We start from the raw sequence: 57,671 nt of genomic DNA, 5'->3' as shown, positions 1-57,671 counted from the left end.
CTGTAGATGTGCATGTAAAGAGACTTAGGGAGAAACTTCAAGGAGCTGAAAGTTGGCAGATCGAAACAGTTTGGGGTGTTGGATATAAATTTGAGGTTAAATAGATGAAAAAAAGGAGTCTATTTACTAAAATGTTAGCAACCTATACTTTAATAATTTCCTTAAGCTTTGTAATACTTGCTGCCTTTCTTTCTTTTTGGTTTGAGAGTTATTATTTTCAACAAAGAAGAGAACAACTAGAGGGGCAGTCTGTTATTATAAGCCAGATGGCGTTGAAATATGTTAGAAATGAAATTACCCCAGAACATATGGAAGGAACTTTAGAGTTTATGGGTGACTATTTAAAGGCTGATATTTGGGTAGCTGATAGTTGGGGTTATGTATATTCAGTATCTAATTATAATCATAAAAAATTAATAGGTAATCAACTTTTTATAGAAGATATACAGAAATTAAAACAAAAAAATATTGTAGAAAGAAAAGGAACTTATGGCAATGTATACACAAGTTTAGTACATAGCATTGAAATACCCATATTTACAAGTAAACAAGAATTTATGGGGGCTATTATAATGAATACTGCTATGAGTCAAATTACAGACCCATTAAACAAGGTATATGGCATAATATGGGTATCGGCTATTTTAGCTATAATAATTTCATGCATAATAATATATAGATTTTCTCAGAGAATAATTGTAAAACCATTAGGAGAAATAAATGATGTAGCAAGGAAGATATCAAAGGGTGAAGTAGAAAAGAGAGTAACTACAAAAACCGATGATGAGATAGGGGAACTTGCAAACTCCTTTAATTATATGGCTGACTTTTTAGAAAAAGTAGAAGATAATAGAAGACAATTTATATCAAATGTATCTCATGAGATACGTTCGCCTATTACATCTATAAAAGGATTTATAGGGGGAATAATAGATGGAATTATACCTAAGGAAAAAGAAAAATATTATTTAAAATTAGCTTATGAAGAAATTCAAAGATTAACTAGATTAGTCAATGAACTTCTAGATTTATCTGCCTTACAAGATGGTAAGTTTAAGCTTATTATTGATGATATAGATATAAACGAAATTATAAGGGTTACTGTATTAAAATTTGAAGGAAAAATAAAGAAAAAAAATCTAAAGGTAGAAGTTTCTTTTGAAAACGACAAGTTAATAACCGTTGGAGATAAGGATAGATTAGTTCAAGTAATCACAAATTTACTTGATAATGCCATTAAATATTCTAATTACGAATCAGAAATAAAAATATATACCAAGACAAAGTCAAGAAAAGCTGTAATCTCTATATATAATGAAAGTGACCCTATCCCAGAAGAGGTTCTAAACAAGTTATGGGAAAGATTTTATAAAATAGATAGTTCCAGAACTTCTAAAATGAGCACAGGACTAGGACTTTCAATTGTAAGAGAGATTTTATCACAATTAAATCAAGAAATATGGGCTGAAAATGTAGAAAATGGAGTTCGTTTTACTTTTACTTTAGATAAAGCTAAAAAAAGTTAAAGATTTAAAACAGGAAGTGATAAGGTGAAAAGAAAAACCAGGCTTATTACTAAAAAGAAAAGACAGAAACAAAAAATAAGTAATCAAATGAAAAATATATACTTTAAAAAGAATAAAAAGAAAGTAGTTAAAAATATTATAAAAACTACGTTTATTATTGCTATTACTGTGTTATCAGGATTTCTTATAATCCTTTATACTAATAATGAGTCTAGAAGTTCAAGATTAAATGTATCAAAACAAAAATCAGGGGTAGGACTTAAGGAGAAGGAAGTTATAAAGGATAAAGAGGTCTTACAAAAGGATACATTGAAAAATATAGAAAAGAATGTAGTTGTGGTAAAGAATGGTGAAACGGAGAGTGTAGGTGCTGTATTTGGAGATCAAGGCTATATAGTAGCCAATGGGAAAGAACTTGACTTTAAAAAAGATATAAAGGTTAAATTTAATGATAAAAAAGAGTGTAGTGGTAAGTTTTTAGGAGAAGATCCCTTAAGTAAAATTGCTATTATAAAAGTTGAAAAAAAAGATATAAAACCTATGAAGTTTGAGAATGAGGTAAATATATCTACAGGTGATAAAGTTATTATTGTAGAAAGTAACAATGAAGTTAAAACTAGTGAAATATTTTTAGGTAATATTGAGGATATAAATAAAAAGGTTTTTAATAGTAGTAATTTAAGAGTTAAAGAAAAGGACCTCATAAACTTAATAAAAACTAATATATTAAAGGAAGAGGATATAGATAGTAATATATTTATTTACAATGAAAATGGTAATTTAGTAGGTATTAATTTTTCCTCTAAAAACAAAATTTTTTCTGAGATCACTTATAGTGGGCTTCACATATATGAGGTTCAAGAAATAGTTGATGAAGTTTTAAGTGCAGAAAACCAAGTGTTAAAGAATATAGGGATATCAGGGAAAAGTGCAATACCAACAGTGGATTATGGGGTGAAAGGATTATATATACAAAAAGTTGCAAAAGGTAGTTTGGGAGAGGTTGCCAAAATTCGTCCAACAGATATAATTATAGGTATAAATGAAAAGCAAATTAAAGACTTAGATGAATTAAGTGATATCTTAATAAATCATGAAGAAGGAGAAAAATTAGTTTTAAAAATTTGGCGTAATGGTAAAATTATTTATAATGATATAAGCTCATATAGGTTGAAGTAATAAGAAAAATAATTTAAAATAATTAATTAGCATGCATATGCATGCTAATTAATTTTTATGTGCAGTTGTATTAGAGATAGATGTTGATATAAAAGTCACCTTATTACGACTTTACTGCATTAAGAATTTCATTAGAGAAAAATCTCTAATAAAGTCTAAAGTAAAAGATAAATTAATTATAGTGAAAAAATTGGAGGATATTATGTATTTAGTAGTGGGACTTGGAAATATAGGAAAAGAATATGATAAAACAAGACATAATGCTGGATTCGATGCTATGGATATTTTATCAGAAAAGTATAAAGTTAATGTAGATAGGGTAAAATTTAAAGGAACTTATGGAGAGGTAAGAATAGGAAAAGAAAAAGTTATTCTTTTAAAACCATCTACATATATGAATTTAAGTGGAGATAGTGTGATTCTAGCTTCAGAGTATTATAATATACCATCAAAAAACATTATAGTAATATATGATGATATAAGTCTACAAGAAGGAAAATTAAGGGTAAGACCTAAAGGCAGTGCTGGAGGGCATAATGGTATAAAAGATATTATAAAAAAACTTGGGACAGAAGATTTTCCAAGGATACGTATAGGGGTAGGAGCTCCAAAAGGAGATTTGATATCTCATGTATTGGGAAAATTTTCAAAAGAGGGGAGAGAGCAGGTAGAGAAGGTTTTAGATATATGTCCTAGCATAGTTGAAACAATTATTAGTGAAGGTGTTGAAGAAGCCATGAATAAGTATAATGGTTTTAATGGATAACAATGACTTAGTATTTAATTTAAGAGGTGTTAATATATGCGATTACAAGGGTTGATGAATCCACTACTAGAAAATGATAAATTCCTTGAAATAGAGGAAGGGATAAAGAAAAAAAATTATCCCCTAGGAATTTATGGAATATCAGAGTCGGCAAAGGCTTATTTAGTAAGTGGGATATATGAAAAAATTAAAAAGTCTATATTAATAGTAACATATAGTGATGTAGAGGCAAGAAACTTATACGAAGATTTAAATTTATATATACCAAACTTATATTATTTACCCACTAAGGAACTAGTGTTTTATAATATAGATACTATATCTGGAGATTTAAGGTGGGAAAGGCTTAAGGTAATAAGAGAAATCTTAAAAGATAAGAAAAACGTTTTAATAACTTGTGTAGATGCCTTAGCATCAGTATATACACCTGTAGAGCTATTCAAAGAAAATATATACAAGTTTTCTGTAGGTGACATAATAGACACAAAAGTTTTAAGTGAAAAATTGGTTCAATGTGGTTATGAAAGAACTTTAACTGTAGAAAATAAAGGACAATTCTCAATTAGGGGAGGAATTATAGATATTTTTCCACCAGTTACGGATATGCCTTATAGAATTGAACTTTTTGACGATGAAATAGATTCCATAAGAACCTTTAGTGCAGATACTCAAAGAAGTGTGGATAAATGTTACTCCATAGAAGTTTTTCCTGCAAAAGAGATTATTCTCTACAAGGAAAACTTAGAAGAAGGATATGAAGCTATTAAAGCTGATTTAAATAATGTTGTATGTAATTTTAAGAAAAAAAAGAAAAGTGAAGAAACTGAAAGAATAAATAATATTATAAAATCAAATTTAGAATCCTTAAAAGAGAGGTGGGGCTTCGAAACTATAGATAGCTACCTTCCCTATTTTTATAAGGATACTTCTACTTTTTTTGATTATCTTAAAGATTCATTTATTATAATGGATGATCCACAAAGATGCTCAGGGAAAATTGACAGTGTGTATACTGAGTTCAACGAAAACTATGAAAACTTTTTAAGTAGAGGAAATATCTTGCCTAGGCAAGGCGAACTAGTCATGACCAAAGAAATGTTACTAGAGATAATGGAGAGTAAAGAACTGGTAACCATGAGCTCTATTGCAAAGACTTTGAAGAGTTTTTCACCTAAATTTATAATATCTTTTACTCAAATTACATTAAATGATTATCATGGACAACTTGATTTATTAATAGATGATATTAAAGAAAAGAAAGAAAGAGGATATAAGGTCTTAATCCTATCAGGAACTAAAAGTAGAGGAAATAGACTTATAGACACTTTAAGGGACAGAGGTGTTGAAGGTGTATATAAAGATGTAGTAGAAGAAATTCAATACGGGGAAGTTGTAGTGACTCATGGAAGCCAATTGAAAAGCTATGATTATCCAGATTTAAGATTGTGTGTAATTTCAGATAAAGGAGTCTTTGGAGAATCTAAAAGAAAAATTAGGCACAAGGTTAATAAAAAAGGGGTTGCAAAGATAAAGAGTTTTACTGAGCTAAAACTAGGTGACTATGTGGTTCATGTAAATCATGGAATAGGTGTTTATAAAGGAATAAAGCAATTAGAAGTAGGTGGACATAAAAAAGACTATCTTCAAGTTATGTATGGTGGAAATGATATATTATATGTTCCGGTAGATCAATTAGACCTTGTGCAAAAGTATATAGGTTCAGAGGGAAAATCACCAAAAATAACAAAGCTAAGCAGTACAGAATGGGTTAAGGCAAAGAGAAAAGTTAAAAAATCTATTGAGGATATAGCAGAAGATTTAATGAAACTTTATGCTGCTAGGAGTATATTGAAAGGGTACCAATATTCAAAGGATACAGTTTGGCAGAAACAATTTGAAGAGGAGTTTCCTTTTCAAGAAACTCCAGATCAATTAACTGCTATTGAGGATATTAAAAAGGATATGGAAACTAATAAACCAATGGACAGATTGCTTTGTGGAGATGTTGGGTATGGAAAAACTGAGGTTGCTTTAAGAGCAGCTTTCAAAGCTATTATGGATGGTAAACAAGTTGCTGTATTAGTTCCTACTACTATTTTAGCAAAACAGCATTACAATAATTTTATAAGCAGATTTAAGGATTTTCCTGTTAAAATAGACATGGTTTGTAGGTTTAGAACACCTGCAGAACAAAAGAAAGCACTTCAAGCCTTAAAAGAGGGAAATCTAGATATTATAATTGGTACTCATAGAATTCTTCAAAAGGACGTTATGTTTAAGGACTTAGGACTTTTAATTGTAGATGAAGAACAAAGATTTGGGGTAAAACATAAGGAAAAGGTAAAAGATTTAAAAAAGAACATAGATGTTCTAACCTTATCTGCAACCCCTATTCCAAGAACTCTACATATGTCTTTAACAGGGGTTAGGGATATAAGTGTTATAGAAACACCACCGGAAGAGAGATATCCAATTCAAACTTATGTTGTAGAATTTAATGATCAACTAATAAGAGACGCCATACTAAGAGAGATAAGTCGTGATGGCCAAGTATTTTTTGTGTATAATAGAGTAGAAACTATAATGGATATGAGTGCATATTTAAGTAAACTTATCCCAGAGGCGAGAATTTGTATAGCTCATGGACAAATGGCAGAGAGAGAACTTGAGAATATTATGATAGATTTTATGGAACGCAAATATGATATTCTTCTTTGTACTACCATTATAGAGACAGGAATAGATATACAAAACGCCAATACTATGATAATTTACGATTCAGATAAAATGGGACTATCTCAACTATATCAATTAAGAGGTAGAGTGGGGCGTTCTAGTAGAATAGCATATGCATATTTTACTTATAAAAAAGATAAAGTTTTAACTGAAGTTGCAGAAAAAAGGCTTAAAGCTATAAAGGAATTTACGGAACTTGGATCAGGATTTAAAATTGCTATGAGGGATCTTGAAATTAGAGGAGCTGGAAATATGATGGGCTCTTCACAACATGGACATATGGCTTCTGTAGGATATGATCTATACTGTAGAATGCTTGAAGATACTATATCCAAAATAAAGGGAGAAGTAGCAAAAGAAGATATAGACACAACTATTGAAATTAAGGTTGATGCATATATTCCTAGTTCATATATTAAAGATGAAACCAATAAAATCGAAGTATATAAAAAGATTGCAGCTATATCATCTACTGAAGAACTTATGGATATTCAAGAAGAAATTGAAGATAGATTTTCAGATATCCCTCTTCCAGTAATTAATCTTATTAATATTGCTTATTTAAAAAGCATAGCAAGAAATATGGGTATAATTGAAATTAAAGAAGTTAAAGATATGATAAATATGAAGTTTTTAAATAAAGATAAACTTTCTAAAGATGTTATTAAGAAGGTTCTATCAGATTATAAACGACAGCTTATAATTAAAATGGGTGATGAACCTGTATTAGCTTATAGTCTAAAGAATACTAAGAAAGAGGAGGTAGTAGACAATTTAATTAAAATTTTGAAAGACTTTGAAACTATAAGTTCAAAATAATTACTATATATGATAAAATAAGCTTTGTACAATTAGGTTATTATTATGATAAAATAACAAAATTAAATTTGAATCGGGGGAAGTAAAGTGAAGAATACAAAGAAAATTATAAGTACGGTGTTGGCTTTATCTATAGCTTTTGGAATGACTGGTTGTAAAATGGTCGAAAAGACACCAGAGGCTATCAAAAAGAGTACTGTATTAAAAGTAAATGGTAAGAAGTATACAAGAGGAGAAATAGATGATAGATTAGCTTATTTGCATGCAGCTTTAAAAGAAAAATATGGTGAGAAATATGAGGAAAATGCAGAAGCTAAGGAAATATTAACAAAACAAAGAGAACAATTAATTCAGGTTTTAGTAGATAATGAAGTCATGAAGAAAAAAGCTAAGGAATTAGGCATAAAGGTTACTGATGATGAAATAAATAAAAAAGTAGAAGAGGCACTTAAAGGCGTAAAACAACAGTTTAAGAAGGATGAAGACTATAAAAAAGCTTTAGAAAGAGAAAAGTTAACAGAAGAAAAGCTAAAGACTAGAATAAAAGAAAATGTAGAAATAGAGTTACTTACAAGTAAGGTTTATGAAAATGTAACTAAAGATATAAAAGTAGAAGATAAAGATGTAAAACAACATTACAATGAAAATTTAAACGAATACACTGAAAAACCAAATGGAGTAGAATTAGCACAAATAGTAGTTGAGAAGAAAGAAGATGCAGACAAAATTAAAAAAGAATTAGATGGTGGTGCTGACTTTTCAAAGCTTGCTAAGGAGAAGAGCAAGGATGAAAAGACTAAGTCCAAAGGTGGAGAAATAGGGTTCCTTGAGTTTAGACAACTTTACCAAAAACCATACTTAACTAATGCCATGGCAATGAGCAAAGGACAAGTTAGTCAACCTATAGAAGATGAAGAGGGTTTTCATATAATTAAAGTTATAAATAAAACAAATTATCCACCAAAAAAGTATGATGAAGTAAAAGATGCTATAAAAGAAAAGTTAGTTGCAGAAAAGAAAATGAAGGATTGGGAAGAAAAGGTAACTAAGTGGAGAGAAGAGGCAAAGGCTAAGATTTCTGAAGATAATTTAAAATAAAATATGAAAAATATGTCTAACTATGAAAAAATAATTTATATGTGTGTATAAAATTTCATAATTATAAAGATAATAATATAAGAAGTATATTTAATGCAATACACATATATAAGGAGGAAGAAACAAATGAAGGCAACAGGTATAGTAAGACGTATAGATGATTTAGGAAGAGTTGTTATACCTAAAGAAATTAGAAGAACATTAAGAATTAGAGAGGGAGATCCACTAGAAATATTTACAGATAGAGATGGAGGAGTAATATTAAGAAAATATTCTCCTATAGAAGAGTTAAGCGATTTTTCAAGAGAGTATGCAGAAGCACTCCAACAAACTATTGGATCCTCTGTATTAATAACAGATAAGGATGGTATTATTTCAGTTAGTGGAGCTTCTAAGAAGGAATATACCGAAAAGAAAATAAGTTCTGATATTGAAAGAATAATGGAAGATAGAAAGGCTAGAATTTTGGGTGGAGATTTAGAAGATGCTGTTCCTATCTACAAAGATGATGATGAAGAAAAGTATACTCATCAAGTTATAGCTCCAATCCTAGCAGAAGGAGACACTATTGGAAGTGTTATAATATTTACAGAAGAAGAAAAGGATGATTTTGGAGAACTAGAATTAAAGTTAGCTGAAACAGCAGCCAATTTTTTAGGAAAACAAATGGAATAGTACATAAATGGCAGTACAACTTATTGTACTGCCATTTATTTTTTTCAGTAATAATACCATCAATAAAAAAGTATATTTAATATAAAGTAGTTTTATAATTGGGGGTATTTTTATGAAAAAACAGACCTTGATAAAAGGGACTATCATTTTAGGCTTGGCTGGAATATTTGCAAGGTTTTTAGGGCTATTTTTTAGAGTTCCAATACAGTTACTCCTTGGCGATGAAGGAATGGGGTATTATCAAATGTCATATCCCTTGTATCTTACATTTATTGCGGTATCTTCAGGAATCCCCATAGCTGTATCTAAAATAATTTCTGAAATGAATACAAAGAATAATAAAGGAGGTATAGTAAAAGTTTTACGATCTAGCTTTTTAATAATGATTCCTGTGGCTTTAGGATTTTCCTTTTTACTTATATTTTTTTCAACAAACATAATAGAATCCCTAAGATGGGATACAAAATCATATTATGCGTTTATAGCCACAGCTTTAGCTCCAATATTTGTAATAGCAATGGGCATATTAAGAGGTTTTTTCCAAGGCTTACATAACATGAATCCTACAGCTGTATCTCAAATAATAGAACAGATAGGGAGAGTAGTTGGAGGGGTAGGACTTGCATATATATTATTTCCTTTGGGAATTGAGTATGCTGCAGGAGGAGCAGCTTTAGGAGCCTTAATAGGTTCTATATTAGGACTTTTTTACTTAATTATAAAGTATTTAAAAGTATCTAAATACCTACCCAAGGTTAATAACACAACTGTAGGGCCGGTGATTGGGGATATACTTAAAAATGCAGTTCCTTTTTCCTTTGGAGCAGTTATAGGAACAATTATGGGACTAGTAGATTCTATAGTAGTTCCTAGAAGTTTGCTTAAAGCTGGATTTACTACTAAAGAAGCTGCTATACTATATGGACAATTAACAGGAAAGTCTGCTACTTTAGCTCACGTACCTTTAGCATTATCTGTAGCCTTATGTACATCCATAGTACCTATAGTGGCGGAAGCATATATAAAGAATAGAAGGGGTGAGCTTCAAAATAAGGTGGAAGGTTCAATAAAAATTTCTAGTGTAATATCAATTCCGTCATCTATGGGACTTTATTTTCTTGCATACCCTATAATGAATTTAGTTTTTAGGGGGGACACAGGGGGGTATATAATTTTAAAATATATGTCACTGTCACTACCATTTATAATCCTTAGCCAATGTACTACAACTTTACTTCAAGCTATGAATAATTTTTATGCACCTGTTAAAAACTTAGCTATAGGATGTATAGCTAAAATTGCAATAACCTATGTTTTAGTTCCAATACCTAAAATAAATATATATGGTGCTGTAATTGGATCTACAATTGGCTATATAATATCTTGTGTTTTAAATGTTGTGTTGATTAAAAGAAAGTTAGCCATGACAATAAGTTTTTATGAGTGTATTGTGAAGCCAGCCTTTGCGTCAATAATTATGTCTATCTCAGTTATATTAGGGTATAAGTATATATATTTTTACACCTTAAGTAACGATTTAGCTTGTCTGTCAGCTATATTAATTGGTGTTATTATTTATTCCTTAGCAGTATTAATTCTTAGAATTTTTAGTTATAAAGAGATAAAGAGTAGGTTTAAAGTTTCTTAAATTAAATAATTATATTATTTTACAACTATAATATATAGGGAAAGAAGAGCGTTGAAGTTTTTTAAAATCTAGTATTTAATAAGATTAATATATGGTAAAATACTTAAGAAGGAGAGTGATTAGCCTATGATTAAGATTTTGGGATTGGGACCAGGAGATAAAAATTCCTTAACACTTGGCACTATAGATGCCTTAAAAAGTTGTGAAAATATATTTTTTAGAACAGAAAAACATCCAACTGTAGATTATATAAGATCTTTAAATATAAATTTTAAAACTTATGATAGTTTTTATGAAGCCTATGATAGTTTTGATGATGTATATTCAGCTATTGCTAAAGATATAGTAACTAAACATGAAGAACTTAAAAATATAGTGTATGCAGTTCCAGGGCACCCCTTAGTTGCTGAAAAATCTGTTTTAATGATTATAGAACTTTGCAGAGAACAAAATGTAGAATATGAGATATTACCTGCAGTAAGCTTTGTTGAAGCAATGATGGAAAGTCTTAAATTAGATCCAATTGAAGGGATTAAGATTGTAGATGCATTTGAAATAAATAAGATCATATTACATAACAGTACAGGACTAATAATAACTCAAGTATATAACAATTTAATAGCCTCAGAGGTTAAACTTGCTTTATCTGAATATTATAATGATAGTGCTGATATATATTTTGTAAGAGGTGCTGGTATAAAAGGCGTAGAAAGTGTAAGGAAAATAAAACTATATGAATTAGATAGACAAGAAGATATAGATTATTTAACATCTATATATGTTCCTAAAGATACAAAGGCATTAAAGGATTTTTATGATTTAGTAGGTATAATAGATGTTCTAAGAGGGGATGATGGATGTCCATGGGACTTAGAACAGGATCATAAATCCCTTAGAAGATGTTTAATAGAAGAAGCTTATGAGGTTATAGATGCCATAGATGAAGAAGACCCAGAAAATTTAGCAGAGGAATTAGGAGATTTGTTGTTACAAGTTGTATTTCATGCTAAAATAGGAAAAGAAGAGGGATACTTTAATATCTATGATGTTACAAATGAAATCTGTGAAAAGATGATAAACAGGCATCCTCATATATTTGGTAAAATAAATCTTGACAGTTCGCAAGATGTATTAGATAATTGGGAAGAAATAAAAAAACAAGAGAAAGCTTATGCTTCATATACTGAACAGCTAAAACATATTTCTAAAAGTCTGCCAGGTTTAATAAGGGCAGAAAAAGTTCAAAAGAAGGCTGCTAAGGTAGGATTTGATTGGAATAGTATAGAACCTGCCTTGGAAAAAGTACAGGAAGAATATTTTGAAGTTAAAGAAGTATATAATTCAAAAAATAGGGAAAAAATATTAGATGAGCTAGGGGACTTAATATTTGCCACTGTAAACGTATGTAGATTTTTAGAAATTGATCCTGAAGAAGCTATAAATCATACCACTGAAAAGTTTATAAATCGATTTGAATTTATTGAGAATAAGGCTAAAGAAAATGGGTATGACATTGAAAAGATGACTTTAGATGAAATGGATAAACTTTGGGATTTAGCTAAAAAGGATAGGTAAGTTTTAAATTCGATAATTTTTAAAACAAAAAATTATATAAAAAGAAGGATTTTAAAATCTTTTGAAGAATAAGCTATTCTATAGTGTACTCTAACAATGAGTAGACTTTAATTTAAGGAGGTAACTAAGGTGAATAAAGCGGAATTAATTACTGTTATGAGTGAAAAATCTAAATTAACTAAAAAAGATGCAGAAGCTGCTTTAAAAGCATTTATAGAGGCAGTAGAGGAAGCTCTAGAAAAAGATGAAAAAGTACAATTAATTGGTTTTGGAACTTTTGAAACTAGAAAAAGAGCTGCTAGAAAAGGAAGAAACCCAAGAACTAAAGAAGAAATAGATATTCCTGCATCAGTAGCTCCAGTTTTCAAGGCTGGAAAAGAGTTCAAAGAAAGAGTAAACAAGTAGTTTTATAGAGGATAAAAAAACCTAGGTGTAAATCTGGGTTTTTTATTTTAATCCTCCAATAATATTGTGAAAAGGGGAATGGGCATGAGATTAGATAAATATTTAAAAGTTTCTAGAATAATTAAAAGAAGAACCAAAGCAAAAGAAATCTGTGATAGTGGAAGAGTACTTATAAATGGGAAAGAAGCTAAAGCAAGTACAACCATAAAGGAAAATGACATTATAGAAATTGTATTTGCAAAAGATACTTTAAAGGCTAAAATAGTTAACATAGCAGAACATGTAAAAAAAGAAGAGGCAAAGGAAATGTATGAAATAATCTCTGGTAAAGATGCAGAAGAAGAGTAATACGTTTATTTTAATATTAGTTATTTTAATTTAAAAAGAGTAGTGAATTGGTACAAGTCTAATTCATTACTCTTTTATTTTGTATACTAGTTTTAGACTAACTTAAAGAATTTATTTAAAAGTTATAGCATATATATATATTGAAACTTAATTCAGAGGGGAGTTTTACTGAAGTAAGTTAAATAATTATAAGGCACATTAAGCAGATTATACAATTACTTTAAGAATAAAAGGCAACGGTATATCTGTTTTATAATTAGAATAAGTAGGATAAATTAGCATTATATATGGGGAGGATTATATGGAAGTAAAAAAAGGTATGAATATAGAAGAAAATAAAGGTGGCTTAAAATTAAAGAACAGAGAAAAACTAGATATAGATGGTGTTTTGGAAGTTATAAGTTTTAATGAAGAAGAAATAATATTAAGTACTAAATTAGGAGGATTAAATGTAAAAGGTCATAATCTAAAAATGAACAGATTAGATGTAACTAATGGAGAGGTAAGTATAACTGGCACAATTAATTCTTGTATATATAAAAATGATAAAAAATCACTAAAAGAAGAGTCTATATTAAAAAGACTTTTTAAGTAGGTGACATAATGTTATTTTCTATTGGTTTTCAATTAAGATTATTTATATTTAGTATGTTAGCTGGAATTTTAACTGGTATATTATTTGATATATACAGATTAATAAGGGGATCATCTAATCCTAATAAAGTAATAACTGCTGTGGAAGATATACTTTTTTGGATATTTACCTCGATTTTAGTATTTACATTTTTGTTGTATACAAACTATGCATATGTTAGTATATATATATATTTGTTAATTTTTATAGGAATGATAATATATTTAAATATTTTAAGTGATTTATTTATAGTATTATTGTATAATCTAAATAAGTTTATATACAAGATTATTAGAATAAGCTTTAAATATATTATGTTTCCAATAGAGTTTATTTTATATAAAATTAATAAAAGCTTCAAAGATTAATTATATTTATTAATTTACCAAATGGGAAAGGTGTGATATACTATGAAAAGATTTAAAAATTCTAAAAAAGTGGTTATATTTTTGGGAAGTATTTATGTAGTATATACACTTATTTCGCAACAAATAAATATTCATAACCAAAACAAAGAAATTAAAAAGTGGAATGTTGAAATTGAAGAAGTTAAAAAAGAGAATGAACGATTAAAAGATGAAGTTAAAATGTCTGAAAGTGATCAATATGTGGAAAAAATTGCAAGAGAGAGGTTGGGGCTTATTCACAAAGGTGAATCAACTATTATAGATAAGAAAAAATAAATTACATAAATATTTTATTTTAAGGAGGATACTTTTTCCATGTCTTTAAAACCAGGAAGCATTATAGAAGGCAAAATAGTTAACATTACAAAATTTGGAGCATTTGTGGAAGTGGAGGGAAAAACAGGCTTATTACATATATCTGAAATATCTAAGACTTTTGTAAAAGATATAAATAAGCATTTAAAAGAAAATGAAATTGTTAAAGTAAAAGTTATATCCATTGATGAGGATGGGAAAATTAGCTTATCCATGAAACAAATAGAGGAAGAAAGACCTAAAAAAACTAGTGCCCCTCAAGAAGTGGATTGGAGTAGAGAGAAAAATAGATTAAATTCCTCAAACTTTGAAGATAGCTTATCTAAGTTTTTAAAAGAAAGTGAAGAGAAGCTAAAAGATATGAAAACATTTAAGGTTAATAAGAATCAAGGTAGTGGTGGTAAAAAGAAGACTAAATAATAGTTAATAAAGTAATTTATTTTCAAAATATAAGCTAGAAGCTAATTATAAGCTATCTAGCTTTTGAATTTACAAGTTAAATTATTTTATAAAAAACTATTGACTTATTATTTATATTAATATATAATTACACTTGTTGCAGGACACGAATTATAAAAAAACATGCTGAAGTGGCGGAACAGGCAGACGCACAGGACTTAAAATCCTGCGGTGCTAACACACCGTACCGGTTCGATTCCGGTCTTCAGCACCAGATATCGCGGGGTGGAGCAGCTGGTAGCTCGTCGGGCTCATAACCCGAAGGTCATAGGTTCAAGTCCTATCCCCGCAACCAAATTTGTTTTTAGTGTCTATAAATTTAAATAAGAAAACATGCTGAAGTGGCGGAACAGGCAGACGCACAGGACTTAAAATCCTGCGGTGCTAACACACCGTACCGGTTCGATTCCGGTCTTCAGCACCAAACATCGCGGGGTGGAGCAGCTGGTAGCTCGTCGGGCTCATAACCCGAAGGTCATAGGTTCAAGTCCTATCCCCGCAACCAAACATGGCGGAATAGCTCAGCTGGCTAGAGCATTCGGTTCATACCCGAAGTGTCGTAGGTTCAAGTCCTATTTCCGCTACCAAGAAAGTTGTTGATTATTCAACAACTTTTTTTATTTTAAGACTAACATATATACTGTTCTCATCTTATTATTTTCCTTTATACCATGACTATCCGCACTGATACTCCCATGGCACTCTGTGAAAGCGATTCCTACCAAATCCAAGATTTGGACTTTCTGCTTTTCTTTAAAGTGGGAGAAAAGAGCGGCTAACTCCCTAGATAATGATTTTCCCTAAAGTATAACGACTTTTAAGGAGTAAAACTCATAAGAATTCTGTTAATAAGCCTTAGAGGGAGTAAAACCCCCTTTAAAGCTAAGAAATCTGTTTATATAGTTAAAAAGTAGTACCTATAAAAGATGGTAAAAAAATACATATAAAAAGGATTCCTGTCTTACGAAAAAAAATTAAGACACCACTTTATGACAAATATTTCCATAGGTTTTTGTTATAATGAATACGTAATTTATAAAAGGGGTGGTGATTTTTAATGCAGTATGGATTAGAAGTATTACCTTACAAAAGAATAAAAAAGGAAAAAAATGATGAGAAGTTTTCCAAGAGAGAGGTTATAAATTGCGTTAAAAGATATGTGGGTTTAGGTTTAATTTGCTTTCTCATAAGTAGGGTTAAACTAATAAATGGAATGGCACCTTTTGGTACAGCCTTGCTTATATCCTTATCTTTACATATAGATAAGAGAGAATTTATAGCTTCATCAATAGGGAGTCTAATTGGATATTTAACTTTAATAAACAAGGTTGAAAATATATCCATATATTTTATATCAGTGAGTACCATATTAGCAGTAAATTATATTTTTAATGAAAGGGAAAAAAGAAGAAAAATAATATCTATATTTGTATTGCTTGTTTTAGAATATATGGTATCTAGGTTTATATTAAACAAGATGACTTTTTCTTTTAGTATTTTTTATTCCTTTATGGAAGTTTTATGTCTATTACCTTTATATTATATTATTAATCAAGGAATAATATGCTTTAAATCTTTAGATTCAAAGAAAATATTTAATAATGAAGAAATGGTCAGTATGGGCATAATAATATCTCTAATATTAGCAGGCACATGGGGGGTAAATATTAAATATGTTTTCATAATGAATATTTGTGGGCTCCTATTTGTAACTGCTGTTGGATATATAAGTGGAAGCTCCATAGGTGGAACCACAGGTGTTGCTTTAGGAGCAATAATAGGAATGACTTCTGTAGATATGCCTATATTTATAAGTGTATTTGGAATATGTGGACTTATATCCGGTATTTTTAGAGATACAGGAAAATATTTTACAGCTATGTCTTGTGGAGTAACTTTCTTTATAATTCAGATATATTTAGGTACAAATACTAATTTTATAGGCATTGAAGCTTTAATTAGTCTATTAGGATTTATCCTTATACCAAACAAAGTATATAAAAAACTCACCTTAGATTTTAATGCTGAAGATAAAAAGGAAGACTTGGGGGAAGCTTATATAGATAGAATCAAAACTATATATTATGATAAGATTAATAATTTTTCTGATCTCTTATTTAATATATCATCTACCTTAGATGGCTTAGTAGACAATGATAAATTAGCCTTAAAAAGTAAGAGTTCAGCTCTTATAGAAAACTTAGCTGATAGGGTATGTTCAGGTTGCAATATGAAGAGTATTTGTTGGAGTAGGGAAATACATTATACATATTCAGCTTTTTCTGAACTTATACAAAACTATCAGGAAAATAAAAAAGATATTCCTTATGAGATTGAAAGAAAATGTATAAATAGAACCTTACTTATAAAAAATACAGAGGATATAGTAAATAAATATATAATTAATGAAATGAGAAAAAGTAGTTTATGTGAGGGAAGAGAATTACTAGCAAATCAAATAAAAAATATGGCTAAAACAGTCCATAATATTGGAGATGAAATACATTCAAATATATATATAAATATTTATTTAGAAAATAAAATAAGAAGAATATTGGATAAAAACAGAGTAGAGTATGGTAGTCTTTTGTGCATAAAAGATGAGCGAGGAAGAAACATAATTAAGTTATCCATGAAGGTATGTGGAGGGAAAAAGCTTTGTGCAAAGAAGGTTCTCTCATATATAACTGAGGCTACAGGTGAGGCAATGTGTATAACTAGTGAAGACTGTTCCATAGATAAGAAAAATAACACCTGTTCAGTTACCTTTGAAGAAGTACCTAAATTTCATATTAATTCTTATGCAGCGGTTAAATGTAAAGATGGAGAAAAGTGCAACGGAGATAGTTATAGTTTTTCCAAATTAAAAGATGGTACTTACATTTCTCTTATTAGTGATGGTATGGGATCAGGGCCGCAAGCAGGTAGAGAGAGTAAAGCGGCTGTAGATTTGATAAATCAGTTTTGTAGGGCGGGATTTGATAAAATAACAGCAATAAATACTATTAACTCTATTATGAGCATGAAATTTAATGAAGATGAGAAGTTTTCAACCTTAGACTTATGCAATATAGATCTTTATAGAGGTAATGCTCAGTTTATGAAAGTAGGAGCAGTATCTAGCTTTTTAAAAAGTGGGAATAAAATTAATATAATAAAATCTAAGAGTTTACCAATTGGAGTCTTAGATAAGGTAGACGTGGAAATAGAAGATAAAAAGATTGAAAATGGAGATCTAATAGTTATGGTCAGTGATGGAGTATTAGATTATAATGATACTTCACTTATAAATAGCAATTGGATATTAGAGTATTTAAAGGAGAGCAAGAGTAACGATCCTAAAGAAGTAGCTTGTGGAATACTAAATGAAGCTATAAAATCAAATGATTATAAAATAAAGGATGATATGACTGTATTAGTTTCTAAAGTGTATGCAGTCTATTAAAATTCTGTAAAATCATTTTTAAGAACGCATTATTATGTTATAATTATGTATTGTTAACTTAGGAAAATAAAACCTTAAACTAGGAGTTGGTAACTTGATAGAGAAAGTACTGGAAAATATAAAAAATTACAATATGATTAATAAAGGTGACAAAGTTTTAGTAGCTCTATCAGGAGGTCCTGATTCTGTATCTTTGATACATTCTTTGAATAGATTAAAACATGAGCTAGACATAGAAATATGTGCAGCTCATGTTAATCATTGTTTAAGAGGAGAAGACTCTGACAAGGATGAACAATATGTAATTGAACTTTGTAATAACATGGGTATAACATTGTTTAATACTAAAGTTGATGTTAGGGCTTATGAAAAAAAGCATGGAGTTTCCTGTGAGGTTGCAGGAAGAAACCTAAGGTATGAGTTTTTTAATAAAATTAAAACTGAACAAAATATTCAAAAGATTGCCTTAGCTCATAATGCCAATGATCAGGCAGAAACCTTATTAATGAGAATAATGAGAGGAACTGGTCTTCAAGGGTTATGCGGTATAAGAGCTATAAGAGAGAATCTATATATAAGGCCAATAATTAATATAACAAGATCAGAGATTGAATCATATTGTGAAGAGGAGAAATTAAATCCTAGAATAGATAAGACAAATTTACAAAATATATATACTAGAAATAAAGTTAGACTAGAGCTTATACCTTATATAGAAAAGAACTTTAATGAAGATATTATTGGATCTTTAAACAGGTTAGCTTATAATATGCAGATGGACAATGAAATTTTAGAAAAACTTTCTAAAGAGTATTATGAAAGATATTGTGATGTTAATGAAAATAAGGTTATAATAAGTAAAGAGGCTTTTAAAGAACATCATAGCATTTTAACTAGAATAATTAGAAAAGCTTTAACTAGTTTAACTGGAGATACCTATAATTTTGAAAAAAATCACATTTATAGTGTTATAGAATTGCAAAGTAATTCTACTGGTAAAAAAGTAATGCTTCCTAAGGATATAATTGCATATAATAACTATGGAGATTTACATATAGCATATTCTAAAGGTTTTACAAAAAATGAAGATAATATATGTAGGGAATATAATTTAATTATAGGTCAGTCTAATTATATAAGTAATGAGGGCATTATAATTTCCTTGGAAATATTAAATAGAGAAGATATATCTATAAGTAAAAGCAATAAGTACTTAAAATATTTTGACTATGAAAAAATTGAAGGGGATATAAAGCTGCGTTACAAAAGACATGGAGACCAGTTTAAACCCTTGGGCATGAGAGGAACTAAAACTCTTAAAAAGACTTTTATAGATATGAAAGTAGATAAAGATTTAAGGGATAGAGTCCCTCTAATATGTTTTAAGGATGAAATAGCCTGGATTGTAGGATATAGGGTAAGTGAGAGCTTTAAGGTAACAGAACATACAAAAAAAATTCTTGAAATAAAAGTAGAGAGGGGATAAAAACAAATGAGAGAAGATATTAAAGAAATTTTATATTCTGAGGAAGAATTAAGAATTAAAATAAAAGAATTAGGGGAAAAAATAAGTAAGGACTATGAAGGAGAAGATTTAATTTTAATTGGTATTTTAAAAGGTTCCGTAGTCTTTATGTCAGATCTTTTAAAAGAGATTACTATACCATGTAGGATGGATTTTATGGCAGTGTCTAGTTATGGAAATTCAAGTTCCAGCTCTGGAGTTGTAAGGATATTAAAAGATTTAGATTATGAAATAGAGGGAAAACATGTTTTAGTAATTGAAGATATTATTGATTCAGGTATTACTCTTAAATATTTATTGAAGTATTTAAAGTCTAAAAATCCTGAAAGTGTGGAAGTAGCATGTCTTTTAAATAAACAAGAGAGAAGAAAAGTAGAGATAGATGTTAAGTATTTAGGCTATGAAGTACCTGATTATTTCCTTGTAGGATATGGTCTTGATTACGCAGAAAAATATAGAAATTTACCTTTTGTGGGCATATTAAAAGAGGAAGTATATACTAAGCAATAAATTTAAGAGCTTAATATTTTGTACATATACAATAATAGTATTTTAGTTATGGTAAGATATAAAATGGAATTATATTATCATTAATAAATAATTAATAATAATTATTATTGTAAATAAAAATCCCATATGATAAAATTTTATAGTAACAGAATGGAAGGGGGCCTTTAAATGAAGAAATTTTTTAGTGCAACAACGGCCTGGATACTTGTGCTCATATTAGCTATGTTTGCAGGTATGGCAATACTTGATACAAATAAGACAGGTGGCAATATAAGAGTGGATCAATTCCAAACTTATTGGAAGCAAGATAAAATTAATACCATGAAAATACAACAAGATGGAAGTATAGCTATAGTTTCTGGTGAATTAAAAGATAAAACCAAATATGAATCTGTAGTGTCATCAAGATTATTAGATCAAATAGTTGAAAAAAGTGAAGCAAAGGGCATACAAATTAATTATGTAAAGCCACAAAGTTTTCCTATTTGGGTACAATATTTACCTACATTATTATTTGTTTTAATGATTGGATTCCTTTTCTTTATGATGATGCAGCAGTCACAAGGTGGCGGCGGGGGAAGAGGAGTTATGAACTTTGGAAAGAGTAAAGCTAGAATGGCAACTCCAGACAAAAAGAAATTAGGATTTAAAGATGTAGCAGGTGCTGATGAAGAAAAGCAAGAATTAGCAGAAGTAGTTCACTTTTTAAAGCAACCTAAGAGATATATTGAAATGGGTGCTAGAATACCAAAAGGAGTTCTATTAGTAGGACCTCCAGGTACAGGTAAAACTTTACTTGCAAAAGCAGTAGCAGGGGAAGCTGGAGTACCTTTCTTTACTATTTCAGGTTCTGATTTCGTTGAAATGTTTGTTGGTGTTGGAGCATCAAGAGTTAGAGATTTATTTGAACAGGCAAAAAAGAATGCACCATGTATTATATTTATAGATGAAATAGATGCTGTTGGAAGACAAAGAGGAGCAGGTGTTGGTGGAGGACATGATGAAAGAGAACAAACATTAAACCAATTACTTGTTGAAATGGATGGTTTCTCTGCTAATGAAGGTATTATAATGATTGCAGCTACAAATAGACCAGACATTCTAGACCCAGCATTATTAAGACCAGGAAGATTTGATAGACAGATAGTAGTAGGTGCACCAGATGTTAAAGGAAGAGAAGAAATATTAAAAATACATTCTAGAAATAAACGTTTAGGCAAAGAAATAGACCTTAAAGTTCTTGCAAAGAGAACTCCAGGGTTTACAGGGGCGGATCTTGAGAACTTAATGAATGAATCAGCTTTACTTGCGGTTAGGGCAGATAAAAAGCTCATAGGAATGGAAGAACTAGAAGAAGCAAGCACAAGAGTTATTGCAGGACCAGAAAAGAAAAGTAGAGTTGTTAGTGAAAAAGATAGAAGACTTACAGCATACCATGAAGCTGGTCACGCAGTAGTTATGAAAAACCTTGAAAATGCAGATCCAGTTCATGAAATTAGTATAATACCAAGAGGTATGGCTGGTGGATATACAATGAATCTGCCAGAAGAAGATAGAAGTTATACATCTAAATCTAGATTATTAGATGAAATGGTAGGACTTCTTGGAGGAAGAGTTGCTGAAAAACTTATAATTGGTGATATAAGTACAGGAGCTAAAAATGATATAGATAGAATGAGTTCAATTGCTAGAAAGATGGTTACAGAATATGGTATGTCAGATGTATTAGGACCACTTTCCTTTGGCAATGGTCATGGTGAAGTTTTCCTTGGTAGAGACTTAGGACATGAAAGAAATTACGGTGAAGAAATTGCAGGTAAAATTGACTCTGAAGTTTCAAGATTAAGTTTTGAAGCATATAATAGGGCAGAAACTATATTAAAAGAAAATATAGATAAATTACATGCAGTGGCTCAAGCACTTTTAGAGAGAGAAAGAATTTCAAGAGAAGAGTTCGAAATCCTTATGAGAGGTGAAGAACTACTTCCAGTAGTTGAAGAGAGTAAAGAACCTAAAAGTGAAGAAGTGGAGTTAAAAGAAGACAAAAATTCTATGGAAACTAATTCTAAAGAAGAGTTACAAAAAGACAACTTAGAAGAGAGTAAACTAAAAGGGAATAACCAAGAAGATAACAATTCAAAAAAAGAAGAGGTTATTAATAAACAAGAGTCAGAATTAAAAGAGCATAATGATGATATTTAAAATACAATAAATAAAAGATAACCTATATTAAGGTTATCTTTTATTTATATATCTTTTTACTAAAGAATAATTATGATATAATATAGTTGATAATTATTTGCAGGAAATAACTATTAAACTGTTATTTAATGCTAAAGTATATAAGGGGGTTGATTTTGTGAAAACTGATATTCAAATAGCTCAAGAATCAAAAATGGAACAGATTACAAAGATATCAGAGAAATTAGGTTTAACAGAAGATGACATAGAACTTTACGGAAAATACAAATGTAAAATTAATTTAGATGTATTAGATAGGAAAACAGATAAAGAAGGGAACTTAGTTTTAGTTACCGCTATTAACCCGACACCAGCAGGAGAAGGAAAATCTACAGTTACTATAGGATTAAGCCAAGCTTTAAATAAATTAGATAAAGATTCTATTGCTGTTTTAAGAGAGCCTTCATTAGGACCAGTATTTGGTGTTAAGGGAGGAGCAGCAGGAGGAGGATATGCCCAAGTTGTTCCTATGGAAGATATAAATCTTCATTTTACTGGTGATATGCATGCAATAACTGCTACAAATAATTTGTTATGTGCAGCTATAGATAATCATATCCATCAAGGAAATCCTCTTAAAATAGATAGCAGAAGAATTAAATTTAAAAGAGTTATGGACATGAACGATAGGGCTTTAAGACATATTGTTGTTGGCTTAGGTGGAAAACCAAATGGTTTCTTAAGAGAAGATGGATTTATGATTACAGTTGCATCTGAAATAATGGCAATTTTATGCTTATCTAAAGATTTAATGGATTTAAAAGAGAGAATGGGCAGAATACTAGTAGCTTATAATTTAGATGGAGAACCGATATATTGTAAGGATTTAGGGGTAAATGGTGCCATGGCATTGCTTATGAAGGATGCTATAAAGCCTAACTTAGTTCAAACGCTTGAAAACACACCTGCTATAATTCACGGTGGACCATTTGCTAATATAGCTCATGGATGCAATAGCTTAATAGCTACTAACATGGGAATAAAGTTATCTGACTATGCTATTACAGAAGCAGGATTTGGAGCAGATTTAGGGGCAGAGAAGTTCTTTGATATAAAATGTAGATATGGTGGATTAAAACCAAAATGTGTTGTTATAGTAGCTACGGTTAGAGCTTTAAAACATCATGGTGGAGTTAAGAAGGAAGAGTTAAATAATGAAAATTTAGAAGCACTAGAAAAAGGTATGGCGAACTTAGAAAAGCACATTGAAAATGTTAAAAAGTTTAACATACCAGCGGTAGTTGCTATTAATAGATTTGTAAGTGATACAGAATCAGAATTAAAACTTGTCAGAGAATATTGCGAAAAAGCAGGTGCTAGAGTTGCTCTATCTGATGTTTGGGCTAAGGGTGGAGAAGGTGGAATAGAACTTGCTAAAGAGGTTGTAGATGTTATAGAAAAAGAACATAGTGACTTTAAGCCACTATATGATGTGGAATTAAGTATTAAAGATAAGATAACAACTATAGCAAAAGAAATTTATGGAGCAGATGGTGTAGAATTTGATAAAACTGCACTAAATAATATAAAAGAAATTGAGTCCTTAGGCTTAGATAAGTTACCAATTTGCATGGCTAAGACCCAAAATTCACTTTCCGATAATCCAAGCTTAAAAGGAAGACCTACAGGATTTAATATTACTGTAAGAGAAGTTAGAATATCAAATGGTGCGGGATTTATAGTTGTTTTAACAGGAAGTATAATGGTTATGCCAGGACTACCAAAGGTTCCAGCTGCTAATAATATGGATATGTTAGAAGATGGTTCAATAGTAGGATTATTCTAATGTATCAAATATTTCTACTAAAATTATATGCAACACTAAAATACAGGTAGTATTTACTTGACAAATGAGTTTGAGTTGTTACAATTAAATTATTGATTATATGACAGTATAATAAAAGCAGCTAAAAGCTGCTTTTATTATTATCACATGAGGTGGTGTATAGGACATGGTTTTAGTGATGGATGTTGGAAATACAAATATAGTTTTAGGCGTTTATGATAACAAGAAATTACTTTCATTTTGGAGAATATCTACAGATGTACATAGGACTTCCGATGAATATGGAATACAAGTAATGCAATTATTTAAAAATGATAAAATAGATATTGAAACAATAGAAGGAATAATAATCTCTTCTGTGGTACCTAATATTATGTACTCACTTGAACATATGATAAAAAAATATTTTAACATAAAACCTGTAACAGTTGGACCGGGGGTAAAGACTGGAATAAATATAAAGTATGATAATCCTAAAGAAGTAGGTGCAGATAGGATAGTAAATGCAGTAGCAGTCCATGAGGTTCATAAGGAGCCAGCTATTATAATAGATTTCGGAACAGCAACCACCTTTTGTGCCATTACAGAGGAAGGTAATTATTTAGGGGGAGCTATTTGCCCAGGAATTAAAATATCTACTCAAGCTTTAATAGAGAGGGCAGCAAAACTTCCAGAAGTAAAGCTTGAGAAACCTAAAACTATGATATGTAAAGATACAGTTTCAAGCATGCAAGCTGGAATATTCTATGGTTATGTAGGTCAAGTTGATTTTATAGTAAATAAAATGAAAGAAGAGATGGCCCTAATTGGAGAAACCAATCCTTTAATTATTGCAACGGGAGGCCTTGCCACATCCATTTCAAAAGAGTCTAGTACCATAGATAAAGTAGAACCATTTCTAACTTTAGAGGGATTGAGAATAATATACGAAAAAAATAAGGAGTAGGTTGTTTTATGAGAATAGGGAACCTAGAATTTAAAAATCCGGTATTTTTAGCTCCAATGGCAGGAGTTACTGATGTAGCTTACAGAGAAGTTTGTGGAGAATTAGGTTGCGATTTAACTTACACAGAAATGGTTAGTGCAAAGGGACTATACTACGGAAGTGAAAATACAGAAGCTTTAATGAAAGTATCCTCTAAAAATAAACAAACTGCCATACAAATATTTGGGAATGACCCTGAAATAATGGCTAAAGTTTGTGAAGATTATTTAAATATAAATAATGACTTTTGCTTAATAGATATAAACATGGGATGTCCTGTGCCTAAAATAGTAAAGAATGGGGAAGGCTCAGCTCTTATGAATAATCCTAAATTAGCTGGCGAAATTGTAAAAGCCCTTAAGAAGGTAACAAATAAGCCTATAACAGTTAAGTTTAGGAAAGGCTTTGATGATCAGAATGTAAATGCAGTGGAATTTGCTAAGGTTTTAGAACAATCAGGGGTAGATGCTATTACAGTTCATGGGAGAACTAGAAGTCAAATGTATGAAGGTAAGGCAGATTATGATATTATAAGAAGGGTGAAGGAAGCTGTATCTATACCTGTCTTAGGAAATGGTGATGTCTTTTCAGGAAAAGATGCTTTAAAATTAAAGAAAGAAACAGGAACAGATGGTATAATGGTAGCTAGGGGGGCAATGGGAAATCCTTGGATATTTAGGGAAATAAAATCAGCAATAGAAGGTAAGGAATCAATAGAAGTTTCAGATAAAGAAAAGGTTGAAATGTGTATTAAGCATTACAAGCTAGCATTGCAATATGAATGTGAATATAAAGCAGTAAGGGAAATGAGAAAACATATTTCATGGTATATAAAGGGTATTAAGAATTGTGCTGAGATTAAAAACAATATTAATACAGAAGAATTACCAGAAAAAGTTATAGAAATCTTAGAACAATATGCATATACATTGTAAAGAGGGATATTGATATATTGACTTTAATTATGCACTGTTTTATAATTATTTAAATGATTAAGGAAATATATATTATAGAATAAATGTTAAAATAATGAAATTAAAACAATTTGTTCATAAAGGAGCGAAAGTCATGAATGAAGCAAAAAAATATATGATGACACCTGAAGGGATAACAAAATTAGAGGATGAATTAGAATTTTTAAAGACTGTAAAAAGAAGAGAAATAACTGAAAAGATAAAAGTTGCTCTTTCTTTTGGGGATTTAAGCGAGAATGCAGAATATGATGAAGCTAAGAATGAGCAGGCTTTCGTTGAAGGTAGAATAGCTCAATTAGAAACTATGTTAAGAAATGCAGAAGTTATTGATGAAAGTGATATGAAAGAAGATACTGTTACTTTAGGATGTATTGTTAGGGTTAAAGACTTTGAATTCGATGAAGAAGTTGATTTTAAAATCGTAGGTTCAGCTGAAGCAGATCCAATTGAAAACAAGATTTCCAATGAATCACCAGTGGGAAATGCCTTGATTAATAGAAAAGTTGGAGATGTAGTAGAGGTACCTATTCCAGATGGTGTAAGCAAATATGAAATATTAGAAGTAAAAAGAGGATAGGAGGAGTTTCAATGTCAGATGAAAGGCAATTAACTAAAGAGGAGCTTAAGGAATTAAAGCTTCAAAACAAAGAAGAGCAAGAATATAATGAGCAGATGGCTCAAAGAGTAGAAAAACTAAGAGAACTTCAAAAGGAAGGAAAAGACCCTTTTGATGTATATAAAGTAGAGGTTACTCATAATTCAAGAGAAATAAAAGAACACTTTGAAGAATTACAAGAAAAAGAAGTTACCGTAGCAGGTAGACTTATGTCTAAAAGAGTTCATGGAAAAGCTGGGTTTTCTCATATCCATGATAAATACGGAAAAATTCAAATATACATTAAATTAGATGACGTTGGAGAAGATAAACTAAAAGAGTTTAAGTCATTTAATATAGGAGACATAATCTCCGTTAAGGGATTTGTATTTAAGACAAAAACAGGGGAAGTTTCTGTTCATATAAAGGACTTCCAATTAACTTGTAAGTCTATAAGACCTTTACCAGAAAAATGGCATGGGTTAAAAGATCCAGATTTAAGATATAGACATAGAGAAGTAGACATAATAATGAATGAAGAAGTGAGAGAAACTTTTGTAAAGAGAACAGCTATAATAAGAGCTATTAGAGAATACTTAGATAACAATGGATTTATGGAAGTTGAAACTCCGATTCTTTCTCCAATTGCAGGTGGTGCAGCAGCAAGACCATTTATAACTCATCACAATGCTTTAGATATTGATATGTATCTTAGAATTGCAACAGAACTATACTTAAAGAGATTAATAGTAGCAGGCTTTGAAAAAGTTTATGATATGGGTAAGAACTTCAGAAATGAAGGTATAGATGTAAGACATAACCCAGAGTTTACTATGATTGAATTATATCAAGCTTATGCTGATTATAACGATATGATGGAAATCACTGAAAACATGGTAGCACATGTTTGTGAAAAAGTTTTAGGAACTACTAAAGTAATATACCAAGGTACTGAAATAGACTTTAAGCCGCCTTGGAGAAGAATTACTATGGTGGATGCTGTTAAAGAATATGCAGGTGTAGATTTTAATAAGGTTAACTCAGATGAAGAAGCTAGAGAAATAGCTAAGGAAAAACATTTAGAATTTAAGAAGGATTTAAAAGATTGTACAAAAGCCGATGTGTTAAATGGATTATATGAAGAATATGCAGAGGAAAAAATGATTCAACCTACATTTATTTATGATTATCCAGTGGAAATCTCTCCTCTAACTAAGAAAAAGAGAGGAAATGAGGCTCTTACAGAAAGATTTGAAGGCTTTGTATTTGGTAGAGAAATTTGTAACTCATACTCTGAGTTAAATGATCCAATAGTACAAAGAGAAAGATTTATGCAACAGCTTAAAGAAAGAGAATTAGGAGATGACGAGGCTTACGTTATAGATGAAGACTTCATGTATGCTTTAGAAATTGGTATGCCTCCAACAGGTGGATTAGGAATAGGAATAGATAGATTAATCATGTTCTTAACAGATTCTTATTCAATAAGAGATGTAATTTTATTCCCAACAATGAAACCATCAAACAACTAATAAAGGTAACTTGAATGGGTGCTTAATTATAAGCATCCATTTCTCCAATTAGAAACTTTTACAAGAAAAGTTATATAAAGAATTTTATTCAAGAACGGAGGAGTTTATATGGCTGTAGAAAAAACTATGGATAAAATAGTAGGACTTTGCAAAACAAGAGGATTTATATTTCAGGGTTCAGAGATATATGGTGGATTAGCTAACACATGGGACTACGGCCCATTAGGAGTTGAATTTAAAAACAATGTTAAAAAAGCATGGTGGAAGAAATTTATACAAGAAAGCCCTTACAATGTAGGATTAGACTGTGCCATTTTAATGAATCCAGAAACATGGGTTGCCTCAGGACACTTAGGAAATTTTTCAGATCCCTTAATGGATTGTAAGGATTGTAAGTCTAGATTTAGAGCGGATAAAATCATAGAAGACTATATGACATCACAAGGAGCAGAAGTTGCTTCAGCAGATGGATGGTCCAATGAAGAATACGAAAAATATATAAAAGAGCATGAAATAGCGTGCCCTAATTGCGGTAAAAAGAATTTCACTGATATAAGAAAGTTTAATCTAATGTTTAAGACTTTCCAAGGAATAACAGAAGACAGTAAAGCTGAAATATATTTAAGACCAGAAACTGCACAAGGAATTTTTGTTAATTTTAGATCAGTTCAAAGAGCTAGTAGAAAGAAGATTCCATTTGGTATTGGTCAAATAGGAAAGTCTTTTAGAAATGAAATAACACCTGGTAATTTTACTTTTAGAACTAGAGAATTTGAACAAATGGAGCTTGAGTTTTTCTGCAAGCCAGGCACAGATTTAGAATGGTTTGCATACTGGAAAAAATATTGTTTAGATTTTTTATTTAATCTAGGCTTAAATAAAGACAATGTAAGATATAGAGATCATGAAGCAGAAGAATTATCTTTCTATAGTAATGCTACTACAGATATAGAATACCTATTCCCATTTGGATGGGGAGAATTATGGGGTATTGCAGATAGAACAGATTATGACCTTAAAAAACATATGGATCATTCAGGCGTTGATTTAAGTTATATGGATCCAGTAACTAATGAAAAATATGTGCCATACTGCATAGAACCATCTTTAGGTGCAGACAGAGTAGCTCTTGCATTTTTAGTAGATGCCTATGATGAAGAGGAACTTGACAATGATGACAGTAGAGTAGTAATGCATTTACACCCAGCTTTAGCACCATTTAAAGCAGCTATACTTCCTCTTTCTAAGAAATTATCTGAAAAAGCTGATGAGGTTTATTCAGTGCTTAGGGGAAAGTTTAATGTGGATTATGATGATACTGGAAGTATAGGAAAAAGGTATAGAAGACAAGATGAAATTGGAACTCCTTATTGTATAACAATTGACTTTGATACTCTAGAAGATAATCAAGTAACAGTAAGAGATAGAGATACTATGGAGCAAATAAGAATAGATATAGATAAGCTAGAAAGTTTTATAGAAGAAAAATTGCAATTTTAATTGTACTTTAAAATAAAATTTATTTAATTTAAATAATAATAAAAAAAGCTAGATGCATTCTAGCTTTTTTTATTATTAAAATATAAATTAATGTATATTAATGTATGTAAAACCATAAAGTATTGAAAAAAACATAAAAAAAAACCGGATTTATATCCGGTTTAAAAGGGGTTAATCATGGGGTTGTTATTTTATTTATGATAATTATGGGATATGTCAATGATTAACCTATACTTGGGGAATTATCTATATCATTTCTTTACGGCACATGATTATAATATCATATTAAGTCGAATTTTGCAATATTAAGTCAAAAAGTTTTTTTATTAATATTTTTCAGAAAGTTACAACTGCATTTAAAAGAACTTAGTATACAATTATATTACTTAATGTTACAGAATTTAAAAAAGTGTGTATAATATAAATTGAGAAGAAGTTTTTTATAGAAAATTTAATTTGGAGGCGAAAATTTAGATGAAAAAGAATTTTTCAGAATTTAAAACTTTTATAAAAGATAAAAAAGTAGGAGTTGTTGGCATCGGAGTTAGTAACGTGCCTCTTATATATTTTTTATTAGATTTAGGAGCTAAAATAACAGCGCTAGATAAAAAAACAGAAGATAAGTTGGATGAAAGTTTATTAGTAGATTTTAAAAGAAGGGGTGTGAATTTAAAATTAGGAGAGAGTTATTTAGATGATCTAACTCCTTTTAATGTAATTTTTAAGTCACCTTCTATGAGAATAGATAATGAAGCTTTTGTAAAAGCTAAGGAATCTGGAAGTTATATAACTTCTGAAATGGAGGAGTTTGTAAGATATTGTCCAGCTAAAATATATGGGGTTACAGGTAGTGATGGAAAAACTACAACTACTACCTTAATATATAATATGTTAAAAACACAAGGATATAAGACTTGGGTTGGAGGAAACATAGGAACTCCATTGTTTTCTAAGATAGAAGAAATAAAACCAGAGGATAAAGTTGTTATAGAACTTTCTAGTTTTCAACTTATGACAATGAATGTATCTCCTGAAGTGGCTGTAGTTACAAATTTAAGTCCTAATCATTTAGATATGCATAAAGGAATGGAAGAATATGTCCATTCTAAAAAGAATATATTTAAGTATCAACATAGTAAAGACCTACTTATATTAAATAGGGAAAATGATATAACTTACTCCTTCTTAGGAGAAGAAAAAGGTACGGTCAAGTTATTTAGTAGTAAGAGACAATTAGAGAATGGAGCTTATTACAAAGATGGAGTATTGTATTTAGATGGCGAAGAGGTTTGTAATGGAAAAGATATAATTATAAGAGGAATGCATAATATAGAAAATTATTTAACTGCTTTCCTAGCTGTACAAGGAGAAGTATCAAAGGAAACAATGAAAAAAGTAGCCACTAGTTTTAAGGGGGTTCATCATAGAAATGAGTTTATTAAAGAGGTTAATGGGGTAGGATATTACAATGATTCCATAGGATCTAGCCCAACTAGAACCTTAGCTACAATTTCATCCTTTCATAGTCCTGTAATATTAATAGCAGGTGGATATGATAAACAAATCCCTTTTGAGCCTTTAGCTGAAAACGGATATGATAAAATTAAAAGTTTAATTTTATTAGGAACGACTCGAGAGAAGATTAAAGCTGTTTTTGAAAAGATAATAGAAGAGAAAAAGCTTAACATATCAATTTATATGGTGAATTCTTTAGAAGAAGCCGTGGAAAAGAGTATGAAAGTTGCAAAAACTGGAGATACAGTTGTGCTATCACCTGCTTGTGCAAGTTTTGATATGTTCCCTAATTTTGAAGTAAGGGGAAATAAGTTTAAAGAACTTGTAGAGAATTTAAAGTAAATTAATTTTAAAATTCAATATTTAATATTTAATATATAAATAAAAATACACTACTTATAACTCTATTAGTATAATCCCTTATCTTTAATTAAATAAGCTATTGTAGATTTATAAAAATAACTCACTTCTATTATTTTAAGTTAAAAAAATTTATCTATAAATAATAGAAGTGAGTGGTAATCATCAGTTCCGGGGGGAAGTAAATAAGAAGCATGGATAGGGTAATAAGCTAATACTTAATTATAAATAAATTAAGGGAAGTTCAATAAATTAGATGGGAGGAAATGTATGTTAACTATATTTGCAATTTCGGATTCCATAGGAGAAACTGCAGAACAGGTATCTATTGCCGTATCTAGTCAATTTAAGGATGTACATGTAAAGAGACTTTCTTATGTAAAGACCTTAGAAGAGGTAGAACATGTAATGGAAACTTTAAAAAGCAGTAAAAAATGTATGGTTGTTTCTACAATCATAACTGTAAATGTTAGAGAATATCTTACACAAAAGTGCATTGAAAATAATATAAATATCATCAATGTACTAGGACCTATAATTAACGTAGCTTCAACTTTGCTAAATACATATCCATCATATAATCCAGGAGCTATATGGAAAACAGATGAGATATACTATAAGAGAATTGAGGCCATGGAGTTTGCTATTAGGTATGATGATAGTAAAGACTATTCAGGAATAAAAAATGCAGATGTAGTTTTAGTAGGACTTTCAAGAACATCTAAAACACCTTTATGTATGTATTTAGCTAATAAAGGCATTAAGGCTATTAATATTCCACTAATACCAGAGATAGAATTACCTAAAGAACTTTTTGAGGTTGAAAGAGGAAAAATTTTTGGGTTAGTTATTGATCCATTAAGATTAATAGAGATAAGGAAAAGAAGGTTAGATAAGTTTGAAAGGGCACTTACAGGAGTAGAATATGCTAATGATGAGAGAATTTTAGAAGAACTTGATTTTTCAGATAAGGTAATGAAAAGACTTAGGTGCAAAACTATAGACGTAACTAAAAGGGCTATAGAAGATACAGCTTTAATTATATTAGGTTGTATTAGGGAAAAATCTTAATATAAAAATCACTTTATCACAAGTTTATTACCTTAATAATTCACATTTTTTCTTGTGCAAATATTAGTATAAAAACACATATAAGCATGTATATATATCATAGTTAAAATATCTAATAACAATGAAGTGATGGAAACTTATCCTTGTGTATCTATATATAAATAATTTAGAAAAATGGAGAAAATTATAGAAAGTTAAATTTAATTTCAGTTAAAGTTGTTTTTTATGATTCTCAATTGTATTCTATAGTGTTATTATAAGTACATCGCTTCTTTGGAAAACAAAAAACATTAAAAAAAATGTTGACAAAGTTAAAAGCAAGTGATAATATGTAAAAGTAATTTAAATCAATTGAACTTTGAAAATTAAACAGAGTAAGATAAAAGAACTCGCATTCTTTTGAGAAAAAGAAAAGAAATAAAGAAACAAGTTCAAGTCAGTAAAATGCTTGAGCAAGTGGATAAACTCAAATTAAGAAAACTGGTTTGTATAGCTAAAACCTTTATAGTTTATGTAAATAAGCTAAAAGGAAACTCCTCAGCTAGCGCTGATGAGTAAGATGCTACACGAAACAAGTTTCTAGTATCATCTTAAATTGAGAGTTTGATCCTGGCTCAGGACGAACGCTGGCGGCGTGCTTAACACATGCAAGTCGAGCGATGAAGTTCCCTTCGGGGAACGGATTAGCGGCGGACGGGTGAGTAACACGTGGGTAACCTGCCTCAAAGAGGGGGATAGCCTTCCGAAAGGAAGATTAATACCGCATAATATCTTTTTATTGCATGATAGAAAGATTAAAGGAGCAATCCGCTTTGAGATGGACCCGCGGCGCATTAGCTAGTTGGTGAGGTAACGGCTCACCAAGGCGACGATGCGTAGCCGACCTGAGAGGGTGATCGGCCACATTGGGACTGAGACACGGCCCAGACTCCTACGGGAGGCAGCAGTGGGGAATATTGCGCAATGGAGGAAACTCTGACGCAGCAACGCCGCGTGAGTGATGAAGGTCTTCGGATTGTAAAGCTCTGTCTTTAGGGACGATAATGACGGTACCTAAGGAGGAAGCCACGGCTAACTACGTGCCAGCAGCCGCGGTAATACGTAGGTGGCAAGCGTTGTCCGGATTTACTGGGCGTAAAGCATGCGTAGGCGGATACTTAAGTGGGATGTGAAATCCCGGGGCTTAACCCCGGTGCTGCATTCCAAACTGGGTATCTAGAGTGCAGGAGAGGAAAGCGGAATTCCTAGTGTAGCGGTGAAATGCGTAGAGATTAGGAAGAACACCAGTGGCGAAGGCGGCTTTCTGGACTGTAACTGACGCTGAGGCATGAAAGCGTGGGTAGCAAACAGGATTAGATACCCTGGTAGTCCACGCCGTAAACGATGGGTACTAGGTGTCGGGGTTTCGTTACCTCGGTGCCGCAGTTAACACATTAAGTACCCCGCCTGGGGAGTACGATCGCAAGATTAAAACTCAAAGGAATTGACGGGGGCCCGCACAAGTAGCGGAGCATGTGGTTTAATTCGAAGCAACGCGAAGAACCTTACCTGGGCTTGACATCCCAAGAATCCCGTGGAAACATGGGAGTGCCCTTCGGGGAACTTGGAGACAGGTGGTGCATGGTTGTCGTCAGCTCGTGTCGTGAGATGTTGGGTTAAGTCCCGCAACGAGCGCAACCCTTATTGTTAGTTGCTACCATTAAGTTGAGCACTCTAGCAAGACTGCCTGGGTAACCAGGAGGAAGGTGGGGATGACGTCAAATCATCATGCCCCTTATGTCCAGGGCTACACACGTGCTACAATGGTCGGTACAGAGAGATGCAAGATCGTGAGGTGGAGCAAATCTCACAAAGCCGATCTCAGTTCGGATTGTAGGCTGCAACTCGCCTACATGAAGCTGGAGTTACTAGTAATCGCGAATCAGAATGTCGCGGTGAATGCGTTCCCGGGCCTTGTACACACCGCCCGTCACACCATGAGAGTTGGTAACACCCGAAGTCCGTGAGGTAACCTTTTGGAGCCAGCGGCCGAAGGTGGGATCGATGATTGGGGTGAAGTCGTAACAAGGTAGCCGTAGGAGAACCTGCGGCTGGATCACCTCCTTTCTAAGGAGAATTCGAAAAGATTACGATCTTTTCGTAGCGAGCACTTACTCTGTTTAATTTTGAAGGACCAAAATTCCTTCAAATAAGTAGAATCTCCAAAGGGAGAAAAGACTAACGTCTAAAAGATTAAAATAATCTAAGGATGTTAAGTTAACTACTTTGTTCTTTGAAAATTGCACAATGAATAATAATTATAATAACTATATTTTACTGAAAAATGTAAACTTTAGTTACTCATGATAGGTCAAGTTAGAAAGGGCGCATGGCGAATGCCTTGGCACCAGGAGCCGATGAAGGACGTGATAAGCTGCGATAAGCTGTGGGTAGCCGCACATAGGCTGTGATCCACAGATTTCCGAATGAGGAAACTCATACACTAAACAGTGTATATTCTGAACTGAATACATAGGTTCAGAAGGGTAAACCCGGGGAACTGAAACATCTAAGTACCCGGAGGAAGAGAAAGAAAAATCGATTTCCTAAGTAGCGGCGAGCGAACGGGAAAGAGCCCAAACCAGAAACTTGTTTCTGGGGTTGCGGACAGATCATAACGTGGAGGCTATTGTAGTCAAAGTAAGCTGGAAAGCTTCACCGCAGAAGGTAATAGTCCTGTAGACAAAACAAGAAGACCACAGATCTGATCCAGAGTACCACGAGACACGTGAAACCTTGTGGGAAGCAGGGAGGACCACCTCCCAAGGCTAAATACTACCTGGTGACCGATAGTGAAGAAGTACCGTGAGGGAAAGGTGAAAAGAACCCCGGGAGGGGAGTGAAATAGAACCTGAAACCGTGTGCCTACAATCGGTCGGAGCACTTTATATGTGTGACGGCGTACTTTTTGTAGAACGGGCCAACGAGTTACGATATGTAGCAAGGTTAAGCACTTAAGGTGTGGAGCCGAAGGGAAACCAAGTCTGAATAGGGCGCTTTAGTTGCATGTCGTAGACCCGAAACCGGGTGACCTATCCATGGCCAGGATGAAGCGGAAGTAAAATTCCGTGGAGGTCCGAACCACGTTGGTGTTGAAAAACCATGGGATGAGCTGTGGATAGCGGAGAAATTCCAATCGAACTCGGAGATAGCTGGTTCTCCTCGAAATAGCTTTAGGGCTAGCGTCAGGTAATTGAGTAATGGAGGTAGAGCACTGAATGAGCTAGGGGGCTTCACCGCTTACCGAACTCTATCAAACTCCGAATGCCATATACTTTTATCCTGGCAGTCAGACTGCGAATGATAAGATCCGTAGTCAAAAGGGAAAGAGCCCAGACCATCAGCTAAGGTCCCAAAGTGTAAGTTAAGTGGTAAAGGATGTGGGATTTCTAAGACAACTAGGATGTTGGCTTAGAAGCAGCCACTCATTTAAAGAGTGCGTAATAGCTCACTAGTCAAGAGATCCCGCGCCGAAAATGTTCGGGGCTAAAACTTACCACCGAAGCTATGGATGTACGTAGTACATGGTAGAGGAGCTTTCTGCACAGGTTGAAGCTGTACCGTAAGGAGCGGTGGACAGTGCAGAAGTGAGAATGTTGGCATGAGTAGCGAGAAATAGGTGAGAATCCTATTGGCCGAATACCTAAGGTTTCCTGAGGAAGGCTCGTCCTCTCAGGGTTAGTCGGGACCTAAGCCCAGGCTGAAGAGCGTAGGCGATGGACAATCGGTTGATATTCCGATACCGCCAAACTTCGTTTGACAAATGGGGTGACGCAGAAGGATAAGATGTGCATACTATTGGATTGTATGTCTAAGCATTTAGGCAGACTAGATAGGCAAATCCGTCTAGTTAATGCTGAGGTGTGATGGGGAGCGAATTTATTCGCGAAGTATCTGATTCCACGCTGCCAAGAAAAGCCTCTATGGAGAAGTTTGGTGCCCGTACCGCAAACCGACACAGGTAGGTGAGGAGAGAATCCTAAGGCCGACGGAAGAATTGTTGTTAAGGAACTCGGCAAATTGACCCCGTAACTTCGGGAGAAGGGGTGCCTAGCGAAAGCTAGGCCGCAGTGAATAGGCCCAGGCAACTGTTTAACAAAAACACAGGTCTCTGCTAAAGCGTAAGCTGATGTATAGGGGCTGACGCCTGCCCGGTGCTGGAAGGTTAAGGGGATCTGTTAGCGCAAGCGAAGCAGTGAACTTAAGCCCCAGTAAACGGCGGCCGTAACTATAACGGTCCTAAGGTAGCGAAATTCCTTGTCGGGTAAGTTCCGACCCGCACGAATGGCGTAATGATCTGGGCACTGTCTCAACAACAAATCCGGTGAAATTGTAGTGCAAGTGAAGATGCTTGCTACCCGCAGTTGGACGGAAAGACCCCGTAGAGCTTTACTGTAACTTAACATTGAACTTCGGTATTGTCTGTACAGGATAGGTGGGAGACTTGGAGATACCCTCGTCAGGGGGTAAGGAGTCGTCCTTGGGATACCACCCTGACAGTACTGGAGTTCTAACGAAGGGCCATGAAACTGGTCGTCGGACATTGTTAGGTGGGCAGTTTGACTGGGGCGGTCGCCTCCGAAAGTGTAACGGAGGCGCCCAAAGGTTCCCTCAGCGCGGTCGGAAATCGCGCGAAGAGTGCAAAGGCAGAAGGGAGCCTGACTGCAACACATACAGGTGGAGCAGGGACGAAAGTCGGGCTTAGTGATCCGGTGGTACCTCGTGGGAGGGCCATCGCTTAACGGATAAAAGCTACCTCGGGGATAACAGGCTGATCTCCCCCAAGAGTCCACATCGACGGGGAGGTTTGGCACCTCGATGTCGGCTCGTCGCATCCTGGAGCTGAAGTCGGTTCCAAGGGTTGGGCTGTTCGCCCATTAAAGCGGCACGCGAGCTGGGTTCAGAACGTCGTGAGACAGTTCGGTCCCTATCCGCTGCGGGCGCAGGAAATTTGAGAGGAGCTGTCCTTAGTACGAGAGGACCGGGATGGACTGACCTCTGGTGCACCAGTTGTCACGCCAGTGGCACAGCTGGGTAGCTATGTCGGGACAGGATAAACACTGAAAGCATCTAAGTGTGAAGCCTACCTCAAGATAAGATTTCCCATGACTTTAAGTCAGTAAGACTCCTTGAAGAACACAAGGTTGATAGGTGAGAGGTGGAAGCATGGTAACATGTGTAGCTGACTCATACTAATAAGTCGAGGACTTGACCAAATAATATTCATTGTGCAATTTTGAGAGAACATCTCTCTAAGGAAACTCCTCAGCGAAGCTGATGAGTACTGATTTAAAACGAAATCACAGATTTCTGTAAATCAGCATCTGGTGGCAATGGCGTAAAGGTAACACTCCTTCCCATACCGAACAGGCAAGTTAAGCTTTATAGCGCTGATGGTACTGCAGGGGAAGCCCTGTGGGAGAGTAAGACGTCGCCAGGTAAATACGGATCATTAGCTCAGTTGGTTAGAGCAACCGGCTCATAACCGGTAGGTCTGGGGTTCGAGTCCCTGATGATCCACCATATTTGGGGGTATAGCTCAGCTGGGAGAGCACCTGCCTTGCACGCAGGGGGTCAAGGGTTCAAATCCCTTTATCTCCACCAAAACAAGTTATGAAGAAATTCATAACTTGTTTTTTTTTATGCAAAAATTTAGTATATAATGATTATATAAGTTATAAAAGTAGTTATACTTTAGAAATATTTATCCAGGCACATAGTCGAATCTTCTCCAACTTTAAAGAAAGGCAGAGAGTCCAAATCTTCGGTTTGGTAGGAATGGTTTTCACAGAGTGCGATTGGAGTAGTAGTTTCACAGAGTGCGATTGGAGTATTAGAGCGGATAGTCCTGGATAAAGGATAATAAATATAAGAATAAATAGGGGAGATTAAAAGTGGAAAAAATCTTACTAATTGAGGATGATGATGGTTTAGCATTAGGAATCGAATATGCCTTAAAAAAAGAGGGATTTACAGTTAGTAGAGGTGAAGATTTAAAAGGGGGTAGAGAAGTATTAAATAATAATTCCATAGATTTAATACTCTTAGATATAACTCTTCCAGATGGAAATGGATATGATTTTTGTAGAGAGGTTAGAAATAGAAGTGATTTACCTATAATTTTTTTAACTGCTTGTGATGATGAAGTTAATATTGTTCTAGGATTAGACTTAGGAGCAGATGACTACATAACAAAACCCTTTGGAGTAAAGGAATTGATAGCTAGAATTAAAGCAGTCTTAAGAAGAAAGGGTAATATTAAAAAGGAAGAAAATAAGGATATTATTAAAAAACATAATATAAGATTAGATTTAAAACAGGCGAAGGTTTATAAAAATGAGGAAGAAGTATGTTTAACTTCAGTGGAATACAAATTGCTTTTATTTTTCATGCAAAATCCTAATCAAGTTTTAACAAGAAATCAAATTTTTCAACAGTTGTGGGATGTTTATGGTGAATTTGTGGATAACAATACATTGTCTGTGTATATTCGTAGGCTTAGAGAAAAAATAGAGGACAATCCAAGTGAACCTAAATTAATATTAACTGTAAGAAGATTTGGTTATAGGTTAGAGGGGGAAAAACATGATTAAGGTTATTAAAAATCCAGAAATTAAAAAGATAATAAGCCAATTTATTATTATTTATGTTTTATTTATAATTATAGGCACATTTATTATAAATTATGAAATAGACAATTATAAAAAGATGCTTGTATTTAATAATACCGCTATTATAGGAAATATTTATTCAAATCCTAATTTAGATATAAATAAAGAAATTAAATTAATTACAAAAAATATATCAGAGAAGGAGTATATAAAAGGGAAAGAAGTTTTAGAGAAATATGGTTATAATGAAAGTATACAATTAGAACTTATCCCTTTATATAAAGATATATACAAAGACACTAAAATTAGGTTTATAGGTTTTACATCTATATTTTTTATGTTTTTTCTCATCATAATACATATTAATTATTCGAAAATATATTTTAAACTTGATAAAGTAATAAAAGTATCTACAGAATTTATTGATGGAAACTTTGACTCAACATTAGATTATTTAGAGGAAGGTACATTTTCAAGGTTAAATAGTAACTTTAATGAAATGGGAAAGAGATTAAAAATGAATATAGATGAACTAAAAAATGAAAAGGTATTTCTTAAGAATTTACTTTCTGATATTTCACATCAATTAAAAACTCCATTATCATCTTTAAAAGTATATAATGATATTATTTTATCCATGGAAGAATTCAACAAAGATGAAGTTTTAAAGCTTTGTACATATAGTGAAAGACAATTAAATAGAATGAAATACCTTATTGAGAGCTTGTTAAAACTTGCTAAATTGGAAGCGGGTGCTCTGGAGTTTAATTTAGAAAAAGAATCTATTATTCATACTACTTTAGAGGCTTTAGAAATTTTAAAAGGAAAAATAAGAGAGAAAAATATTTCCTATAAAATTCATTATGATAAAGATATTATAGTTTTACATGATAGTTTTTGGACTGCAGAAGCATTGAGTAATATTATAAAAAATTCCATAGAACATACAGAATATAGTGGGAAAATAGATATTTATTTTAAGAATAACCCTATTTTTAAAGAAATTATTGTTAAGGACAATGGCGAAGGGATTTTAAAGGAGGATATACCTCATATTTTTGAGAGGTTTTATAAAGGAAATAAATCTAAAAAATCTGATAGTGTGGGTATAGGGCTTGCATTATCTAAATCTATTATGCAATTGCAAAATGGTGATATAAGAGTCAAAAGCGAAGAGAATAAGGGTACAGAATTTATTATAACCTTTTTAGAAGAAGTTATTTAATGTAATAAGTAATAAATTAAGGAATCTTACTAAATTGTAAGGTTCCTATTCATTTAAAAGTAAGCTTTATTTGGTATTATTAAATTGTAAAAAGACTACTTAATTTCAAATGGTATTCTTACTATCCTTGAAAGTTTAGAAGCCTTTGTATAAGAGATATATGTTATGATTCTTAAAATTTAAAGAGGAATAGCATATTAGTATGTCTAGTTATAAAAATTAAAAGTTATGGGGGATTACTACATGGAAATTATAAGAACTATTGATTTATGTAAAACTTATGGAAAAGGGGATCTTAAAGTTGAAGCCCTTAAGAATATAAATATTTCTATTGAAAAAGGAGAATTCGTTGCAATAGTAGGACCAAGTGGATCAGGGAAAAGTACACTTTTGCATATACTTGGAGGGCTAGACAAGGCTACATCAGGGAAGATTATTATAAATAATCATGACATATTTTCTTTTAGTGAGGAGAAGCTATCTGTATTTAGAAGGAGAAATATAGGGTTTATATTTCAATTTTACAACTTAATTCCTGTATTAAATATAGAAGAAAATATTGCTCTTCCACTTATGCTAGATAATATAGAAATAGAAAAAGAGTATTTAGAAGAACTTTTAGAGATATTAGATCTAAAGGAAAGAAGAAAACACATTCCTTCTCAATTGTCTGGGGGACAGCAACAAAGAGTATCTATAGGAAGGGCATTAGCTTATAAACCACCTATTATTTTAGCTGATGAGCCTACTGGAAATTTGGATAGTAAAAACAGCAGGGAAGTTATAGAACTTTTAAGGTATTCAGCAAAGAAATATCATCAAACTTTAATTTTAATAACCCATGATTTAAATATAGCAGAGCAGGCAGATAGGATAATTAGAATTGAAGATGGGGAAATTGCGAAAAATGAGGTGGTTCGCAATGATTAGTTTTTCTCAAATGACTTATAGATATTTAAAATCAGATATAAAAAAAGCTATTCTTAATATTTTTGGCATAATATTATCCATATCCCTTATAACTGCAATAGGAACTATGGCCATAAGTTATAAAAATAATACCATAGAAAATGCAAGAAAAAATAAAGGGGATTATCATATTAAAGTTTCATCTATAGATAAAAATAGGTTAGAGGAAGTTGAAGGAACAGTTGGAGTAGATAAAATAGGAATTAATAAAGAGTTAGGATATTCTAAGTTAGATAAAAAACATTATATAAGAATTAGGGAACTTAGCAGTAATTCTTTTAATATGCTTTCTTTAAAAATAATTCAGGGGAGATTACCTAAGGAAAATAATGAAGCTATAGTGGAAATGTCAGCATTAGATCAAATTTTAGGAGACAAAAAAATTGGTGATCTTGTTAAGTTACCTTATGGAGTTATGCAAGATAGTGAAGAAGATAAAAGTGATGATGAGGGTAATAATGAAAATACCAAGGAAAAGTATAAAGAGGTTGGAAATCGTGAATTTAAGATAGTTGGAGTTATAGAAGATTATTATGATAGTAATTCTATTTCTAGAAAAGATATTTTAATATATAAAAATGATTTTTCTGAAGAGAATAAAGTGGACTTATACTTAAAATTTATAGAAAATAAAAATATGCAGAAAGAACTTATAAAAGTGGGAGAAAAGCTAGGTAATGAGTATAAAATTGAGGAGAATTCGGTACTTATAAATAGTGTTAGTAGTAATTTTCATAGTAGCATGGATTCTACAGTTAATAGTTTAGCTCTTATCTTAATTTCTATAATAGTAGTTTGTACTATAGCAGTTATATATAATTCTTTTAATATTTCTGTTTTAGAAAGGATAAAGCAATTTGGAATTTTAAGATCTGTAGGTGGATCACCTAAACATATAAAAAAATTAATTATAAAGGAAAGTATTATTCTAGGATTAACAGGTATTCCTTTAGGACTTATAAGTGGAGTTATTGCAGTTAAAGTTGTAATGTTTTTTCTGGGACAAAATGAATACTCATATTTTAATAATTTTAAGGTAATAATTTCTCCTAAGATCTTAATGATTAGTGTTTTAATAGGAAGTGTAGCAATTTTTTTAGCATCTATTTTTCCGGCTATATACGCCTCAAAGGTATCCCCTTTAGTAGCAGTACAAAATAGAGGCAGTATAAAAGAAAAAGAAGGAAATGTAAAAACAAATAAACTTATAAAAAAAATATTTAAAATAGAAGGGCAACTAGCGTATAAAAATCTTAAAAGAAATAAGAAAAAGTTTAGGATTACCAGCTTTTCTATAGCTATAAGTGTAATTTTATTTGTTGTTTTTCATGGATTTTTATTTAATATTATGGATATAGAAGAGACTTATGGTAGAAGCAATAGGGGGTCTAAAGTTATATTTAATATTTATAATAAAGATTTTTCTACCAAAGGGGGAGAGGGATTTAATCTATATGAGAAACTAAAAAAAGATTCAAGAATAAACGTAGATAGAGAATTTGATTATATTGGTGGAAATATAAAAATTCCCGAAAATAAAGTTCTAGATAAGAGGGCATTGAGGTATGGAAATAAAGATGGGAATATGGTGGAACAAAGGATTAGTATATCTAGTTATGAAGAAGAACAGTTGAATGAATTTAGGAGTTATTTGGAGTCTGGTTCTATTGATTATAAAAAAATGATTGAAGAAAATCAAGTATTACTTCTTCAAAATGACTATAATATAGATCCTGTAAGTAAAAAACGTTCTATAATTAAAACTCATGATTTTAAGGTTGGAGATTTTATAGAAATAAGAAATGATATATATGATAAGGATAAAAATATATGCACTATTAAAACTAAGGCTAAAATATGTGGAATACTAAATAAAAGTCCTTATGGAGAAAGTTATAATCAAAATGGAAATTTAAAAATAATAGCATCAAACACTCTTCAAGAGAAAATAATAAATAAGGGTTTTATGGAATTAGAAAAATATTACAAAGGTGATTATAATATTAAAGAAGATATTTTAAGGAGAAATGGTCTTATTCAAGAAAATTTCAAAGATGGTAAATTAATTTCTAAAAACTTATCCATAAGTTTAAAAAAGGATTTAAGCAAAAACGATATAAATAAACTAATAGAAGATTTAAAAATTGAAGCTATTACTAATCGAGCATCTTATATGAATTTATATAAAAATTTTCAGGAATCAAATCAAATGGATATAGCTATTAAGGTTTTTATATATGGATTTATTGTGGTTATTTCTTTAATAAGTAGCTTAAATATAATAAATAGTGTAAGTACTAATATAATTTTAAGAAAACGTGAATTTGCTATTGTTAAAGCAGTTGGACTAGGGGATAGGGGAATAAAGAAGATGGTTACCCTAGAGGGGATTTTATGTAGTTTAATCGGGGTCTTATATGGAACAATTATAAGCAGTGTATTAGTTAATATTTTAAATAAAACTACACAACGATCCTTCGATGTAAACCTAACATTGCCATATATGAGTATTTTAATAGCAACAGTATCAGCTTTGACTATAGGATATTTATCTACTTTAATTCCATTAAAAAAGATAAGAGAAGGTAATATAGTAGAGGATATAAAGAAGGATCTATAAGATATATTAGAATATGTTGTAAAAGTAATATTTATTAATTTACTATGAGTGAAACCATGTATAAAAGGATGTTTTATTTACTTTTATGCATGGTTTTATGTTATTTAGGTATATTGTTTATTAAACATTAGATATTAAGTATTAGATGATTATAGCTCAATATTTAATATGTATGATTGTTTATAAGGGTGTAGAGTAGTTCTTTGTGTTGAAATATTATGAAAATTACATTAAGATAATTAGTATATCGAAATTTTTGAAAATAGAATAATTTATTGGGGAGGAATTTATGGCGCAGAAAGATAAAACTCTAAAAAAGCATAAAATTACTGAAGAGTTAAGAGAAGATAATTTAGCTAAAGATACATTTAAGCTTGCATTACCAGCCATAATGGAGATGATCATGCAAACCTTATTAGGCTTTGCAGACATGGCTATGGTAGGTGGCTTAGGAGCTGCAGCTATTGCATCCATAGGGCTTAGCGATATGCCAATGATGACTGCTATGTCTGTATTTGCTGCTATAAGTGTTGGAACTACAGCCTTAGTTGCAAGAGCTATAGGTGCAAAAAAACCTAAAGAGGCCGGCGAAGTTGCTAAACAATCTTTAATAATTAGTGTATTAATTGGAGTGGTCTTTACAATATTAGCCTTATGCTTAGCAAGAAGTATTATAGTCTTAATGGGTGCAGAACAAGATGTAATTCCAATATCAACAGAATATTTTAAAATAACAAGTCTAGGATTACCTATGATGATAATAACTTTAATAATGTCTGGAGTTCTAAGAGGAACAGGAGACACAAAGACACCTATGTATATAAATGGTGCTGCAAATCTTTTAAATATTATAGGGAACTTTTTTCTTATATATGAAAGTAGAACTCTATCCTTTGTAATACCCATAATTCGTAAAAATGTAAATATATTCATACCAGGGGCAGGCATGGGGGTTGCTGGTGCAGGAATAGCTACCACAATTTCAAGGGTAGTAGGTGGGGTTATAGTTTTATTTATAGTTTTCAGTGATAAAATTCCTATAAAAATAAATTTAAAAGAGAAAATAAAATTAGACTTTAAAATTATAAAGAGAATATTTAATATAGGAATTCCTGCTGCAATAGAGCAATTCTTTATGAGATTTGGACAACTTCTCTTTGGAAGAATAGTTTCAAGCTTAGGAACTGTTATGTATGCATCACATAGAATAACTTTAACTGCAGAATCCCTTTCATTCAATGTAGGTTTTGGGTTTGCTCTTGCAGCTACAACCTTGGTTGGACAATATCTAGGAGCTGAAAAACCTGAGGTTGCTGAGAAAAGTGGATTTGTAGCTGTGAAAATGGGAGCCATATTTATGGGATCGGTAGGTATAATTTTCTTTTTATTTCCCGATTTATTATTAAAAATATTTACAAGAGATCAGGAGATTCTCAAGTATTCTAGAAGTTGTTTAAGGATAGTTGCTATATCACAACCATTTCTAGCAGCTTGCATGGGCTTTGCAGGAGGACTTCGAGGTGCAGGGGATACTAGAAGTGTACTTATAATTACTGTTCTTGGAATATGGTGTGTAAGATTAAGCCTTGCTTATTTATTTGCTATAGTATTAGGCTATGGGCTTATAGGGGCATGGATTGCTATGAGTGTTGATTTAATATTCAGAGGATGTTTATTGTTTTTTAGGTTTAAGAGTGGCAAGTGGAAAAAGGTGCAAGTATAGTATAGGATTTTATAATTAAGATATACTTTTTAAAAGCGTATAGTGTATAATAAATTATATTAATTTAAAATATAACTATGTTAGATAAAAATGTTGATATGAAAGTCATTTTATCACAGATTCAACAAAATGTTTAACAAAGCCAAATATAAATGCTAGAAAGGAATATATTATGGATTACAGTAAAATTGAATTTAGTGAAATTATTGCTAGAATAAATGAACTATACAAGAAAAGCCAAGAAGAAGGATTGACTGAAGAGGAAAAATTAGAGCAAAAAAAACTTAGAGAATACTATGTAAGTGTTATGAAGAATAATTTTAAAGTTCAGTTATCTAAAGTTAAAAAAGTAGATTCTAATATTAAACATTAAGCTTATTATAAATATAAGAAAACAAGATTAAGAAAAGAAGTTTAACATCTCCTATTGAATAGTTTATATTCTATATTATCAATAGGAGATGTTTTATTTAACTATAATATAAACAAAAATGTATAATGAAACTTATCTTAAAGATAACCTTGCCTAGTGTATCAGTATATTTAAAACCTTAGAATTATGTAGAAAATTAAAGTATAATAAAAATAATCTTAGTAAATAATAGATAAAGAATGATGTTATTGTTTTATAGATGATATAATAAAAAACGTTCCACAGAGAACAAATGTAACACAAAATAACAACTTAAAAAAGTTGTTGACAAATATAAATCAGTTTGATATACTGATTAAGTCGCTTGAAGAGAGTGACAAAAATTAAAGAAATTGGTCTTTGAAAATTAAACAGAGTAAGATAAAAGAACTCGCATTCTTTTGAGAAAAAGAAAAGAAATAAAGAAACAAGTTCAAGTCAGTAAAATGCTTGAGCAAGTGGATAAACTCAAATTAAGAAAACTGATTTGTATAGCTAAAACCTTTATAGTTTATGTAAATAAGCTAAAAGGAAACTCCTCAGCTAGCGCTGATGAGTAAGATGCTACACGAAACAAGTTTCTAGTATCATCTTAAATTGAGAGTTTGATCCTGGCTCAGGACGAACGCTGGCGGCGTGCTTAACACATGCAAGTCGAGCGATGAAGTTCCCTTCGGGGAACGGATTAGCGGCGGACGGGTGAGTAACACGTGGGTAACCTGCCTCAAAGAGGGGGATAGCCTTCCGAAAGGAAGATTAATACCGCATAATATCTTTTTATTGCATGATAGAAAGATTAAAGGAGCAATCCGCTTTGAGATGGACCCGCGGCGCATTAGCTAGTTGGTGAGGTAACGGCTCACCAAGGCGACGATGCGTAGCCGACCTGAGAGGGTGATCGGCCACATTGGGACTGAGACACGGCCCAGACTCCTACGGGAGGCAGCAGTGGGGAATATTGCGCAATGGAGGAAACTCTGACGCAGCAACGCCGCGTGAGTGATGAAGGTCTTCGGATTGTAAAGCTCTGTCTTTAGGGACGATAATGACGGTACCTAAGGAGGAAGCCACGGCTAACTACGTGCCAGCAGCCGCGGTAATACGTAGGTGGCAAGCGTTGTCCGGATTTACTGGGCGTAAAGCATGCGTAGGCGGATACTTAAGTGGGATGTGAAATCCCGGGGCTTAACCCCGGTGCTGCATTCCAAACTGGGTATCTAGAGTGCAGGAGAGGAAAGCGGAATTCCTAGTGTAGCGGTGAAATGCGTAGAGATTAGGAAGAACACCAGTGGCGAAGGCGGCTTTCTGGACTGTAACTGACGCTGAGGCATGAAAGCGTGGGTAGCAAACAGGATTAGATACCCTGGTAGTCCACGCCGTAAACGATGGGTACTAGGTGTCGGGGTTTCGTTACCTCGGTGCCGCAGTTAACACATTAAGTACCCCGCCTGGGGAGTACGATCGCAAGATTAAAACTCAAAGGAATTGACGGGGGCCCGCACAAGTAGCGGAGCATGTGGTTTAATTCGAAGCAACGCGAAGAACCTTACCTGGGCTTGACATCCCAAGAATCCCGTGGAAACATGGGAGTGCCCTTCGGGGAACTTGGAGACAGGTGGTGCATGGTTGTCGTCAGCTCGTGTCGTGAGATGTTGGGTTAAGTCCCGCAACGAGCGCAACCCTTATTGTTAGTTGCTACCATTAAGTTGAGCACTCTAGCAAGACTGCCTGGGTAACCAGGAGGAAGGTGGGGATGACGTCAAATCATCATGCCCCTTATGTCCAGGGCTACACACGTGCTACAATGGTCGGTACAGAGAGATGCAAGATCGTGAGGTGGAGCAAATCTCACAAAGCCGATCTCAGTTCGGATTGTAGGCTGCAACTCGCCTACATGAAGCTGGAGTTACTAGTAATCGCGAATCAGAATGTCGCGGTGAATGCGTTCCCGGGCCTTGTACACACCGCCCGTCACACCATGAGAGTTGGTAACACCCGAAGTCCGTGAGGTAACCTTTTGGAGCCAGCGGCCGAAGGTGGGATCGATGATTGGGGTGAAGTCGTAACAAGGTAGCCGTAGGAGAACCTGCGGCTGGATCACCTCCTTTCTAAGGAGAATTCGAAAAGATTACGATCTTTTCGTAGCGAGCACTTACTCTGTTTAATTTTGAAGGACCAAAATTCCTTCAAATAAGTAGAATCTCCAAAGGGAGAAAAGACTAACGTCTAAAAGATTAAAATAATCTAAGGATGTTAAGTTAACTACTTTGTTCTTTGAAAATTGCACAATGAATAATAATTATAATAACTATATTTTACTGAAAAATGTAAACTTTAGTTACTCATGATAGGTCAAGTTAGAAAGGGCGCATGGCGAATGCCTTGGCACCAGGAGCCGATGAAGGACGTGATAAGCTGCGATAAGCTGTGGGTAGCCGCACATAGGCTGTGATCCACAGATTTCCGAATGAGGAAACTCATACACTAAACAGTGTATATTCTGAACTGAATACATAGGTTCAGAAAGGTAAACCCGGGGAACTGAAACATCTAAGTACCCGGAGGAAGAGAAAGAAAAATCGATTTCCTAAGTAGCGGCGAGCGAACGGGAAAGAGCCCAAACCAGAAACTTGTTTCTGGGGTTGCGGACAGATCATAACGTGGAGGCTATTGTAGTCAAAGTAAGCTGGAAAGCTTCACCGCAGAAGGTAATAGTCCTGTAGACAAAACAAGAAGACCACAGATCTGATCCAGAGTACCACGAGACACGTGAAACCTTGTGGGAAGCAGGGAGGACCACCTCCCAAGGCTAAATACTACCTGGTGACCGATAGTGAAGAAGTACCGTGAGGGAAAGGTGAAAAGAACCCCGGGAGGGGAGTGAAATAGAACCTGAAACCGTGTGCCTACAATCGGTCGGAGCACTTTATATGTGTGACGGCGTACTTTTTGTAGAACGGGCCAACGAGTTACGATATGTAGCAAGGTTAAGCACTTAAGGTGTGGAGCCGAAGGGAAACCAAGTCTGAATAGGGCGCTTTAGTTGCATGTCGTAGACCCGAAACCGGGTGACCTATCCATGGCCAGGATGAAGCGGAAGTAAAATTCCGTGGAGGTCCGAACCACGTTGGTGTTGAAAAACCATGGGATGAGCTGTGGATAGCGGAGAAATTCCAATCGAACTCGGAGATAGCTGGTTCTCCTCGAAATAGCTTTAGGGCTAGCGTCAGGTAATTGAGTAATGGAGGTAGAGCACTGAATGAGCTAGGGGGCTTCACCGCTTACCGAACTCTATCAAACTCCGAATGCCATATACTTTTATCCTGGCAGTCAGACTGCGAATGATAAGATCCGTAGTCAAAAGGGAAAGAGCCCAGACCATCAGCTAAGGTCCCAAAGTGTAAGTTAAGTGGTAAAGGATGTGGGATTTCTAAGACAACTAGGATGTTGGCTTAGAAGCAGCCACTCATTTAAAGAGTGCGTAATAGCTCACTAGTCAAGAGATCCCGCGCCGAAAATGTTCGGGGCTAAAACTTACCACCGAAGCTATGGATGTACGTAGTACATGGTAGAGGAGCTTTCTGCACAGGTTGAAGCTGTACCGTAAGGAGCGGTGGACAGTGCAGAAGTGAGAATGTTGGCATGAGTAGCGAGAAATAGGTGAGAATCCTATTGGCCGAATACCTAAGGTTTCCTGAGGAAGGCTCGTCCTCTCAGGGTTAGTCGGGACCTAAGCCCAGGCTGAAGAGCGTAGGCGATGGACAATCGGTTGATATTCCGATACCGCCAAACTTCGTTTGACAAATGGGGTGACGCAGAAGGATAAGATGTGCATACTATTGGATTGTATGTCTAAGCATTTAGGCAGACTAGATAGGCAAATCCGTCTAGTTAATGCTGAGGTGTGATGGGGAGCGAATTTATTCGCGAAGTATCTGATTCCACGCTGCCAAGAAAAGCCTCTATGGAGAAGTTTGGTGCCCGTACCGCAAACCGACACAGGTAGGTGAGGAGAGAATCCTAAGGCCGACGGAAGAATTGTTGTTAAGGAACTCGGCAAATTGACCCCGTAACTTCGGGAGAAGGGGTGCCTAGCGAAAGCTAGGCCGCAGTGAATAGGCCCAGGCAACTGTTTAACAAAAACACAGGTCTCTGCTAAAGCGTAAGCTGATGTATAGGGGCTGACGCCTGCCCGGTGCTGGAAGGTTAAGGGGATCTGTTAGCGCAAGCGAAGCAGTGAACTTAAGCCCCAGTAAACGGCGGCCGTAACTATAACGGTCCTAAGGTAGCGAAATTCCTTGTCGGGTAAGTTCCGACCCGCACGAATGGCGTAATGATCTGGGCACTGTCTCAACAACAAATCCGGTGAAATTGTAGTGCAAGTGAAGATGCTTGCTACCCGCAGTTGGACGGAAAGACCCCGTAGAGCTTTACTGCAACTTAACATTGAACTTCGGTATTGTCTGTACAGGATAGGTGGGAGACTTGGAGATACCCTCGTCAGGGGGTAAGGAGTCGTCCTTGGGATACCACCCTGACAGTACTGGAGTTCTAACGAAGGGCCATGAAACTGGTCGTCGGACATTGTTAGGTGGGCAGTTTGACTGGGGCGGTCGCCTCCGAAAGTGTAACGGAGGCGCCCAAAGGTTCCCTCAGCGCGGTCGGAAATCGCGCGAAGAGTGCAAAGGCAGAAGGGAGCCTGACTGCAACACATACAGGTGGAGCAGGGACGAAAGTCGGGCTTAGTGATCCGGTGGTACCTCGTGGGAGGGCCATCGCTTAACGGATAAAAGCTACCTCGGGGATAACAGGCTGATCTCCCCCAAGAGTCCACATCGACGGGGAGGTTTGGCACCTCGATGTCGGCTCGTCGCATCCTGGAGCTGAAGTCGGTTCCAAGGGTTGGGCTGTTCGCCCATTAAAGCGGCACGCGAGCTGGGTTCAGAACGTCGTGAGACAGTTCGGTCCCTATCCGCTGCGGGCGCAGGAAATTTGAGAGGAGCTGTCCTTAGTACGAGAGGACCGGGATGGACTGACCTCTGGTGCACCAGTTGTCACGCCAGTGGCACAGCTGGGTAGCTATGTCGGGACAGGATAAACACTGAAAGCATCTAAGTGTGAAGCCTACCTCAAGATAAGATTTCCCATGACTTTAAGTCAGTAAGACTCCTTGAAGAACACAAGGTTGATAGGTGAGAGGTGGAAGCATGGTAACATGTGTAGCTGACTCATACTAATAAGTCGAGGACTTGACCAAATAATATTCATTGTGCAATTTTGAGAGAACATCTCAATAATCTGGTGACGATAGCATAAAGGCAACACTCCTTCCCATACCGAACAGGCAAGTTAAGCTTTATAGCGCTGATGGTACTGCAGGGGAAGCCCTGTGGGAGAGTAAGACGTCGCCAGGTAATATATTCCGCAGTAGCTCAATGGTGGAGCACTCGGCTGTTAACCGATAGGTTGGAGGTTCGAATCCTCTCTGCGGAGCCATTTACATTTCGGGATTAGAATAAGGCTTAGTTTATTTAAACTAAGTTTTTTTATTTTTTGAAAATATTATTTACATAATAATACATAATAACCTCTAATATCATAACATATATAAATTCTTCACTAGACATAATAAATATAAGATTTAATTATATTTGGAGGTGATTATAATGGCTAAAAAAGATCAACAAGCATCTTGGGAGAAAAAGAGATATAAAGAGAAACCTAAAAATGAGGTTCCACCAGTACCAGAGATACAAAATAAAAATAGGAAATAGAATTAACTGTTTATATAAATGGAGGGTTATGCATGTCACAATACTCTTTAGATATATCAGGGAGAATTGATCTTAGCGATTATAGTGTTATAGATGATTATGTAAATGTTGTTGATGAAAAAGATAAAATAAAAATATCAATAGATGGATACGAGAAGAACGAAGCAGGAGTTATATGTAGTATATTGGAGAATAGAAACTTTGATATTCAATCAAAAGGTGGGGGAGCCAATGGAAGATATTACATCGAAGCAATTAAAGGAAAAGAGACTTTATAATAATGATATCTTTTTAATGAATAAGACATATGGTTCTGATAAGTTTATCCACAATTCACAGGAAAAAGGTGAAGAATTAAAAGATTTTGTGGATAACTATCCGAGTTTTTATGGAAACTGGGGAAAAAGTTCTTTTATACAAGAAAGCTTAAATGAAATTACTGATGATAAGATAAATGATCTTAAAAAATAAAACTCCTTATCCAGGGACGTAGCAGCTCTTTTCTCCCACTTTAAAGAAAAGCAGAGGGTGCAAATCTTCGATTTAGTAGGAGTCGCTTTCACAGAGTGCTATGGGAGTATTAGAGTAGATAGTCATTGTATAAAAAAGAGTGTCTATGATTAGGTATTATCCATAATAGCACTCTTTTTTATTGTATAAATTTTTAATTATCTATTTGTAAGGTGAATTTAAATTTAACACCTATATCAGAGTTTTCTAAGGAAAAATTACTATTATGAAGAGATAGTGTATTTTTAATTATTGAAAGACCAAGCCCTGTACCACCTAAATATTTATTTCTAGACTTATCGATTCTATAGAATTTTTCCCAAACTAAATTTAATTCTCCTTCAGGAATTTTATTTCCTTCATTTTCTATTTCTACTAAAACTAATTCTTGATCTTTTTCACTTAACTTACATACTCTAACAAATACTTCCCCATGTTCACTAGAATATCTTATGGCATTACTTAAAATATTATTTATAACTCCTTCTAACTTAAATTTATCTCCTAATACTAAAGTGGTCTTATCTAAGTTAAAAGATAAATTAAAGTTTTTATTTTTATAAGTATTTTCATATTTTTTTATAATTTTTATTATTAAATCATATATATCAAAGGGTTCAATGTTTAAGGTTACGTTTCCAGACTCTAACCTTGAAAGTTCTAACATATCCATTACAAGTTTATTTAATTTTTTGCTTTCATCTATTATAACCTCTAAGTAGTATTCTTTATCTTCACCTTCTACAATGCCATCTTTTAACCCTTCTGCATATCCTTCAATTAAACTTATAGGAGTTTTTAATTCGTGGGATACACCTGCTACAAAGTCTTTTCGCATATTTTCAAGCTTTCTTTCTTTTTCAATATCTTCTTTTAGTTTAATATTTGCATTTTTAAGTTCATTTAAAGTACAACCTAACTTCTCAGATAGAAAGTTTAAAGTATTTGCTAAGTCTCCAAGCTCATCTTGGGATTCTAAATTACATTTTTCAGAGAAATCTAAGTTGGACATTTTTTTAGCTGTGTTGTTCAATTGTATCAAAGGCTTTGAAACTATCTTTGAGTAAAATAATGATAAAATAAATATTAAAATTATAACTATTAAATATGCATATATATAATAAGTTTTTATAACGGAAGCTGCTTCACCAATAGGCTGAAGAGTAGAAACTACAAATATTATATCTGTTATATTACCATTAACAATTACAGGGGATACTACAACTAAGTTATCTGAATTCAATATAGGGTTTTTAAAAATAAATTGAACTGTTCGTTTGTTCATAATAACATCAAAATAACTTTTTTCATAAGAAATCCAATTTTTAATAGCCATTATTATTATTTCGTTACTCTCTAGGTTACTACTATATGGGGTTAACTGTCTAATATATTTTATAACTCCATTTTTATTTAATATAGCTATTTGGGCATTATTTTCATCTTCAAATTTGTAAGCATAATCTTGTAATTCCTTGTTAGAATGAATTTCTTTTATATAAACATCTTTAAAATCAAAAACCTTATTAGTAAGACCTTTAGTTTTTTGTTTATAATAAAACTTTTCAAAAAATAAACTTTGAGTAGCCATAAATAAGGTAACTAGTGAAATTAAAAGAATAGATGTAACTAAAAATAACTTTGATTTTACACTTTGTTTTTTCATTTTACACCTCAATTTTACACTTTAATTTGTACATTTATGTTTTACACTTCAAATTTATATCCCAATCCTCTTACAGTAGAAATCAAGTTAGATTTATGTTTTAATTTTTCCCTAAGTCTTTTAATATGTGTATCCACAGTTCGAAGGTCCCCAAAGTAATCCATTCCCCATACATTATCAAGAATCATATCTCGAGTAAGAACAAGGCCCTTATTTTTTATCATATACATTAAAAGATCAAATTCCTTTGGAGAGAGAAAAATCTCTTCATCATCAATAGTTACTTCTCTAGAGGGGGTATTTATAACAAGTCCATTAATTGAAATATTATTAGCAGTTGTCCCTATGGTTCCATTTACTCTTTTTAATAGACTTTTACATCTTGCAACTAATACCTTTGGGCTAAAGGGTTTTGTAACGTATTCATCAGCACCAAGTTTAAAACCTAAGAGCTTATCTTCATCTTCTGATTTAGCTGTTAAAAAAATAATTGGTACAGCCGATATTTCCCTAATATACTTACAAAGAGTAAAACCATCTATATGTGGCATCATTATATCTAATATAATTAAGTCAGGATTCTCTGTTTTAAAAATTTCCATAGCCTCTTTTCCATCTTCAGCCTCTATAACTTCAAAGCCTTCCTTTTTAAAATAATCTTTTAATAGTTTTCTCATTCTAAATTCATCTTCTATAATCATAATTTTTTCCACGAAGTAACACCTCCAAATGATATATTTTAAGTATATAATAAAGTTTAGAGAATAGAAAGAAAAAGAGAAAAATTACCATGACATAATTGACAGTACCAATTTATTAAACTACAATAGTATTTATTGCATTAAATAATAGATTTAAAATTTAATACGGTTATTATGAATTTAAGGGGGAAACATATGATTAAAAAATTTATTTCTTATTACAAACCACATAAAAAACTTTTCTTTTTAGATATGCTATGTGCATTTATGGTCTCAATACTAGATTTGATTTTTCCCATGATAACTAGAAATATACTACATGACACTCTTCCTAATAAAGATGTTAGGGCATTATATGTCTTTGTATTTGTCTTAATAGTAATATATATACTTAAATATCTATGTAGTTATTTTATAGAGTATTGGGGGCATATAGTAGGGGTTAGAATCCAGTACGATATGAGAAGAGATGTATTTTCTCATCTTCAAAAATTACCTTTCACATACTTTGATAACAACAAAACTGGTCATATAATGTCTAGAATAATAAACGACTTAATGGAAATTTCAGAACTTGCACATCATGGTCCAGAAGATCTATTCATTTCAATTGTTATGATAATAGGTTCATTTATTGCCCTTTGCACCATAAATGTAAAGTTAACTATAATAATTTTTGCATTCATACCACTGATTATTTGGTTTGCTATGTCTAAGAGAATAAAATTAGCAAATGCTTTTAAAGATGTAAGAGTTAAGGTTGCTGATGTAAACTCTAATCTAGAAAATAGTATATCAGGTATAAGAGTATCTAAATCTTTTAACAATGAAGAATATGAAATGGACAAGTTTAATGATGGAAATGAAAGATTTAAGGAGTCTCGTTCCTTTGCATATAAATATATGGCACAGTTTTCCTCAGGAATTAAATTATTAATGGATATGTTACAGGTTTTAGTTATAGGAGCTGGTGGGTATTTTTATTTTAAAGGAGATATAAATGTGCCAGATCTAGTTGCATATTTGCTTTATATAAATTTCTTTATGCAACCTATAAGGAGGCTTGCAGGGTTTATAGAACAGTACCAATCAGGAATGACAGGTTTTGAAAGATTTATAGAGTTAATGAATATAGAACCTGAGATAAAAGATGAAGAAGGGACTAAGGAATTAAAAAACCCTAAAGGAGATATAGTATTTAACAATGTTTCCTTTAGCTATGATGATGATAATAAATCAGTACTGGATAATATAAATTTTACAGCTAATGGAGGAAAAACCTTAGCCTTAGTAGGGCCTTCAGGAGGAGGAAAGACAACCTTGTGTCAACTAATTCCAAGGTTCTATGAAGTTACCTCTGGAGATATATCTATAGATGGAGTTAGTATTAAGGATATTACTTTAAAATCCTTAAGGGATAATATAGGATTTGTTCAGCAAGATGTATTTATATTTTCAGGAACAATAAGGGATAATATATTATATGGCAAACCTGAGGCTACTAATGAGGAGATAATAGAGGCGGCTAAAAATGCTAATATACATGAATTTATAATGTCTCTTCCTGAGGAATATGATACCTATGTGGGAGATAGAGGCGTAAAGTTGTCTGGTGGTCAGAAACAAAGAATTTCTATAGCTAGGGTATTTTTAAAAAATCCTCCAATCTTAATTTTAGATGAAGCTACATCAGCTTTAGATAATGAAACTGAACTTATGATTCAAAAATCTCTTGAAGAATTATCAAAAGGAAGAACTACCTTAGTAGTAGCACATAGATTATCTACTATAAAAAATGCTCATAAGATTATGGTCTTAGATAAAGATGGAATTGTTGAAGAAGGTAATCATGAAAATTTAGTGAAAGAAAACGGAATATATGCTAAACTATATAATGCACAGTTTAAGGGGTATATACCCGATTTTATCTAAATATAATTCGCATCAGGTGTCTTTTCTAAACTGAATATTACTAACAATAAACAGAGTTCTTAGCTTGAGAAGAAATCTTTACTCCTCTAAAGGTTAGTAACAGACTTGTAAGGGGTTTTAGTCCTTAGAATTCCTTATCCTTTGGGGGAGATAGTTATCGAATAAAAAAGTACAGAGCAAAGAAGGAAAAAAATGGTTGATGTAGAATAATAACAAAGAGAGAGTAATGTTAAAATTTTACATGCAATGTAAAATAGTAAAAATTAATATGGGGGATAAATATGATAAAGAGTAAAAACAGTTTAGAAGAACTACTAAAGGAAGTAAAGAGTTTTACATATTGTAAAGAAAGTGACGAAATTGATGTACAACTTAAAGAAGAAGATGAAGTATCTATAAGATGTAATACACCAGGATATATAGAAATAAATATGTTACAATATGATAAAGCAATTTCTTTCTTATATAAGGATAGAAAATACATAAATCAATGTGTTTTTGCCTAAGCTAAATTAATAAAAGTAGCACACTCTAATAGTAAGTGTGCTATTTTTTTATGCTTAACTACAAATATATTAGGGTAAAGGTTAGCAGTTGGAATTACCTTGAATTGAGTTATCATATATTTACCTACAAACATATTAAGGTAAAGGGCATAAGAATATAAAATGAAATATAAAGTGAATAATATTCATATAAATTTGGCATAATTTATGGGATGACTATTGGCTCTAAGACTTCTATCTTACTTAAGAAGGGAGAAAAGAGTGACTACGTACCTAGATAACAATTTTTAAGCTTTAGAGGATAACTGTTTAAAGAAAGTTAACAATAAATGCTTGAAATTTAATAATAAAAAT

At 32.7% G+C, this 57,671-nt stretch carries 41 protein-coding genes, 8 tRNA genes and 6 rRNA genes (1 of these 55 cut by a window edge); 53 read left to right on the top strand and 2 right to left on the bottom strand.

Features of this window, described 5'->3' with window-relative positions:
• The 51 genes from FNZ64_RS03750 to FNZ64_RS03510 all read left to right on the top strand — a co-directional run.
• A protein-coding gene (locus tag FNZ64_RS03750; protein WP_142413518.1) for a response regulator transcription factor crosses the window boundary here: on the top strand, nt 1–104 show its final stretch. Its footprint begins 583 nt before the window's first position; only the last 104 of its 687 coding nucleotides appear in the window; its start codon lies off the left edge, out of view; the stop codon is at nt 102–104.
• Nucleotides 105–1,526 carry a HAMP domain-containing sensor histidine kinase gene (locus tag FNZ64_RS03745; RefSeq protein WP_142413517.1) on the top strand — a complete coding sequence of 474 codons (1,422 nt, stop codon included), beginning with the start codon at nt 105–107 and terminating at the stop codon, nt 1,524–1,526.
• Nucleotides 1,527–1,550: 24 nt separating this feature from the next.
• Nucleotides 1,551–2,705, top strand: coding sequence for a S1C family serine protease (locus tag FNZ64_RS03740; RefSeq protein ID WP_142413516.1), 1,155 nt, complete (start codon nt 1,551–1,553; stop codon nt 2,703–2,705).
• Between the two features lie 202 nt (nt 2,706–2,907).
• Nucleotides 2,908–3,471, top strand: a complete 564-nt coding sequence (pth, locus tag FNZ64_RS03735) for an aminoacyl-tRNA hydrolase (protein ID WP_142413515.1) — start codon at nt 2,908–2,910, stop codon at nt 3,469–3,471.
• Nucleotides 3,472–3,507: 36 nt separating this feature from the next.
• Nucleotides 3,508–7,026 (top strand): transcription-repair coupling factor, encoded by a 3,519-nt coding sequence (mfd, locus tag FNZ64_RS03730; RefSeq protein ID WP_142413514.1) that lies wholly within the window; start codon nt 3,508–3,510, stop codon nt 7,024–7,026.
• Nucleotides 7,027–7,113: 87 nt separating this feature from the next.
• Nucleotides 7,114–8,124, top strand: a complete 1,011-nt coding sequence (locus tag FNZ64_RS03725; protein ID WP_185903667.1) for a peptidylprolyl isomerase — start codon at nt 7,114–7,116, stop codon at nt 8,122–8,124.
• 126 nt (nt 8,125–8,250) lie between these two features.
• A complete protein-coding gene (gene spoVT / locus FNZ64_RS03720; RefSeq protein WP_142413512.1) occupies nt 8,251–8,799 on the top strand; it encodes a stage V sporulation protein T in 549 nt (182 codons plus the stop codon).
• A gap of 112 nt (nt 8,800–8,911) precedes the next feature.
• Nucleotides 8,912–10,447, top strand: a complete 1,536-nt coding sequence (locus FNZ64_RS03715) for a putative polysaccharide biosynthesis protein (protein ID WP_142413511.1) — start codon at nt 8,912–8,914, stop codon at nt 10,445–10,447.
• Between the two features lie 126 nt (nt 10,448–10,573).
• The gene (gene yabN / locus FNZ64_RS03710; RefSeq protein WP_142413510.1) at nt 10,574–12,022 is read left to right on the top strand and encodes a bifunctional methyltransferase/pyrophosphohydrolase YabN; all 1,449 of its coding nucleotides are present in this window, start codon (nt 10,574–10,576) and stop codon (nt 12,020–12,022) included.
• A 129-nt stretch (nt 12,023–12,151) separates the two neighbouring features.
• On the top strand, nt 12,152–12,427 hold the full coding sequence (locus FNZ64_RS03705; RefSeq protein WP_142413509.1) for an HU family DNA-binding protein: 276 nt from the start codon (nt 12,152–12,154) through the stop codon (nt 12,425–12,427).
• Between the two features lie 84 nt (nt 12,428–12,511).
• Nucleotides 12,512–12,775: an RNA-binding S4 domain-containing protein gene (locus FNZ64_RS03700; RefSeq protein ID WP_142413508.1), complete on the top strand. Its 264-nt coding sequence runs from the start codon at nt 12,512–12,514 to the stop codon at nt 12,773–12,775.
• A gap of 301 nt (nt 12,776–13,076) precedes the next feature.
• Nucleotides 13,077–13,370, top strand: a complete 294-nt coding sequence (gene yabP, locus FNZ64_RS03695; protein WP_142413507.1) for a sporulation protein YabP — start codon at nt 13,077–13,079, stop codon at nt 13,368–13,370.
• A gap of 8 nt (nt 13,371–13,378) precedes the next feature.
• Nucleotides 13,379–13,777: a spore cortex biosynthesis protein YabQ gene (gene yabQ / locus FNZ64_RS03690; protein ID WP_142413506.1), complete on the top strand. Its 399-nt coding sequence runs from the start codon at nt 13,379–13,381 to the stop codon at nt 13,775–13,777.
• Nucleotides 13,778–13,819: 42 nt separating this feature from the next.
• Complete coding sequence (locus FNZ64_RS03685) at nt 13,820–14,092, top strand: FtsB family cell division protein (protein ID WP_142413505.1); 273 nt, start codon at nt 13,820–13,822, stop codon at nt 14,090–14,092.
• A gap of 39 nt (nt 14,093–14,131) precedes the next feature.
• On the top strand, nt 14,132–14,551 hold the full coding sequence (locus FNZ64_RS03680) for a S1 domain-containing RNA-binding protein (RefSeq protein ID WP_142413504.1): 420 nt from the start codon (nt 14,132–14,134) through the stop codon (nt 14,549–14,551).
• Nucleotides 14,552–14,715: 164 nt separating this feature from the next.
• Nucleotides 14,716–14,804, top strand: a tRNA-Leu gene (locus FNZ64_RS03675).
• Between the two features lie 5 nt (nt 14,805–14,809).
• A tRNA-Met gene (locus FNZ64_RS03670) sits at nt 14,810–14,885 on the top strand.
• Between the two features lie 40 nt (nt 14,886–14,925).
• Nucleotides 14,926–15,014, top strand: a tRNA-Leu gene (locus FNZ64_RS03665).
• Nucleotides 15,015–15,019: 5 nt separating this feature from the next.
• Nucleotides 15,020–15,095: transfer RNA gene (locus tag FNZ64_RS03660), tRNA-Met, on the top strand.
• Between the two features lie 5 nt (nt 15,096–15,100).
• Nucleotides 15,101–15,177, top strand: a tRNA-Met gene (locus FNZ64_RS03655).
• Nucleotides 15,178–15,647: 470 nt separating this feature from the next.
• A complete protein-coding gene (gene spoIIE / locus FNZ64_RS03650) occupies nt 15,648–18,035 on the top strand; it encodes a stage II sporulation protein E (protein WP_142413503.1) in 2,388 nt (795 codons plus the stop codon).
• Nucleotides 18,036–18,129: 94 nt separating this feature from the next.
• Nucleotides 18,130–19,521 (top strand): tRNA lysidine(34) synthetase TilS, encoded by a 1,392-nt coding sequence (gene tilS, locus FNZ64_RS03645; RefSeq protein ID WP_142413502.1) that lies wholly within the window; start codon nt 18,130–18,132, stop codon nt 19,519–19,521.
• 6 nt (nt 19,522–19,527) lie between these two features.
• A complete protein-coding gene (gene hpt, locus FNZ64_RS03640; protein WP_142413501.1) occupies nt 19,528–20,070 on the top strand; it encodes a hypoxanthine phosphoribosyltransferase in 543 nt (180 codons plus the stop codon).
• Between the two features lie 168 nt (nt 20,071–20,238).
• On the top strand, nt 20,239–22,272 hold the full coding sequence (gene ftsH, locus FNZ64_RS03635; protein WP_142413500.1) for an ATP-dependent zinc metalloprotease FtsH: 2,034 nt from the start codon (nt 20,239–20,241) through the stop codon (nt 22,270–22,272).
• A 157-nt stretch (nt 22,273–22,429) separates the two neighbouring features.
• Entirely contained in the window at nt 22,430–24,097 is a 1,668-nt protein-coding gene (locus tag FNZ64_RS03630) for a formate--tetrahydrofolate ligase (RefSeq protein WP_142413499.1), read from the top strand.
• A 166-nt stretch (nt 24,098–24,263) separates the two neighbouring features.
• A complete protein-coding gene (locus FNZ64_RS03625) occupies nt 24,264–25,043 on the top strand; it encodes a type III pantothenate kinase (RefSeq protein WP_142413498.1) in 780 nt (259 codons plus the stop codon).
• Between the two features lie 8 nt (nt 25,044–25,051).
• Entirely contained in the window at nt 25,052–26,017 is a 966-nt protein-coding gene (gene dusB, locus FNZ64_RS03620; protein ID WP_142413497.1) for a tRNA dihydrouridine synthase DusB, read from the top strand.
• 133 nt (nt 26,018–26,150) lie between these two features.
• Nucleotides 26,151–26,633 (top strand): transcription elongation factor GreA, encoded by a 483-nt coding sequence (greA, locus tag FNZ64_RS03615; protein ID WP_142413496.1) that lies wholly within the window; start codon nt 26,151–26,153, stop codon nt 26,631–26,633.
• Nucleotides 26,634–26,644: 11 nt separating this feature from the next.
• Nucleotides 26,645–28,183, top strand: a complete 1,539-nt coding sequence (gene lysS / locus FNZ64_RS03610) for a lysine--tRNA ligase (protein WP_142413495.1) — start codon at nt 26,645–26,647, stop codon at nt 28,181–28,183.
• A 108-nt stretch (nt 28,184–28,291) separates the two neighbouring features.
• Nucleotides 28,292–29,683: a glycine--tRNA ligase gene (locus FNZ64_RS03605; RefSeq protein ID WP_142413494.1), complete on the top strand. Its 1,392-nt coding sequence runs from the start codon at nt 28,292–28,294 to the stop codon at nt 29,681–29,683.
• A 474-nt stretch (nt 29,684–30,157) separates the two neighbouring features.
• Nucleotides 30,158–31,540 (top strand): UDP-N-acetylmuramoyl-L-alanine--D-glutamate ligase, encoded by a 1,383-nt coding sequence (gene murD, locus FNZ64_RS03600; protein ID WP_142413493.1) that lies wholly within the window; start codon nt 30,158–30,160, stop codon nt 31,538–31,540.
• A 288-nt stretch (nt 31,541–31,828) separates the two neighbouring features.
• Complete coding sequence (locus FNZ64_RS03595) at nt 31,829–32,629, top strand: pyruvate, water dikinase regulatory protein (protein ID WP_142413492.1); 801 nt, start codon at nt 31,829–31,831, stop codon at nt 32,627–32,629.
• A 399-nt stretch (nt 32,630–33,028) separates the two neighbouring features.
• Nucleotides 33,029–33,187 carry a hypothetical protein gene (locus FNZ64_RS14605; protein ID WP_185903666.1) on the top strand — a complete coding sequence of 53 codons (159 nt, stop codon included), beginning with the start codon at nt 33,029–33,031 and terminating at the stop codon, nt 33,185–33,187.
• 33 nt (nt 33,188–33,220) lie between these two features.
• Nucleotides 33,221–34,735, top strand: a 16S ribosomal RNA gene (locus tag FNZ64_RS03590).
• A 242-nt stretch (nt 34,736–34,977) separates the two neighbouring features.
• Nucleotides 34,978–37,884 (top strand): 23S ribosomal RNA (locus FNZ64_RS03585).
• A 107-nt stretch (nt 37,885–37,991) separates the two neighbouring features.
• Nucleotides 37,992–38,108 (top strand): 5S ribosomal RNA (gene rrf, locus FNZ64_RS03580).
• Together the 16S, 23S and 5S rRNA genes with 2 tRNA genes alongside form the textbook arrangement of a ribosomal RNA operon.
• A gap of 6 nt (nt 38,109–38,114) precedes the next feature.
• Nucleotides 38,115–38,191 (top strand) — tRNA-Ile (locus FNZ64_RS03575).
• Nucleotides 38,192–38,196: 5 nt separating this feature from the next.
• Nucleotides 38,197–38,272 (top strand) — tRNA-Ala (locus tag FNZ64_RS03570).
• Nucleotides 38,273–38,562: 290 nt separating this feature from the next.
• Nucleotides 38,563–39,261 carry a response regulator transcription factor gene (locus FNZ64_RS03565; protein WP_142413491.1) on the top strand — a complete coding sequence of 233 codons (699 nt, stop codon included), beginning with the start codon at nt 38,563–38,565 and terminating at the stop codon, nt 39,259–39,261.
• Nucleotides 39,254–40,504: a sensor histidine kinase gene (locus tag FNZ64_RS03560; protein ID WP_142413490.1), complete on the top strand. Its 1,251-nt coding sequence runs from the start codon at nt 39,254–39,256 to the stop codon at nt 40,502–40,504. Before FNZ64_RS03565 ends, FNZ64_RS03560 begins: the two co-directional genes overlap by 8 nt.
• A 243-nt stretch (nt 40,505–40,747) precedes the next feature.
• Nucleotides 40,748–41,434, top strand: a complete 687-nt coding sequence (locus FNZ64_RS03555; protein WP_142413489.1) for an ABC transporter ATP-binding protein — start codon at nt 40,748–40,750, stop codon at nt 41,432–41,434.
• Nucleotides 41,427–44,093: an ABC transporter permease gene (locus FNZ64_RS03550; RefSeq protein WP_185903665.1), complete on the top strand. Its 2,667-nt coding sequence runs from the start codon at nt 41,427–41,429 to the stop codon at nt 44,091–44,093. Before FNZ64_RS03555 ends, FNZ64_RS03550 begins: the two co-directional genes overlap by 8 nt.
• 289 nt (nt 44,094–44,382) lie before the next feature.
• A complete protein-coding gene (locus FNZ64_RS03545) occupies nt 44,383–45,816 on the top strand; it encodes an MATE family efflux transporter (protein WP_142413487.1) in 1,434 nt (477 codons plus the stop codon).
• Between the two features lie 172 nt (nt 45,817–45,988).
• Nucleotides 45,989–46,189 carry a DUF896 domain-containing protein gene (locus FNZ64_RS03540; RefSeq protein ID WP_423244923.1) on the top strand — a complete coding sequence of 67 codons (201 nt, stop codon included), beginning with the start codon at nt 45,989–45,991 and terminating at the stop codon, nt 46,187–46,189.
• A gap of 440 nt (nt 46,190–46,629) precedes the next feature.
• Nucleotides 46,630–46,788, top strand: coding sequence for a hypothetical protein (locus tag FNZ64_RS14600; protein ID WP_185903664.1), 159 nt, complete (start codon nt 46,630–46,632; stop codon nt 46,786–46,788).
• A 33-nt stretch (nt 46,789–46,821) separates the two neighbouring features.
• Nucleotides 46,822–48,336 (top strand): 16S ribosomal RNA (locus tag FNZ64_RS03535).
• A 242-nt stretch (nt 48,337–48,578) separates the two neighbouring features.
• Nucleotides 48,579–51,485: ribosomal RNA gene (locus FNZ64_RS03530) — 23S ribosomal RNA — on the top strand.
• Between the two features lie 40 nt (nt 51,486–51,525).
• A 5S ribosomal RNA gene (gene rrf, locus FNZ64_RS03525) occupies nt 51,526–51,642 on the top strand.
• A gap of 7 nt (nt 51,643–51,649) precedes the next feature.
• A tRNA-Asn gene (locus FNZ64_RS03520) sits at nt 51,650–51,724 on the top strand.
• Nucleotides 51,725–52,034: 310 nt separating this feature from the next.
• Nucleotides 52,035–52,280, top strand: a complete 246-nt coding sequence (locus FNZ64_RS03515) for a hypothetical protein (protein ID WP_142413486.1) — start codon at nt 52,035–52,037, stop codon at nt 52,278–52,280.
• Nucleotides 52,234–52,473: a hypothetical protein gene (locus tag FNZ64_RS03510; protein WP_142413485.1), complete on the top strand. Its 240-nt coding sequence runs from the start codon at nt 52,234–52,236 to the stop codon at nt 52,471–52,473. Before FNZ64_RS03515 ends, FNZ64_RS03510 begins: the two co-directional genes overlap by 47 nt.
• A 193-nt stretch (nt 52,474–52,666) precedes the next feature.
• On the opposite strand, the gene FNZ64_RS03500 is transcribed toward FNZ64_RS03510, so the two are convergent.
• Nucleotides 52,667–54,178, bottom strand: a complete 1,512-nt coding sequence (locus tag FNZ64_RS03500) for a HAMP domain-containing sensor histidine kinase (protein WP_142413484.1) — start codon at nt 54,176–54,178, stop codon at nt 52,667–52,669.
• 41 nt (nt 54,179–54,219) lie between these two features.
• The gene (locus FNZ64_RS03495; RefSeq protein ID WP_142413788.1) at nt 54,220–54,879 is read right to left on the bottom strand and encodes a response regulator transcription factor; all 660 of its coding nucleotides are present in this window, start codon (nt 54,877–54,879) and stop codon (nt 54,220–54,222) included.
• A 195-nt stretch (nt 54,880–55,074) separates the two neighbouring features.
• Here FNZ64_RS03495 and FNZ64_RS03490 point away from each other — a divergent pair, with 195 nt between their 5' ends.
• Together FNZ64_RS03490 and FNZ64_RS03485 are read left to right on the top strand one after the other, a co-directional pair.
• A complete protein-coding gene (locus FNZ64_RS03490; protein ID WP_142413483.1) occupies nt 55,075–56,811 on the top strand; it encodes an ABC transporter ATP-binding protein in 1,737 nt (578 codons plus the stop codon).
• A 281-nt stretch (nt 56,812–57,092) separates the two neighbouring features.
• Nucleotides 57,093–57,317, top strand: coding sequence for a hypothetical protein (locus tag FNZ64_RS03485; RefSeq protein WP_142413482.1), 225 nt, complete (start codon nt 57,093–57,095; stop codon nt 57,315–57,317).
• Nucleotides 57,318–57,671: the final 354 nt, after the last annotated feature.

Origin of the sequence: Hathewaya massiliensis (assembly GCF_902143515.1) — a bacterium.
GTDB classification, from domain to species: domain Bacteria; phylum Bacillota; class Clostridia; order Clostridiales; family Clostridiaceae; genus Hathewaya; species Hathewaya massiliensis.
The sequence above is the reverse complement of the archived record's forward strand: the minus strand, read 5'-3'. Positions and strand labels throughout refer to the sequence as shown.

What these genes read in the sequence shown, in the direction of transcription:
- FNZ64_RS03745 (WP_142413517.1), top strand. Translation starts at nt 105, where the DNA reads ATGAAAAAAAGGAGTCTATTTACTAAAATGTTAGCAACCTATACTTTA.
- pth (WP_142413515.1), top strand. Translation starts at nt 2,908, where the DNA reads ATGTATTTAGTAGTGGGACTTGGAAATATAGGAAAAGAATATGATAAA.
- mfd (WP_142413514.1), top strand. Translation starts at nt 3,508, where the DNA reads ATGCGATTACAAGGGTTGATGAATCCACTACTAGAAAATGATAAATTC.
- spoVT (WP_142413512.1), top strand. Translation starts at nt 8,251, where the DNA reads ATGAAGGCAACAGGTATAGTAAGACGTATAGATGATTTAGGAAGAGTT.
- FNZ64_RS03715 (WP_142413511.1), top strand. Translation starts at nt 8,912, where the DNA reads ATGAAAAAACAGACCTTGATAAAAGGGACTATCATTTTAGGCTTGGCT.
- yabN (WP_142413510.1), top strand. Translation starts at nt 10,574, where the DNA reads ATGATTAAGATTTTGGGATTGGGACCAGGAGATAAAAATTCCTTAACA.
- FNZ64_RS03700 (WP_142413508.1), top strand. Translation starts at nt 12,512, where the DNA reads ATGAGATTAGATAAATATTTAAAAGTTTCTAGAATAATTAAAAGAAGA.
- yabP (WP_142413507.1), top strand. Translation starts at nt 13,077, where the DNA reads ATGGAAGTAAAAAAAGGTATGAATATAGAAGAAAATAAAGGTGGCTTA.
- yabQ (WP_142413506.1), top strand. Translation starts at nt 13,379, where the DNA reads ATGTTATTTTCTATTGGTTTTCAATTAAGATTATTTATATTTAGTATG.
- FNZ64_RS03685 (WP_142413505.1), top strand. Translation starts at nt 13,820, where the DNA reads ATGAAAAGATTTAAAAATTCTAAAAAAGTGGTTATATTTTTGGGAAGT.
- FNZ64_RS03680 (WP_142413504.1), top strand. Translation starts at nt 14,132, where the DNA reads ATGTCTTTAAAACCAGGAAGCATTATAGAAGGCAAAATAGTTAACATT.
- spoIIE (WP_142413503.1), top strand. Translation starts at nt 15,648, where the DNA reads ATGCAGTATGGATTAGAAGTATTACCTTACAAAAGAATAAAAAAGGAA.
- hpt (WP_142413501.1), top strand. Translation starts at nt 19,528, where the DNA reads ATGAGAGAAGATATTAAAGAAATTTTATATTCTGAGGAAGAATTAAGA.
- ftsH (WP_142413500.1), top strand. Translation starts at nt 20,239, where the DNA reads ATGAAGAAATTTTTTAGTGCAACAACGGCCTGGATACTTGTGCTCATA.
- FNZ64_RS03625 (WP_142413498.1), top strand. Translation starts at nt 24,264, where the DNA reads ATGGTTTTAGTGATGGATGTTGGAAATACAAATATAGTTTTAGGCGTT.
- dusB (WP_142413497.1), top strand. Translation starts at nt 25,052, where the DNA reads ATGAGAATAGGGAACCTAGAATTTAAAAATCCGGTATTTTTAGCTCCA.
- greA (WP_142413496.1), top strand. Translation starts at nt 26,151, where the DNA reads ATGAATGAAGCAAAAAAATATATGATGACACCTGAAGGGATAACAAAA.
- lysS (WP_142413495.1), top strand. Translation starts at nt 26,645, where the DNA reads ATGTCAGATGAAAGGCAATTAACTAAAGAGGAGCTTAAGGAATTAAAG.
- FNZ64_RS03605 (WP_142413494.1), top strand. Translation starts at nt 28,292, where the DNA reads ATGGCTGTAGAAAAAACTATGGATAAAATAGTAGGACTTTGCAAAACA.
- murD (WP_142413493.1), top strand. Translation starts at nt 30,158, where the DNA reads ATGAAAAAGAATTTTTCAGAATTTAAAACTTTTATAAAAGATAAAAAA.
- FNZ64_RS03595 (WP_142413492.1), top strand. Translation starts at nt 31,829, where the DNA reads ATGTTAACTATATTTGCAATTTCGGATTCCATAGGAGAAACTGCAGAA.
- FNZ64_RS03560 (WP_142413490.1), top strand. Translation starts at nt 39,254, where the DNA reads ATGATTAAGGTTATTAAAAATCCAGAAATTAAAAAGATAATAAGCCAA.
- FNZ64_RS03555 (WP_142413489.1), top strand. Translation starts at nt 40,748, where the DNA reads ATGGAAATTATAAGAACTATTGATTTATGTAAAACTTATGGAAAAGGG.
- FNZ64_RS03550 (WP_185903665.1), top strand. Translation starts at nt 41,427, where the DNA reads ATGATTAGTTTTTCTCAAATGACTTATAGATATTTAAAATCAGATATA.
- FNZ64_RS03545 (WP_142413487.1), top strand. Translation starts at nt 44,383, where the DNA reads ATGGCGCAGAAAGATAAAACTCTAAAAAAGCATAAAATTACTGAAGAG.
- FNZ64_RS03540 (WP_423244923.1), top strand. Translation starts at nt 45,989, where the DNA reads ATGGATTACAGTAAAATTGAATTTAGTGAAATTATTGCTAGAATAAAT.
- FNZ64_RS03515 (WP_142413486.1), top strand. Translation starts at nt 52,035, where the DNA reads ATGTCACAATACTCTTTAGATATATCAGGGAGAATTGATCTTAGCGAT.
- FNZ64_RS03510 (WP_142413485.1), top strand. Translation starts at nt 52,234, where the DNA reads ATGGAAGATATTACATCGAAGCAATTAAAGGAAAAGAGACTTTATAAT.
- FNZ64_RS03500 (WP_142413484.1), bottom strand. Translation starts at nt 54,178, where the DNA reads ATGAAAAAACAAAGTGTAAAATCAAAGTTATTTTTAGTTACATCTATT.
- FNZ64_RS03495 (WP_142413788.1), bottom strand. Translation starts at nt 54,879, where the DNA reads ATGATTATAGAAGATGAATTTAGAATGAGAAAACTATTAAAAGATTAT.
- FNZ64_RS03490 (WP_142413483.1), top strand. Translation starts at nt 55,075, where the DNA reads ATGATTAAAAAATTTATTTCTTATTACAAACCACATAAAAAACTTTTC.
- FNZ64_RS03485 (WP_142413482.1), top strand. Translation starts at nt 57,093, where the DNA reads ATGATAAAGAGTAAAAACAGTTTAGAAGAACTACTAAAGGAAGTAAAG.